At 68.2% G+C, this 57671-nt stretch carries 47 protein-coding genes (2 of these 47 running past the window's edge); 27 read left to right on the top strand and 20 right to left on the bottom strand.

Annotation, left to right across the window (positions count from 1 at the left end):
- Positions 1–268, top strand: the 3' portion of a protein-coding gene (locus tag F1654_RS07860; RefSeq protein ID WP_150022975.1) for a thermonuclease family protein. 167 nt of this gene lie to the left of the window's left edge; the window shows 268 of its 435 coding nt (coding positions 168–435); the start codon falls outside the window, past its left edge; it ends in the stop codon at positions 266–268.
- Here the strand turns inward: F1654_RS07860 and F1654_RS07855 are convergent.
- From F1654_RS07855 to F1654_RS07840, 4 genes are all read right to left on the bottom strand, one after another.
- Complete coding sequence (locus tag F1654_RS07855; protein ID WP_150022974.1) at positions 220–495, bottom strand: DUF2061 domain-containing protein; 276 nt, start codon at positions 493–495, stop codon at positions 220–222. The two genes, F1654_RS07860 and F1654_RS07855, sit on opposite strands and share 49 nt — an antisense overlap.
- 125 nt (positions 496–620) lie before the next feature.
- On the bottom strand, positions 621–1343 hold the full coding sequence (rph, locus tag F1654_RS07850; RefSeq protein WP_150022973.1) for a ribonuclease PH: 723 nt from the start codon (positions 1341–1343) through the stop codon (positions 621–623).
- Positions 1344–1448: 105 nt separating this feature from the next.
- Entirely contained in the window at positions 1449–3992 is a 2544-nt protein-coding gene (locus F1654_RS07845; protein WP_150022972.1) for a TonB-dependent receptor, read from the bottom strand.
- Positions 3993–4176: 184 nt separating this feature from the next.
- Positions 4177–4629 (bottom strand): hypothetical protein, encoded by a 453-nt coding sequence (locus tag F1654_RS07840; protein ID WP_150022971.1) that lies wholly within the window; start codon positions 4627–4629, stop codon positions 4177–4179.
- Positions 4630–4773: 144 nt separating this feature from the next.
- Here F1654_RS07840 and F1654_RS07835 point away from each other — a divergent pair, with 144 nt between their 5' ends.
- From F1654_RS07835 to F1654_RS07795, 9 genes are all read left to right on the top strand, one after another.
- A complete protein-coding gene (locus F1654_RS07835; RefSeq protein ID WP_150022970.1) occupies positions 4774–5889 on the top strand; it encodes a PQQ-dependent sugar dehydrogenase in 1116 nt (371 codons plus the stop codon).
- 97 nt (positions 5890–5986) lie between these two features.
- Positions 5987–7279, top strand: a complete 1293-nt coding sequence (locus F1654_RS07830) for a serine hydrolase domain-containing protein (protein ID WP_150022969.1) — start codon at positions 5987–5989, stop codon at positions 7277–7279.
- On the top strand, positions 7276–8877 hold the full coding sequence (locus F1654_RS07825; protein WP_150022968.1) for a GMC family oxidoreductase: 1602 nt from the start codon (positions 7276–7278) through the stop codon (positions 8875–8877). Before F1654_RS07830 ends, F1654_RS07825 begins: the two co-directional genes overlap by 4 nt.
- 18 nt (positions 8878–8895) lie before the next feature.
- Positions 8896–10311 (top strand): aldehyde dehydrogenase family protein, encoded by a 1416-nt coding sequence (locus tag F1654_RS07820; protein ID WP_150022967.1) that lies wholly within the window; start codon positions 8896–8898, stop codon positions 10309–10311.
- Between the two features lie 126 nt (positions 10312–10437).
- Positions 10438–11670 (top strand): parallel beta-helix domain-containing protein, encoded by a 1233-nt coding sequence (locus F1654_RS07815; protein WP_150022966.1) that lies wholly within the window; start codon positions 10438–10440, stop codon positions 11668–11670.
- A 3-nt stretch (positions 11671–11673) separates the two neighbouring features.
- Positions 11674–12840: an SO2930 family diheme c-type cytochrome gene (locus tag F1654_RS07810; RefSeq protein WP_150022965.1), complete on the top strand. Its 1167-nt coding sequence runs from the start codon at positions 11674–11676 to the stop codon at positions 12838–12840.
- A gap of 107 nt (positions 12841–12947) precedes the next feature.
- Positions 12948–13448 carry a hypothetical protein gene (locus F1654_RS07805; RefSeq protein ID WP_150022964.1) on the top strand — a complete coding sequence of 167 codons (501 nt, stop codon included), beginning with the start codon at positions 12948–12950 and terminating at the stop codon, positions 13446–13448.
- Positions 13449–13453: 5 nt separating this feature from the next.
- Positions 13454–13666: a hypothetical protein gene (locus F1654_RS07800; protein ID WP_150022963.1), complete on the top strand. Its 213-nt coding sequence runs from the start codon at positions 13454–13456 to the stop codon at positions 13664–13666.
- Positions 13667–13689: 23 nt separating this feature from the next.
- Complete coding sequence (locus F1654_RS07795; protein ID WP_150022962.1) at positions 13690–14457, top strand: DpnI domain-containing protein; 768 nt, start codon at positions 13690–13692, stop codon at positions 14455–14457.
- Between the two features lie 3 nt (positions 14458–14460).
- Here the strand turns inward: F1654_RS07795 and F1654_RS07790 are convergent, their stop codons facing one another.
- Positions 14461–15294: an enoyl-ACP reductase FabI gene (locus F1654_RS07790; RefSeq protein WP_150022961.1), complete on the bottom strand. Its 834-nt coding sequence runs from the start codon at positions 15292–15294 to the stop codon at positions 14461–14463.
- 293 nt (positions 15295–15587) lie between these two features.
- Between F1654_RS07790 and F1654_RS07785 the strand changes: the two genes are divergently transcribed.
- Together F1654_RS07785 and F1654_RS07780 are read left to right on the top strand one after the other, a co-directional pair.
- Positions 15588–16514, top strand: a complete 927-nt coding sequence (locus F1654_RS07785; protein ID WP_150022960.1) for an acyl-CoA desaturase — start codon at positions 15588–15590, stop codon at positions 16512–16514.
- A gap of 82 nt (positions 16515–16596) precedes the next feature.
- A complete protein-coding gene (locus F1654_RS07780) occupies positions 16597–17070 on the top strand; it encodes a low molecular weight protein-tyrosine-phosphatase (RefSeq protein WP_150022959.1) in 474 nt (157 codons plus the stop codon).
- 13 nt (positions 17071–17083) lie between these two features.
- Here the strand turns inward: F1654_RS07780 and F1654_RS07775 are convergent, their stop codons facing one another.
- A complete protein-coding gene (locus F1654_RS07775) occupies positions 17084–18628 on the bottom strand; it encodes a hypothetical protein (protein ID WP_150022958.1) in 1545 nt (514 codons plus the stop codon).
- Positions 18629–18935: 307 nt separating this feature from the next.
- Between F1654_RS07775 and ahcY the strand changes: the two genes are divergently transcribed.
- Positions 18936–20354 (top strand): adenosylhomocysteinase, encoded by a 1419-nt coding sequence (gene ahcY / locus F1654_RS07770; RefSeq protein WP_150022957.1) that lies wholly within the window; start codon positions 18936–18938, stop codon positions 20352–20354.
- Positions 20355–20437: 83 nt separating this feature from the next.
- Here the strand turns inward: ahcY and ubiG are convergent, their stop codons facing one another.
- Positions 20438–21202, bottom strand: coding sequence for a bifunctional 2-polyprenyl-6-hydroxyphenol methylase/3-demethylubiquinol 3-O-methyltransferase UbiG (ubiG, locus tag F1654_RS07765; protein WP_150022956.1), 765 nt, complete (start codon positions 21200–21202; stop codon positions 20438–20440).
- Between the two features lie 126 nt (positions 21203–21328).
- Between ubiG and F1654_RS07760 the strand changes: the two genes are divergently transcribed.
- Together F1654_RS07760 and cobT are read left to right on the top strand one after the other, a co-directional pair.
- Entirely contained in the window at positions 21329–22549 is a 1221-nt protein-coding gene (locus tag F1654_RS07760; RefSeq protein ID WP_150022955.1) for an aspartate kinase, read from the top strand.
- 58 nt (positions 22550–22607) lie between these two features.
- Complete coding sequence (cobT, locus tag F1654_RS07755; RefSeq protein ID WP_150022954.1) at positions 22608–24461, top strand: cobaltochelatase subunit CobT; 1854 nt, start codon at positions 22608–22610, stop codon at positions 24459–24461.
- 4 nt (positions 24462–24465) lie between these two features.
- On the opposite strand, the gene F1654_RS07750 is transcribed toward cobT, so the two are convergent.
- Positions 24466–25470 (bottom strand): RluA family pseudouridine synthase, encoded by a 1005-nt coding sequence (locus F1654_RS07750; RefSeq protein ID WP_150022953.1) that lies wholly within the window; start codon positions 25468–25470, stop codon positions 24466–24468.
- A gap of 173 nt (positions 25471–25643) precedes the next feature.
- On the opposite strand from F1654_RS07750, the gene F1654_RS07745 reads away from it, so the two are divergent.
- From F1654_RS07745 to F1654_RS07730, 4 genes are all read left to right on the top strand, one after another.
- Positions 25644–27992, top strand: coding sequence for a TonB-dependent receptor (locus tag F1654_RS07745; RefSeq protein ID WP_150022952.1), 2349 nt, complete (start codon positions 25644–25646; stop codon positions 27990–27992).
- 149 nt (positions 27993–28141) lie between these two features.
- Positions 28142–29869: an alkaline phosphatase D family protein gene (locus F1654_RS07740; RefSeq protein WP_150022951.1), complete on the top strand. Its 1728-nt coding sequence runs from the start codon at positions 28142–28144 to the stop codon at positions 29867–29869.
- 96 nt (positions 29870–29965) lie between these two features.
- Positions 29966–31855 carry a signal peptide peptidase SppA gene (gene sppA, locus F1654_RS07735; protein WP_150022950.1) on the top strand — a complete coding sequence of 630 codons (1890 nt, stop codon included), beginning with the start codon at positions 29966–29968 and terminating at the stop codon, positions 31853–31855.
- 66 nt (positions 31856–31921) lie between these two features.
- On the top strand, positions 31922–32965 hold the full coding sequence (locus F1654_RS07730) for a glycosyltransferase family 2 protein (RefSeq protein ID WP_150022949.1): 1044 nt from the start codon (positions 31922–31924) through the stop codon (positions 32963–32965).
- Between the two features lie 76 nt (positions 32966–33041).
- Here F1654_RS07730 and F1654_RS07725 read toward each other — a convergent pair whose 3' ends face one another.
- From F1654_RS07725 to F1654_RS07710, 4 genes are read right to left on the bottom strand one after another with little or no spacing between them, the layout of a single operon-like run.
- Positions 33042–33503, bottom strand: a complete 462-nt coding sequence (locus F1654_RS07725; RefSeq protein WP_150022948.1) for a DUF1178 family protein — start codon at positions 33501–33503, stop codon at positions 33042–33044.
- The gene (locus F1654_RS07720) at positions 33500–34324 is read right to left on the bottom strand and encodes a carbon-nitrogen hydrolase family protein (RefSeq protein ID WP_150022947.1); all 825 of its coding nucleotides are present in this window, start codon (positions 34322–34324) and stop codon (positions 33500–33502) included. The genes F1654_RS07725 and F1654_RS07720 overlap by 4 nt, the downstream gene beginning before the upstream one ends.
- Positions 34321–34587 (bottom strand): glutaredoxin 3, encoded by a 267-nt coding sequence (gene grxC, locus F1654_RS07715; RefSeq protein WP_150022946.1) that lies wholly within the window; start codon positions 34585–34587, stop codon positions 34321–34323. Before grxC ends, F1654_RS07720 begins: the two co-directional genes overlap by 4 nt.
- A 30-nt stretch (positions 34588–34617) precedes the next feature.
- Positions 34618–35403: a ComF family protein gene (locus tag F1654_RS07710; protein WP_150022945.1), complete on the bottom strand. Its 786-nt coding sequence runs from the start codon at positions 35401–35403 to the stop codon at positions 34618–34620.
- Between F1654_RS07710 and F1654_RS07705 the strand changes: the two genes are divergently transcribed.
- Positions 35391–36338, top strand: coding sequence for a methyltransferase domain-containing protein (locus F1654_RS07705; RefSeq protein ID WP_150022944.1), 948 nt, complete (start codon positions 35391–35393; stop codon positions 36336–36338). The two genes, F1654_RS07710 and F1654_RS07705, sit on opposite strands and share 13 nt — an antisense overlap.
- On the opposite strand, the gene mutS is transcribed toward F1654_RS07705, so the two are convergent.
- Positions 36335–39019 (bottom strand): DNA mismatch repair protein MutS, encoded by a 2685-nt coding sequence (mutS, locus tag F1654_RS07700; RefSeq protein ID WP_150022943.1) that lies wholly within the window; start codon positions 39017–39019, stop codon positions 36335–36337. The two genes, F1654_RS07705 and mutS, sit on opposite strands and share 4 nt — an antisense overlap.
- 184 nt (positions 39020–39203) lie before the next feature.
- On the opposite strand from mutS, the gene F1654_RS07695 reads away from it, so the two are divergent.
- The 4 genes from F1654_RS07695 (at position 39204) to F1654_RS07680 (ending at position 44346) form a co-directional block, all read left to right on the top strand.
- The gene (locus F1654_RS07695) at positions 39204–39572 is read left to right on the top strand and encodes a hypothetical protein (protein ID WP_150022942.1); all 369 of its coding nucleotides are present in this window, start codon (positions 39204–39206) and stop codon (positions 39570–39572) included.
- Positions 39573–39713: 141 nt separating this feature from the next.
- The gene (locus F1654_RS07690; protein ID WP_150022941.1) at positions 39714–39950 is read left to right on the top strand and encodes a hypothetical protein; all 237 of its coding nucleotides are present in this window, start codon (positions 39714–39716) and stop codon (positions 39948–39950) included.
- Between the two features lie 60 nt (positions 39951–40010).
- Positions 40011–41975 (top strand): serine hydrolase domain-containing protein, encoded by a 1965-nt coding sequence (locus F1654_RS07685; protein WP_199200505.1) that lies wholly within the window; start codon positions 40011–40013, stop codon positions 41973–41975.
- Between the two features lie 79 nt (positions 41976–42054).
- The gene (locus F1654_RS07680; RefSeq protein ID WP_150022939.1) at positions 42055–44346 is read left to right on the top strand and encodes an NADP-dependent malic enzyme; all 2292 of its coding nucleotides are present in this window, start codon (positions 42055–42057) and stop codon (positions 44344–44346) included.
- A 23-nt stretch (positions 44347–44369) separates the two neighbouring features.
- Here F1654_RS07680 and F1654_RS07675 read toward each other — a convergent pair whose 3' ends face one another.
- Entirely contained in the window at positions 44370–46082 is a 1713-nt protein-coding gene (locus F1654_RS07675) for a carboxylesterase/lipase family protein (RefSeq protein ID WP_199200504.1), read from the bottom strand.
- 143 nt (positions 46083–46225) lie between these two features.
- Here F1654_RS07675 and F1654_RS07670 point away from each other — a divergent pair, with 143 nt between their 5' ends.
- Positions 46226–46663, top strand: a complete 438-nt coding sequence (locus F1654_RS07670; protein ID WP_150022937.1) for an acyl-CoA thioesterase — start codon at positions 46226–46228, stop codon at positions 46661–46663.
- 144 nt (positions 46664–46807) lie between these two features.
- On the opposite strand, the gene trxA is transcribed toward F1654_RS07670, so the two are convergent.
- The 6 genes from trxA to tsaE form a co-directional block, all read right to left on the bottom strand.
- On the bottom strand, positions 46808–47128 hold the full coding sequence (gene trxA, locus F1654_RS07665; protein WP_150022936.1) for a thioredoxin TrxA: 321 nt from the start codon (positions 47126–47128) through the stop codon (positions 46808–46810).
- Between the two features lie 92 nt (positions 47129–47220).
- Positions 47221–50871, bottom strand: coding sequence for a UvrD-helicase domain-containing protein (locus F1654_RS07660; RefSeq protein ID WP_150022935.1), 3651 nt, complete (start codon positions 50869–50871; stop codon positions 47221–47223).
- Positions 50871–53930: a double-strand break repair protein AddB gene (gene addB / locus F1654_RS07655; RefSeq protein WP_150022934.1), complete on the bottom strand. Its 3060-nt coding sequence runs from the start codon at positions 53928–53930 to the stop codon at positions 50871–50873. The genes F1654_RS07660 and addB overlap by 1 nt, the downstream gene beginning before the upstream one ends.
- On the bottom strand, positions 53927–54655 hold the full coding sequence (locus tag F1654_RS07650; protein ID WP_233205187.1) for a nucleotidyltransferase family protein: 729 nt from the start codon (positions 54653–54655) through the stop codon (positions 53927–53929). Before F1654_RS07650 ends, addB begins: the two co-directional genes overlap by 4 nt.
- Complete coding sequence (locus tag F1654_RS07645) at positions 54652–55752, bottom strand: aminoglycoside phosphotransferase family protein (protein ID WP_233205186.1); 1101 nt, start codon at positions 55750–55752, stop codon at positions 54652–54654. Before F1654_RS07645 ends, F1654_RS07650 begins: the two co-directional genes overlap by 4 nt.
- Positions 55736–56194, bottom strand: a complete 459-nt coding sequence (gene tsaE / locus F1654_RS07640) for a tRNA (adenosine(37)-N6)-threonylcarbamoyltransferase complex ATPase subunit type 1 TsaE (RefSeq protein ID WP_150022932.1) — start codon at positions 56192–56194, stop codon at positions 55736–55738. The genes F1654_RS07645 and tsaE overlap by 17 nt, the downstream gene beginning before the upstream one ends.
- Positions 56195–56324: 130 nt before the next feature.
- Here tsaE and F1654_RS07635 point away from each other — a divergent pair, with 130 nt between their 5' ends.
- A complete protein-coding gene (locus tag F1654_RS07635) occupies positions 56325–57542 on the top strand; it encodes an NAD(P)/FAD-dependent oxidoreductase (protein WP_150022931.1) in 1218 nt (405 codons plus the stop codon).
- Positions 57543–57602: 60 nt separating this feature from the next.
- A protein-coding gene (locus F1654_RS07630; RefSeq protein WP_150022930.1) for a 2Fe-2S iron-sulfur cluster-binding protein crosses the window boundary here: on the top strand, positions 57603–57671 show its beginning. The gene runs 252 nt beyond the window's last position; only the first 69 of its 321 coding nucleotides appear in the window; it begins with the start codon at positions 57603–57605; the stop codon falls past the right edge of the window.

Here is a 57671-nt window from a genome sequence, read left to right as displayed (position 1 = left end):
GGTGGCGTGCGAGGCCGAGCGCGTGAAGGGCCATGAGGCCACCGGCTTCACCCGCGACTGGCTGAGCGCGCCCGATGGCGAGGGCTTCGCCCCGGTCATGCTGACCGAGATCGGGCCGGACAGTTTCTGGGGCCGGGTGGTGGCGCGCATTGTGCGCGAGGCCGATGGCGCGGACCTGTCAGAGGATCTGATGGCGGCCGGCCTGGCCGTGCCCTTCCGTCAGACCGGGCCCTGGTGCGAGGGCGAAGCGGGCGAGGCGGCGCGCTGACGCTCCGCCCGCGCCCAGGCGCGCTCGTGCAGCACATAGGCGAGGGTCTGCGCTGCCGGCTCGATCAGCCCCACCGCCAGCGCCGCGCGCCAGTCGCCGGTAAGCGCGAACACCACCGCCATGGCCACCACCATATGGGTCAGGCCATAGGTCAGCGTTTTCAGCACCGCGCGCGGCGGCGCCAGGCGGGCGGGCGGGTGGAACAGGATGCGGGCCAGGGCGGTCATGACGGGTCTCCGGCGAAAGGGCCGAAGATGAGACTGACTTGCAATTACGCATCCGGCAAGCGCTAAAGCCGATTGACCCCATGAATAATGAGGATCGCAGCGATAGGGCGCGTCTATGAGCGTGCCTATGAGCGGCCCGCTAGCGCCGCGCTCTGGGCGTCGCACAGGGCCGACACGCCCCGGCGGGCCAGGGCGAACAGGGCGTCGAACTCGCCCTGGCTGATCGGCTTGTCCTCGGCGGTGGCCTGCACCTCCACCACCCCGCCCCCGGCGGTGAGCACGAAATTGGCGTCGGTTTCGGCGACCCGGTCTTCCTCGTATTCTAGATCCAGGCGCGCCTCGCCGCCAATAATGCCCGCCGACACGGCGGCCAGCTGGGCGTGGACGGGATCGGTCTTGATCACGCCCTCCTCTTTCAGCCACAGGCAGGCCGATTTCAGCGCCAGCCAGGCGCCGGTGATGGCCGCGGTGCGCGTGCCGCCATCGGCCTGCAACACGTCGCAATCGATCAGGATCTGGCGCTCGCCCAGCGCCTTGAGATCGATGCACGCGCGCAAGGAGCGCCCGATCAGGCGCTGGATTTCCTGGGTGCGCCCGGACGGCTTGCCGGAGGTGACCTCGCGGCGGGTGCGCTGATGGGTGGCGCGCGGCAGCATGGCGTATTCGGCCGTCACCCAGCCGCGCCCCTGGCCGCGCAGCCAGGGCGGCGTCGCCTCGTCCACGCTGGCGGTGCACAGCACATGGGTGTCGCCCAGCTTCACCAGGCAGGAGCCTTCGGCATAGGGGCTGAAGCCCATCTCGAAGCGGACCGGACGCAGGGCGTCGCTCTGGCGGCCGTCAGGGCGCATGGGCAGTCTCCGTGGCTGGCGTCTGGCGCGCGTGGGCGCGGACAAAAAGAAAGCGGCGCCGGGATGATCCCGGCGCCGCGTTATAGTCAGGCCCGTGAGCGGCGCCTAGAAGCGCGCGCGCAGGGTTACGCCATACGTGCGCGGGTCGCCCGGATAGACATTGATGGAGCCGGGCTGGCCCACAGATTCGAAATTACCTTGCTGGTACTCTTCCTCGAACAGGTTGCGCACCCAGAGCTGCATCTGCCAGTCGCCGTCCCGGTTGCCGAAGCCCACAGAGGCGTTGACCAGCTCGGTTGAGCCCACCGCGCGGCGCGGATTGAAATTGCCCGCCAGGGTGCGTTCGCCCACATAGGAATAGTCCGCCCGCACAAATCCTTCCAGCGTGTCGCCGAAGGGATGGGTGTACATGGCGCTGAACGTGGCGGTCAGGTCCGGCGTCTGGCGGTCCTGGCCGGTGGAGTTCTGCGTGGTCACCGGCAGGCCGGTCACCACATTGATGGAACGGCCGCACTGGCCGGCGGGCACGTCGGCCGGCGAGGCGAAAATGCCCGCCACCACCGCCTGGTCAGGATAGCAGGCGTTGGAATCGAAGGATTTGAACTTCGATTCGAACATGTAGGTGAAGCCGCCCGACAGCAGGAGCCGCTCGAACGGACGCGAGAAGAACTCGAACTCGAAGCCGGTCAGCTGCACTTCACCGGCGTTCTGCAGGCCAAAGCCCGAGCCGGTGAAGATATTGGCCTGGAAGTCCTCCAGGTTCTGGCGGAACAGCGCCATATTGACCTGGGTGGTGCCGTCGAAGATCAGCGCCTTGGCGCCCAATTCGATGGCGGTGGAGATTTCCGGCTCGAACTCGAACACGCCGGTCAGGGCGGCGTTGGCCGAGACGTTGAAGCCGCCCGCTTTGAAGCCGCGCGAATAGCTGGCGTAGATATTGGTGTTGTCCGTCAGCTGATAGGACGCGATCAGATTGCCCGAGACATTGTCCTCGGAGCGGTCGGCGGTGAAGCCCGGCGCAGGCGGGTTGAACTGCAGCGGCGTCAGCGCCAGGAACGGGTTGACGGCCGGATCGGTGGAGCCGGCGGCGGCAAAGGCCTGAAGGGCCTGGAATTGAGCCGGGAAACCGGCGGCGAAGGCGCCGATATTGGCCGGGGTGGGCGCCAGGCCGGTCTGGGTCTGGAACGCCTGGGCGAAGATCACCTGTTCGCCCAGCCCGATGAGATCCACCGCAGACCAGGGATCGACGATGTCGATATCGGCCACGATGTCCTTGGTCTCGCGGGTGTAGCGCAAGCCCCCGGTCAGGGTCAGGCGGTCATTGACATGCCAGTCCACCTGACCAAACACCGACCAGGACTTGGTGTTGTAGACATAGTCTTCTTCACGCAGGCCCTGGCCCTCGCCCAGGAACAGGCCGGCAGGCGCGCCCACCAGGCTTTCCACCGTGGTGATGGCGCCGCCGGTCAGGGCGTCGGCGAAGGCGCGCAGCTGCGAGCCATAGGGCGTCTGGTTGTTATGGCGCAGCGTGTTGTCATAGTAGAAACCGCCCAGCAGCCAGTCGAAATCGCCGCCGCCGTCAGAGGTCAGGCGGACCTCCTGGGTGAAGGTGTCGTAGCGCTGGGTGATCAGGCGGTCGCCGGCCAGATCGAGATTGGTGAAGTCCGCGTCGATATTCTGGTTCTCGAAATAGTTCCGGAACGCGGTGATGGAGGTGAAGGTGAAGCCGTCGAACTGATGGTCGATCTGGGCCGACACGCCGCTATTGCGGTTCTCGGTGAAGACCGGATTGTCGATGGCGATCTGGTAGTTCCACGGATTGGGATCGAGCAGCGTGCCGCCCAGGGCCGGGATGGCGCCCAGCGAAGCCGGGGCGTAGAAGAAGAACGGCGCGGCGCAGCACTGCTCGTCAATCTCCGAATAGTCGGCGATGAAGCGCACCTGGGTGTTGTCAGAGACCTCCCACAGCAGCTGGGCGCGCGTGCTCCAGCGGTCGCGGTCATTGAGCTCGCGCCCGTCCGTGACATTGCGCACGAAGCCGCCGCGGACATTGCGGTTGGCGTCCAGGCGGAAGGCCAGGCGGTCTTCCACCAGCGGGCCGGTCACGGTGCCGCGCAGGATGCGGCCTTCATGGCTGGCAAGGGTCACCTCGGCCTGGCCGCCATATTCAAACTCCGGCGCCTTGGAGATGAAGCTGATCACGCCGGCGGGCGTGTTGCGGCCGAACAGGGTCGATTGCGGTCCGCGCAGGACCTCGATCCGCTCCAGAGAGAGGAAGTCATTGATGGCCGCGCCCTGGCGCGCCATGAACACGCCGTCCACGAACACGCCCACCGAGGCCTCGAGGCCCGGGTTGAAGGTGTCGGTGCCCAGCGAGCGGATCGAGAAGGTCTGGTTGGTCGATGAGGCGGCCTGTCCCACCTCCAGCGACGGCACCAGGAATTGCAGGTCGCGCGCATCGCGCACCTGGGCCATTTCCACCGTCTCGCCGGTGACGACGGCGACGGCGACCGGCACTTCCTGCAGGGTCTGTTCGCGTTTCTGTGCGGTAACGGTGATCACGTCGACCTGCGCCTGGGCGGCGGTGGTGACGAGTCCAGCGGCCAGCGCGGTCGCGCCCAGCACGCCCGCTTTGGTGAATCGTTTCATGTCGGGCTTCCTCCCCCTTAATGATGACGCCGGGGCAGCCTTGACCCGGCTGTTCTCCCGTACATCCCAAATCCTAAGCAGGCTTTACGTCATTGTCATGCGCTGATCGTCATGTCAGCCAGACAGGCCGCTCGCCCCCGCGCCAGCGTGGCGTAAAGGCCACATGGGCCGTTAACGATCCATATCAGATTGCAGATTTTTCGCGCCTTGGCGTCAGGCCTGCGAAAATCAGCCCGGAAATCAGGCCCAGCAGTGCCTGAACGCCTTGCCCGGCGAGGCTGCGCGCGCCGGCGATGGGCTGCACGCCGAAGAAGACCGGCTCCATCAGCGCCAGCATCACCGCCATCGCTGTCAGCCCCGCCGCACCCAGCACCAGCGCGCGCGGCAGGCGCGTCAGGCGCGCGGCCAGAACGCCGGCCGGGAACGCGATCAGGAAAGCGATGGCGATCAGCGCGCCGTAAAGCGGCGCCAGCCCGGCCAGATCGTGCGCGATATGACCGGTGATGTCGCCAGCGCCCAGCGGCGCGCCGATCGCGGCCAGGTCCGCCAGCACGAAAGCGCTCTGGGCCATTGTGCCGGCGACGGCCATGAAAGCCGCGGCGGCGATCCAGGCGAGCGCAATGCGGATCAGGCCCATGGGCGGTTATCCCCGGCTGAAAACGCGCGCCCACGGGTGTGCAGGCGCGCCGTGCGGGCTATGATGGACCAGATGTGGTCTGAACGTAAATGCGCCAGCATCCCGAAACATGCGGCGCTGGGCCTTTCAAGGAGCGCCTGAGCCATGATGATGGTCCGTCTCGCCGCCGCCGCCAGCCTTGTCGCGTTAGCCGGATGCAGCGATCCGCCGCGCTCATGGCAGGCGCAGGACATTGATCCGGCGAACTATCAGCTGACAGTGATCGCTTCCGGCCTCAACCATCCCTGGGGTCTGGCCTTCCTGCCCGATGGCGCCATGCTGGTGACCGAGCGCAATGGCGCGGTGCGCCTGATAGACGGCGATGGCAATCTCCAGGACGCCGCCGTGACCGGCGGGCCGGACGATGTGTTCGCGGGCGGGCAGGGCGGCTTGCTGGACATCGTGCTGGCGCCTGATTTCGAAACCAGCGGGCTGGTCTATATCAGCTACTCGGCCGGAACGGCCTCGGCCAATCACCCCGCCCTGTGGCGCGGACGCTTTGACGGCCAGGGCTTCAGCGGCGGCGAGACGGTTTTCCGCGCCGTCCCGGACCGCGCCACCGAGCATCATTATGGCGGGCGCATGGTCTTCCTGCCCGACGGATCGCTGGTGCTGACCCTGGGCGACGGCTTCGCCTATCGCGAGCGCGCCCAGCACCGCGATGATCATCTGGGCGCCATCGTGCGCCTGACGCACGGCGGTGCGGCGCCGGAGGACAATCCCTTCCATGCCGGGGGCGGGGCTGCGGCTTATGTCTACAGCTATGGCCACCGCAATGTGCAGGGCCTGGCGTTTGATCCGCAGACCGGCGTCTTGTGGTCCCACGAGCACGGCCCGCGCGGCGGCGACGAGCTCAACGTGATCGAGCCGGGGGTGAATTATGGCTGGCCCGTCGTCAGCCAGGGGATCGATTACACCGGCGCGCGCATCTCGCCCTTCGAGACCCTGCCGGACTTCCCCGAACCGGTCCATGTCTGGACGCCGTCCATCGCCCCGTCCGGCCTGGCCCTGCATGAGGGCGATCTCTATGTGACGGCGCTGGCCGGAAGAGCCCTGCACCGGCTGGAGCTGGATGATCAGGGCCGCGTGGCGCGCGAGACCCGGCTGCTCACAGAGCGCGGCCAACGCCTGCGCCATGTGCTGAGCGGGCCGGACGGCGCGCTCTGGCTGCTCACCGATGCGCCCGACGGCCAGGTGCTGCGGCTGACCCCGGCGCCCTGAGCGCTCGAGAGAGTGACTGGCGTTTCGGGCGTGAAAGGTGTTCACTCCCCCAAGTGACGACTCGCCATGACAAGGCGGGCGCATGGGGAGGACATACATGCTCAAGCGTATTGTGATCGGCGTTGTGGCGCTGGCAGTGGCGGCCGCGGTCGCTGCAGCCGGCTGGTATTACCGGCCCTGGTCGCCGTTTTCACCGGCCTCCGTGAGGGCGCTGGATGATCCGGCGGCCTATCCTGAAACCTTCCAGCGCATGGACGAGATCCTGCCCTCCAGCCCGATCGCAGCCCCGGCGCCGTCGCCGCTGGAGCGCGCGCCCGCGCCGCTGGAAATCGCCTATGAGTGGCTGGGTGAGGACAAGGCGCTGGACGCCTATCTGGAGGAAGGCCGGGTCACCGGCCTCACCGTGCTGCGCGATGGCGTGGTGGTGGCCCAGGACTTCCGCCACGGCGCCGGCCCGGACACGCGCTTCACCTCGTGGTCGGTGGCCAAGAGCGTGGTGGCGGTGCTGATCGCCCGGGCGGTGGAGCTGGGGCTGATCGAGAGCCTGGATGATCCGGCCGAGCGCTATGCGCCGCAATTTGCCGGGACCGATTATGGCGCGGTGAGCCTGCGCCATCTGCTGATGATGTCAGCGGGGGTGGACTTCAACGAGGAATACTCGCCAGAACGTCCCTCCGACGTGCGCCCGCTCTTCTTCAACGCCTTCATTCTGGGCCGCGATGTGGACGCCATGGTGGGCGAGATCCGCTCCAACCGGGCGCCGGGCGAGGACAATCATTATGTCAGCCCCAACTCCCATGTGCTCTCGGCGGTGGTGCGCGGCGCATGGGACGCGCCGCTGGCGCAGATCGTGGAGCGTGAGCTGTGGGCGGCGCTGGGCATGACCGGGGCGGCGAGCTGGCTGCAGAACCGCGCCGATGGCCGCGCCATTCCCATCGGCTATTGCTGCCTGCAGGCCACCAGCGAGGACTATGCCCGCTTCGGCCAGTTCCTGTTGCAAGATGGCGTGTGGAACGGTGAAGCGCGATTGCCCGAAGGCTTCGTGAATCAGGCCGGCGTGCCCAATGCGCCCTTCCAGGAGCCGGGCGCCACGCCCTATCCGGGCCGGGGCTATGGCCTGCATTTCTGGGTGCCCGAGAATTATGACGGCGAGTTCTACGCTGCGGGCGTGTTCGGCCAGTATATCTGGATCGACCGGCGGCGCGGCGTGGTGATCGCCCAGAATGCCGGAGATCCGGTCTGGGATGTGCGTTATCCTGAAGCCGTGACCGTCTTCCGCGCCATCGCCGAACATGTGGCGCCGCTGGATGCGGGCGGCGATGATGGCGGGCCCGGGACCGGTGAGGCGGGCGATGGCGGCGATGAGGGCGAGGGGGGCCTCGAGCCGTGAGCGCGGTCTATGACTATGTCATCGCCGGGGCGGGCTCGGCGGGCTGCGTGCTCGCCAACCGCCTGTCCGAAGACCCGTCGGTCACGGTCTGCCTGATCGAGGCGGGCGGCAGCGACAAGAAGGCGGTGATCCGCACGCCCATGCTGTTGCAGTTCGCCATCACCGACGAGGCCATCAACTGGAATTACTGGACCGAGCCCCAGCGCCACCTCCATGGCCGCAAGCTCTACTGGCCGCGCGGCAAGACGCTGGGCGGCTCCTCCTCCATCAACGCCATGCATTACATGCGCGGCGCCTGGGAGAATTATGACGAGTGGGAGCAGGTTTATGGCGCCCAAGGCTGGGGCCGCGAGGCGGCGCTGGAGGCCTTCACCCGTGTGGAAAACAACGAAAATCACGGCGCGCCCTGGCACGGCAAGGGCGGGCCGCTCAACGTCAAGACCATCGCCCCCCTCAACCCCCTGACCGAGCGCTATTACGAAGCCTGCCGGGCCCGCCAGATCCCGGAGAACCCGGATCATAACGGCGAACGCCAGGAAGGCTTCGGCCCCTATCAGGTGACCCAGAAGGGCGGCAAGCGTTGCTCGGCGGCGGACGCCTTCCTGCGCCCGGCCCTCAAACGCCCCAATCTCACCGTGATCACCGGCGCGCTTGCCCGGCGCATCGTGATCGAGGAGGGGCGCGCGACGGGGCTGGAGATCGAGGTTGAGGGCGAGGTGCGCGTCATCGAGGCCGCGCGCGAGGTGATCGCGTCAGGGGGCGCCATCAACTCGCCCCAGCTGCTGATGCTGTCCGGAATCGGGCCGGGCGATCATTTGCGCGAGCATGGCATTTCGGTGGAGGCGGACCTGCCCGGCGTGGGCGCCAATCTGCAGGACCATCTCGACATCATGGCGCGCGCCTCAACGCGCAAGCCCACCTCCATCGGCTATTCGCTGCAAAAATTGCCTGCCACCGCGCGCGACGTGCTGCAATGGGCGCTCACCGGCACGGGGCCGTTCACCGTCAATCCGGTGCAGGGCTGCGGCTTTGTGAAATCGAGCCGGGCGCGCGATCTGCCCGACATCCAGCTGGTCTTCATCCCTGCTCGTGGCAGTCCTCATGGGCGCGAAACCATGACCGGCCATGGCATTATGGTCCATGCCTGCCATCTCTATCCCCAAAGCCGCGGGAGTTTGCGGCTGGCCAGCGCGGACCCGTCCGATCCGGTGCTCATCGATCCCAACTATATGGATCATGAGGAGGATGCGGAGGTGATGACCGATTGCCTGGAGATCGCCCGCGACATCCTTCTGAGCGACGCCTTTGACGGCGAATTCAGGGAGCTGGAGCTGCCGGCGAAAACCGATGGCTCGCGCGCCGAGCTGCTCGACCATGTGCGCGCCAACGCCGAGACGCTCTACCATCCCACCTCGACCTGCGCGATGGGAAGCGGCGAGCTCGCCGTCACCGATCCGCAATGCCGGGTGCGCGGCGTCAAGGGCTTGCGCGTGGTGGACGCCTCGGTCATGCCGCGCCTGGTCGGCGGCAACACCAACGCCCCCACCATGATGATCGCCACGCGCGCTGCCGATATGATCATTGCGGACAGAAGCTGAAGAAGGATGACGCCCCTCATGAGCGATGCTGACCCCATGGCCCGCCTCAACACGGTGTTCGCCGGCCAGAAAGCCGCCTTCGAGGCCGAGCGCCACCGGCCCATCACTGAGCGCAAGTCCGACCTGAAAAAGCTCGAAGCCATGGTCAAGGCGCGCGCCGATGACTTCGCCAAGGCCATTGACGCCGATTTCGGGCGCCGCTCGAAGGCCGAGACCGCCGTGGCCGAGGCCGGCTTCGTCATCGCTACAGCCAAGCATGCGCGCAAGCATCTCGATCTGTGGGCGGCGGCCAAGCGCAAGCCGGTGCCGCCCACCATGGCGCCGGGCAAGGCCTATGTGCGCCGCGAGCCCAAGGGCGTGGCGGGCATCGTCTCGCCGTGGAATTACGCCATGCAGCTGGCGCTGGCGCCGCTGGCCGCCGCGCTGGCGGCCGGCTGCCGGGTGATGATCAAGCCCAGCGAGTTCACCCCGAACACCGCCGAACTGCTCCGCGAGAGCCTGTCAAAGCTCTATGCCGAGGATCATGTGGCGGTGATCGAAGGCGGACCGGATATGGCCAAGGCCTTCTGTTCGCTGCCCTTCGATCATCTTTTCTATACCGGCTCCACCCCGGTGGGGCGGATGGTGGCCCAGGCGGCGGCGGCCAATCTGACGCCGGTGACGCTGGAGCTGGGCGGCAAGTCGCCCGCCGTCATCGCATCCGATTTCAGCCTGGACGAGGCCGCCAAGACAATCGCCTGGGGCAAGTTCTTCAATGCCGGACAGACCTGCGTGGCGCCGGACTACGCCCTGGCGCCCAAGGGCGGGCAGCAGGCCTTCGCCCAGGCGGTGCTGCGCGAGGCGGACGCCATGTGGCCGGACGTGGCGGGCAATGGCGATTACACCGCCATCATCTCCGAAAAGCACCATGCGCGCCTGACCGCCCTGGTCGACCAGGCCCGCGCCGCCGGGGCGCAGGTGATGCAGGCCGAATTCGATGCGGCCAAAGCGGGCAATACCCGCGTCTTCCCGCCGACCGTGGTGGTCGATCCGCCGCTGGACAGCGCCCTGATGCGCGAGGAGATTTTCGGCCCCGTCCTGCCGGTGCTCGGCCATGACGGGCTGAAGGATGCGGCGCGCTTCGTCAATGAGCGCGACCGGCCGCTGGCGCTCTATGTGTATTCGAAATCGAAACAGACCGCGCGCAAATTCCTGGCCTCCACACTGTCCGGCGGCGCGGCGGTGAATGTGCCCATGCTGCATTTGTCGGTGGAGGATTTGCCCTTTGGCGGGGTCGGCGCGTCGGGCCAGGGCGCCTATCACGGCGAGACGGGCTTCCTGACCTTCACCCATGAGCGCGCCGTGTTCGAGGCGCCGGTCTGGCACCCCAGCCGCCTCATCTTCCCGCCCTATGGCAAGATGTTCGAATTCTTCAAGAAGCTGCAGGCGGGCTGACGGCGCAAATCGGGTGAACGGCGTTCATTTTGCGCTCGACAGGCCGGGAGCGCGCTGGTTACCCTTAGCCATCGCCGGGAGGTGCGCGCGCATGAGACGCGGCCCCCGGTACAGGGGAGGACTGTCATGACGCATTACCGCACGCTGCCGGCCCTGATCGGGGCGCTGGCGCTCGCCGCCTGCGGCGGCCAGCCTGAAGGGCGCGACACCAGCGATTTCGACCGCGATTACCAGGGCGTGCTCCACGAGGCGCTGCTGGACGCCGAGCCCGGCGCGGTGATCGAGATCCCGGCAGGGCGCTTCGTGTTCGAGCGCGGGCTGTCTTTGAGCGGCGTCAGCGGCGTGACCATACGCGGGGCGGGCATGGACGAGACCATTCTCTCCTTCGCCGGCCAGCGCCAGGGCGCCGAAGGCCTGCTGGTCTCCAATTCGGACAATTTCACCATCGAAAATCTCGCCGTCGAGGACACGGCGGGCGACGCGGTCAAGATCACCGGCTCTGACGGGGTGACGATCAGGGGCGTGCGGGTGGAATGGACGCGCGGCCCGTCCAGCGAGAATGGCGCCTACGGGCTGTATCCGGTGCTCTCGCGCAATGTGCTGATCGAGGATTCGGTGGCCATCGGCGCCTCGGATGCGGGCATTTATGTGGGCCAGTCGGAAACCATCATCGTGCGCAATAACCGCGCCGAAGATAATGTGGCCGGGATCGAGATCGAAAACTCCAACAACGCCGATGTCTACGGCAATGTGGCGGTGAACAATACCGGCGGCATCCTGGTGTTCAACATGCCCAACCTGCCCCGGCCCGGCGCCGGCACGCGGGTGTTCGACAATGACGTGCACGACAATAATCTGGCCAATTTCGGCCATGCCGGCACGCCGGTGGCCAATGTGCCGGCCGGCACGGGCATCCTCATCAACGCCAATGACGATGTGGAGATTTTCAACAACCGTCTGCGCAATAACCGCACCGCCCACGTGATCATCTCCTCGGGCCATTCCTCGGGCTTTTCCGATCTGGGCGTGAGCGAGGATTTCGATCCCTACCCCGAGCGCATCCATGTGCATTCCAACAGCTATGAGGGGGGCGGCAATAATCCCGACTCCATCGAGCTGCAGGCCCTGCGGGTGATGAAATTCGGCCCCACCGGGCGCATGCCTCCGGTGATGTGGGACGGGTTCGTGAACCCGGCGCGGCTGGTGGACGGGGCGCTGCCGGACGATTTGCGCATCTGCGTCACCGACGCCGACGTGATCAATGTGGACGGCCCCAATGGCTACGCCAATCCCCAGGTGGGGCGCGAGGCGTTCGATTGCGCCCATGAGCCCCGCCCGGCTGTGGTGCTGGACCGCTAGGCGATGGCAAGGGCCGCCAGCGCGATACTGGGCCTGGTTCTGGGTGCGCTGATGGCGCTGGCGGCGTGTGCGCCGGCGCCGGAAGGCGGCGCGCCCGAACCGGCCTATATCGCTGAGGGCCGGCCCCAGTCCCTGGACGCCTGGGGCCAGATCGCCCGGCGCGGCGGCCAACTGGTGCTGGGCGAGGGGGTGACGGCCTATGAGCTCAACACCGCGCTGTTTTCCGATCACGCGGTCAAGCTGCGCACGGTCTGGATGCCGGACGGCGCCGGACCGGCGCAATATCACGAGCGCGCCGTGTTCGAGTTTCCCGCCGGGACCGTGATCACCAAGACCTTCTTCTATCCGCTGGCCGGCGGCGGGTTTGATCAGGTTTCGGATGCGGGCGTGCTGTCCGATCATTTCGACGGCGCGGCGCTGGACCTCACCGGCCTGCGCCTGATCGAGACGCGGGTGCTGGTGCGCCGCGAGGCGGGATGGGAGGCCCTGCCCTATCTGTGGGATGACGCCCAGACCGGCGCGTCGCTGGCGCGCACGGGCGCGATGCTGGACCTCACCTTGATCAGCGCGGCCGGATCGGCGCGCGACTTCCCCTACGCCGTGCCGGACGTGAACCAGTGCGCGGCCTGCCATGTCACCGATGCGCGCGACGGCGCGGTGCGGCCCATCGGCCCGGCGGCGCGCCATCTCAACCGCGATTTCCTCTATGCGCACGGGAGCGCCAACCAGATTGCGCATTGGAGCGAAACCGGGCTGCTGACCGGCGCGCCGGAACCGGACGCCGCGCCCCGGGCGGCGCGCTGGCACGGTCAGGCCAATCTGTCGGGCTTGCAGCTGGAGCGCGCGGCGCGGGCCTATATCGATATCAATTGCGCCCATTGCCACTCGCGCACAGGCCCGGCGCGCACCTCGGGACTCTATCTGGAGCCCTGGGAGCCGGACGGGCCGAATCTGGGCCGCTGCAAGCCGCCCATCGCCGCCGGGCGCGGCACGGGCGGGCGGCTGCACTCCATCGTGCCGGGCGATTCGGACCGGTCCATCTTCGTCTACCGCATGGAGACCGAGCGCGTGGGCGCCATGATGCCCGAGCTGGGCCGGGCGGTGGCCGACGGCCCGGGCGTGGCGCTGATCGCGGCCTGGATCGACGCCATGGCGGGTGGATGCGGCTGACAGGGCTTGCATCAAGACCGCTTGGCGAAGCGGCGCGGGGCGTGCATGCTCGCGCGCAATCAGACTGACCGGCGCCGCGAGCGGACGCCTGACCGGGAGACGCTTTCATGACCGCCTGCCTGCCGCGCCTTGGCGCCATCGCCGTGCTTGCCGCGCTCGCCAGCGCCTGCACCACCCAGTCTTTGGCCTGCCGGGATGCCGACGCCGCCGAGCGCAGCCTGTTCGCCGCCATCGTGGCCCATGACCAGAACCGGGTGGCCTCGCTGATGGCCGCCGAGGGGCGCGAGACCGCCAACCGGCTGCGCGCGCTGGACCCGGAGATCCAGGCCCAGCTGTTCGGCACGCGCATGGGCGACCGCTCGGTGCGCACGGTGATGATGCGTCCGCCCCTGTGCCTGATTGACGAGCCCCAGGGGTCCAATGCGCGCGTGACCTATGTGTTCCCCGCCGGACGCTTCGACGCCCTGCAGAACCCCGGCATGACCGGGCTGCAGACCGGCGAGCCGGGCTATGATCACGCCGCCTGCCGCTTTGTCATGGAAAACGGCCAGTGGCGCCTCGCCGACGCCTGCCTGACCACCTTCCGTCCACGCCCCGCGGTGGGGTAGGGGCCATGAAGAGATTCACCGTAAGAAAACGAGTTGATGCTTACGCTAACTATGTTGCGACTGTGGTCGCGCCTGATGAGGATACAGCAGCAGATATAGCTAGTGATCATGAATATCTTTTTGAGTGGGATTTCGAAGGATTAAGCGAGTTTGATGACAGACATTTTGTTACAATTGAAAATGACGGGACTGAAATCGACTCGTCATCCACCCGATAATGTAGCTTATCCGGGTTAGTAAATTGGAATTTGAGTTCAGAGAAACCCAAACTCCATTTATCAGCGCATCTCAGTCTGCTAGGAAATGGACGGAAGACTGGGCTAAAGAGCAACTGTACTGCCCAGCGTGCGGCGCCATCAAACTTGAGCCATTTAGGGCTAATGCGGCTGTAGCGGATTTATTTTGCGGCACTTGTGAGGAGCAGTATGAGTTAAAAAGCTCTAAGCGTAATTTTACGAATAAGATTGTAGACGGGGCCTATGATACGATGATGGGTCGACTTGGAGAGGCGAATAATCCCAATCTGCTTCTCTTAACTTATGACATCGATAGTCTTCGTGTGAATTCCCTAACGCTTGTGCCAAAATTCTTTTTTACGCCAAATATTATAGAAAAAAGAAAGGCGTTGGGGCCCAAAGCCAGGAGGGCCGGTTGGGTTGGTTGCAACATAATTTACGGCAAAATCCCAGAATCTGGCAAAATTAAAATAGTAGACTCTGGTATAACTATAAACAAGAATTTAGTCTTGGAGCAGTGGAAAAGGACCGCATTCTTACAGTCTGTGGGCTCAGAGGCGCGCGGGTGGTTGACTGAGGTAATGAATTGCGTCGAGCTTATTGGAAAGGATCGGTTTTCACTTTCTGATGTGTACGCATACGAACAGCATCTGAGCACAATATACCCAGGCAATAATAATATACGCCCAAAAATCAGGCAGCAGTTACAGGTGCTGCGTGATGCTGGGTGGCTAATTTTTCTTGGAAACGGCCAGTATGAATTGGCCCGTTAACCCCTACCCCTCCCCTTCGCCCGGGTCGGGGACGCCCACCACGTGGAAGCCGGCGTCCACGTGCAGGACTTCGCCCGTGCACGAGGCGCCCAGATCGGACAACAGATAGAGCGCAGCGCCGGCCACGCCCTCCATGGTGGTGTCCTCTTTCAGGAGCGACCAGTCCTTGCCGGTCTTCATCAGCTGGCGCCCGCCGCTGATGCCGGCCATGGCCAGGGTCCGCATCGGGCCCGCCGAGATGGCGTTGACGCGGATGCCGGCCGGACCCAGATCGCGCGCGATATAGCGCGTGGAGGCCTCCAGCGCGGCCTTGGCCACGCCCATCACATTGTAATTGGGCACCACGCGTTCGGCGCCCAGATAGGTCAGCGTCACCATGGCGCCGCCGCCTTCTTCGCGCGGGGGCATCAGGGCGCTGGCGCGCTTGGCCGCATCCACGAAGGAGAAGGCGGAGATGTCCATGGCCCGCTTGAAGCCCTCGCGGGTGGTGTTGTGGGTGAACGAGCCCTGCAGCTCGTCCTTGCCGGCGAACGCGATGGCGTGGACCAGGAAGTCCAGCTTGCCCCATTTGGCTTTCAGCGTTTCAAAGCAGGCGTCCATGGAGGCGTCGTCGGACACGTCGGCGGTGACCATGAAAGGCTCGCCGCCCAGTGATTCGATCAGCGGGCGCACGCGCTTTTCCAGCGCCTCGTCCTGGTAGGAGAAGGCCAGCTCGGCGCCTTGCGCATGCAGCTGGCGGGCGATGCCCCAGGCGATGGAGTTCCTGTTGGCCACGCCCATGACAAGTCCGCGCTTGCCCTTCATCAGCCCGCCTGCTGGAAAATCACCGTCCGCCATGCTGGTCTCCCTTGACTCTTTTCAGGGCGCTGGCGGGAGGGCCCGCCGGATGCGCCGTATGTGCGCCCAGCCAATAGCCCACCCGCGCCGCCCGTGTCGAGCGCCGCCCGTGACGTGCAGGGCCGGGCCCGGGCGGATCCGGGCCGCGCATAATGGTCACGCGCGCGTGACTGAGGGGCGCACATTCAGGCCTGTTTTTCGCCGCGAACCCGTGTCAGTCTCAGATTCAGCCGGGCCTGGTTCGCACATTGCGGCCCGCCCGGCCCGGTAAAACGAGACGTCAGAGGTTACGCATGAAAGCCTTGCCGGCGCCGCGCTCGGCCGCCATCCCCAAAAGCTGGTCTAACCTGGACTGGGCCAGCGTTTTCGCCGCCATCATCTATCCCGCCCTGGGCGTGCTCGGCCTGATCGCCGCCGCCATCATCGGCTGGTCCTTTTCGGGCGTCACCCTGGTCTGGTGGTATATCCCGCTGGCCCTGTTCACCGGCGCGGTGACGCTGGTGATCTGCAATGTGGGCATCGGGGTGATGCACCGCGTCTGGCAGCACAAGGCGGGCGAGCTGCGCTGGCCGGCGCAAGTGATCACCGCCTTCAACTGCGTGGTGGCCATGCAGGGCAAGCTGAAGGACTGGGTGAACTACCACTCCCAGCATCACCGCCTGTCAGACCGGCCCGGCGACCCGCACAACCCCGCCGAGGGCAAGTTGTGGGCCTGGATGGGCTGGCTGTTCTGGCGTGATCCCAATGATCTCAAGCGCCCCATGGCGATGTGGCTGCGCGAGAACCGCTCGGTGGTGATCTTCGACCGGCACTACTCGCTGATCACCATTCTGGTGCATCTGGTGGCGCCGGCCCTGATCTATCTGGCGGTCTGGCTGCTGGGCGGATCGCTGATCCTGACCCTGATCCTGCACGCCAGCGCCATTGTGGCGCGCGGGGTGCAGTTCCACGCCACCATTCTGGGCATCAATGTGTTCGGCCATCTCAAGACCCCGGCCTGGGCCGATTACCTGCTGGCCCTGCTCACCGGCGGCGAGGCGTTTCATGATCATCACCATGATGAGCCGCGCAGCGCGCTGCATCTGCCCCGCCGCGGGCTGATCAACCGTCTGGTGGATTATAACGGCACGGCGCTGTTGATCTTCGAGAAGCTGCGCTGGGCGCGCAATCTGGAGATCGCGCCGCAATTCGCCTCCCAGCCGCGCCTGACGGCCCGCTGACCCCCCACCGGTTAAACCGGCTTTAAGCGGAACGGCGGCTCAATGGGGCCGCCGTTTCTTGTATCAGCAGGAGGCTTGCGCCATGGCGCGGCGGTCCGTTTCGATCCTGTTCGTGTGCACCGGGAATATCTGCCGTTCGCCCACGGCGGAGGCCGTGATGCGCGTGCTGGCGGAAAAGGCGGGGCGCGATGTGCGCTGCGAGTCGGCGGGCACGGGAAGCTGGCATGAGGGCGAGCGCCCCGATCCGCGCGCCGTCTCCGCGGCGCAAAGGCGCGGCTATGACATGACCGGCATGATCGCGCGCGCCGTCATGGACGCTGATTTCACCGCCTATGACCATCTCATCGCGCTCGATCACAGCCACAAGCGCTGGCTGCTCAGCGCGCGCGATTACCGGCGCCTGCCCGAACGCGCGCGCATTTCACTGCTGATGGACTGGTCGGTGGGCCAGGCCGGCAGGGACGTGCCCGACCCCTATTATGGCGGGTCAGCGGAGTTCGAGCGCGCCCTGGACCTGATCGAGAAGGGCTGTCAGGGCCTCATCTCGCGTCTCTAGACGCGCCGCGCCGTCAGGATTTGGCGTCACCGGGTTCGGGCGCGTCCTTGGCCTCGTCCTTTGACGGAGCGTCCGGCGCAGACTCTTCCCCTTCGCCATTCTCGGACTCCGGTGCGGCGAACATGGGGGCGCCCGCCTCCTCCCGCCGCGGCATGGGCGGGGGCGAGGGCAGCACAATGGCCCGCGCGGCATAGCGCGGATCGGTGCGCAGGCGCGCCTCCTCCTCGCTTTCATCGGCCGGAACGGCGCTCACAGCCTCCTGGCCGGGGGCGTCCGGCTCATCGGCGCCAGAGGTGACGGCCAGATCAGGATCGACAAAGCCGTCAGCCTCGACCTTATCGCAATCATTCGCCGGGGAAGGGGCGGCGGAGTGCGCCGGCGCTTGCGGGGCCGGCTCTGAAGCCTGATCGTTGACCTGATCCGGGGCCGGCTCAGGCTTTCTGTCCGTCTCAGGGTCCGGCTCCGGCGCGGCGGCGTCCTCGGTCCTGGCTTCAGCGTGTGCGTCCCCGTCATCGGCGCCCACGCTCTCTTCGGCGTCCTTGTCTGCAGACGGTTCGTCATCGCTGCTGGCGGCGTCCGCTTCGGCGCCGGGCGCCGGATCGGCCTTGTCCGCGTCATCAGACGGCTCGCGCAGGGCGGCGCCGGCGGCGGCTGGCGCAGCGGCGTCGGAGATCACCGCCGAGCGCGGCGCGCGCACATGCTCGGTCGGGGTCTGGGTCATCATATGCTCGGCGAGCATGGAGATGCGGCGCTCCAGCCGCACCGCATCGCGGGCGCGGTTGATGAAGCCGCCAATGATGAACAGCAGCGCGCCCGCGCCCAGCACGGCCAGCGCCGGACCGGTCGCCGCACCCGGACCGTCCAGCCCGATGGCGCCCATAATCGCCAGCCCCGCAAACAGCGGCGCCCAGACCAGGCGCCAGGAGCGCGAGGCGTAGGTGGTCACCGCCAGCGCCGCAGCCACGCCCGCAAACACGATCGCGCCTGACTGGGCCGCGATATCGGATCCCGCCGGCTCCAGCAGCGGCGTCAGCCAGCCCGCCGCATCGCTCCAGCGCCAGGCCTCCAGGCCCGGCAGGGCGGATGCCGCCAGCGCGAACACGTCCGGCGCCGGCAGGGGCGCGGCTGTCGCCGGGGCCAGCTCGGCCAGAAAGGCGTGCAGATAGGGCCAGACAATCGCCAGCGCGGCGATGGCGAACAGGGCCACGGTCATCGCCCAGTTGAGATTGCGCGCCACGCCTGCGCGCGACAGCAGGGCGTGAATGCCCGGATGGGTGCGCGCCCAGCCGCCGCCGGCGGGGTTGGCCACCGCCACCGGGCGCGAACGCCGGGCGGGGCCGGGCTGCAGGCGCAGCACGCTGGCGTAATCGCCCGGCTGGAGCTGATAGTTCTTGTCCATCAGGCGCAGCGTATGGCGCGCGCCGTCGAGGTCCTGGATGCGGCGTTCATCGGTGCGGGCGCGCGGGTCGGCGCCCACCACCTCGCCGGTGACGGCGTAGAAATCGATGGTTTTGCGCCCGAAACGCTGGCTGGCGTGCGCCGTTGGCAAATTCGCCATGAATGACCTTCCCCTCGCTTCTCGTTCCGGGCCGGCGTATCGCCTTGGCCTTGCGGACGTGAACCCCTCTGGCCTGCCCTGGCGCCATCCCCCTCAGGAGGGCCCGTCCGGCGGGCCAAGTCAGGACATTACCAAACAGTATATACAAAATTAGGACCGTTTTAAGAAAATACGGCATTTAGGGCCTGAAAGCGGGCTTGAGCCCGGGGCGTTTGCGCCGATATGCACTTTCCTTTATATCACCCGCGTCCCGGATCGGGACGCAACAGACACTCCCTCCCCGCCAGGCGAAAGGCTCAAGGACACTATGACTCTGATCAATGCTGCCAACACCGGTGAGGACCGGTATGTGAAGGATATGAGCCTGGCGCGCTGGGGCCGGATCGAGATCGAGATGGCCGAGATCGAGATGCCCGGCCTGATGGCCCTGCGCGAGGAATACGCCGGTCAGCAGCCGCTCAAGGGCGCGCGCATCGCCGGCTCGCTGCACATGACCATCCAGACCGCGGTGCTGATCGAGACGCTGGTGGCGCTGGGCGCGGACGTGCGCTGGGCCTCGTGCAATATCTTCTCCACCCAGGACCACGCCGCCGCCGCCATCGCCGAGGCCGGCATCCCGGTCTTCGCCTACAAGGGCGAAACCCTGAAAGAATACTGGGAGTTTGCCGACGCCATCTTCCACTGGCCCGACGGCCAGGTGGCCAACATGATCCTGGACGATGGCGGGGACGCCACCATGTATCTCCAGCTGGGCGAGAAGGCCGAGGCCGACCCGTCGGTGCTGGGCGAGCCCAAATCGGAGGAGGAGAAATTCCTCTTCGCCACCATCCGCGAGCGCATCAAGATGTCGCCGGGCTGGTTCAAGACCGCCAAGGCGGCTATCAAGGGCGTGTCCGAAGAGACCACCACCGGCGTGATGCGCCTGTATCAGATGGCCAAGCGCGGCGAGCTCGCCTTCCCGGCCATCAATGTCAATGACAGCGTGACCAAGTCGAAATTCGACAACCGCTATGGCTGCCGTGAAAGCCTGGTGGACGCCATCCGCCGCGGCACGGACGTGATGATGGCGGGCAAGACCGCCGTGGTGTGCGGCTATGGCGATGTGGGCAAGGGCTCGGCGGAATCGCTGGCCCAGGCCGGCTGCCGGGTCTCAGTCACCGAAGTCGACCCGATCTGCGCCCTGCAGGCCTGCATGGACGGTTTCGCCGTGGTGCGTCTTGAGGACGTGATCAAGGATGTGGACATCGTGGTCACCGCCACCGGCAATAAGGACGTGGTCACGGTCGATCACATGCGCGCCATGAAGCACATGGCCATCGTGTGCAATATCGGCCATTTCGACAACGAGATTCAGGTCGAGGCCCTGCGCAATTTCCGCTGGACCAATGTGAAGCCCCAGGTGGACCTGGTGGAATTTCCTGAAGGCCACAAGATCATCATGCTGTCCGAAGGCCGCCTGGTGAATCTGGGCAACGCCAACGGCCACCCCAGCTTTGTGATGAGCGCCAGCTTCACCAATCAGGTGCTGGCCCAGATCGAGCTCTGGCAGCGCGGCGACCAGTACAAGAACGATGTCTATATCCTGCCCAAGCATCTCGACGAGAAGGTCGCGGCCCTGCACCTGCCCAAGCTGGGCGCCAACCTCACCGAGCTGAGCGCCGAACAGGCCGATTATATCGGCGTGGAGCAGACCGGCCCGTTCAAGGCCGAGCACTACCGCTACTAGGCGGCGCGAGACGCCAAAACACAGCCCCGCCGGAGCGATCCGGCGGGGCTTTTTGTTTGGCGGACAGGCAGCCTGACCGGGCGCTAGCCCGGCTTCACCGAGGCCATGAGATAATTCACCCCGGCATCGCCGGAGATGAAGAAGCGGTCCTTGAGGGGATTATAGGTGACGCCCACCGGCGCGCGCACGTCAAGCCCCTCGGCCTCCAGCGCCGCGCGCACTTCGTCGGGGCGCACCAGCTTGTCAAAGCGGTGGGTGCCGCGCGGCAGCCAGCCCAGCACGTATTCAGCCCCGAAAATCGCCGTGGCGAAGGCGCGCGCCGTGCGGTTGATCGTGCCCACGATCATCATCCCGCCCGGTTTGACCAGTTTCGCGCAATCGCGCAGGAAGACATCCGGGTCGGCCACATGCTCGACCACTTCCAGATTGAGCACCACATCGAACTGTTCCGCGCCGCCTTCGGCCAGCAACAGCTCGGCCGCGCCGTGGCGGTAGTCGATGGTGAGGCCGCCTTCAGCAGCGTGGACCATGGCGGTCTTGATATTGGCTTCAGCTGCATCCACCCCGGTGACCGAGGCGCCCAGGCGCGCCATGGGCTCGCTGACCAGCCCGCCGCCGCAGCCGATATCGAGCAGTTTCAGCCCCTCCAGCGGCGCCGCGCCGGAGCGCGCGTAATGGGCGCAGACCTGTTCGCGAATCCAGCTCAGGCGCGCGGGATTGAATTTGTGCAGCGGGGCGAATTTGGAATTGGGGTCCCACCATTCCCCGGCCATGCGGGAGAATTTCTCCACTTCACCGGGGTCTATGGAGGGGGCGGACAGACGGTCGGGGGCGGCGGCCTGGGCCATGGGGAACTCCGGTGCGGCGTTGGCGCGCGCGAAGCGCTTATCTATAGGTGACGCAATATGGGCGCGCGCGCGCCCGGAATCGAGCCGGGTGCGCGGTTACGTCCCGGATGCAGTGTGAGTAGTGGCATGACGCGGCTGGTCCTGAAGTTTGGCGGCACCTCCATGGGCGGGCCTGAACGCATCGCCCATTCCGCCGCCATCGCCGCCCATGAGGCGTCTCAGGGCCGCGAAGTGGCGGTGGTGGTCTCGGCCATGGCCGGCGAGACCGACCGGCTTCTGGGTTTTGCTGAAAGCCTGGGCGGCGGGCTCGGCGAGGTGGAGACCGACACAGCGCTTGCCGCCGGGGAGCAGGCGAGCGCGGCCCTGATGGCGCTGGCGCTGAAAGCGCGCGGACTGAAGGCGCAGACGGTCACCGGCTGGAGCCTGCCCATACTTGTGGAGGGGCCGCCGGGCTCGGCGCGCATCACCGCCATCGCCGGCGAGCCGCTCGATGAGATGATGCGCGCCGGGATCATACCGGTGATCGCCGGCTATCAGGGCCTGAATGCGAAAGGGCGCCTGGCCACGCTGGGCCGGGGCGGCACCGATCTCACCGCCGTGGCGGTGGCTGCGGCGGTGGGCGCCGAATGCGACATCTACACCGATGTGGACGGGGTGTTCACCACCGATCCACGCATCGCGCCGGAAGCGGCGCGGGTGGAGCGCATCAGCCATGACGCCATGCTGGAGCTGGCCGCCATGGGCGCCAAGGTGCTCCAGACCCGCTCGGTGGAATACGCCAAGGCCAAGGCTGTCACCTTGCGCGTCAAATCCAGCTTCCTGGCGCCGGGGCAAAGCGCGGGCACCGAAGTGGTGGAGGAGGCGCATCTTGCCGAGCGGCGGGTGGTGTCGGGCGTCGCCTATATGCGCGATCAGGCGCGCCTGTCCCTGCATGGCGCGCCGGGACCGGAGGCGGCCGAGGCCCTGTTCGCCGCCTTCGCCGAGGCCGATGTGGCGGTGGACATGATCGTGCAGGCGCGCGCCCGGGCGGGCGGCGCCGTGATCGAATGCTCGGTCAGCGGCCGTGATTTGCCGCGCGCCCTGGCGCTGGCCCAGGGGCTCGCATCCCGCTTCGAGGGGCTGGAGACGCGCTCGGAAACCGGCCTGGCCAAGGTGTCGGTGGTGGGTACCGGGCTGCGGGGCCGGGCCGATGTGGCGCGCACGCTCTATGGCGTGCTGGCGCGCGAGGGGGTGAGCGTGCGCATGGCCGCCACCAGCGAGATCAAGATCTCCGCCCTGGTGGATGGTGATTTGCTGGAGCGGGCGGTGCGCGCCCTGCACGGCGCCTACGGGCTGGCGGACGGGTGATGCATCACGGCGCCTCTCCGGGTTCGCAAGGGCGCGCGCGGGCGCTAGATGTGTGGCCATGAGTGAGGAACGCCCCGCCGAAACCTTCCGCCGCGCTGTCGGCGCCGCCGTGCGCGCCCTGGCGGGCGAGCCGGGGCTTGAGGTGAAATTCGGCGGCGACCGAAGCCAGCTGGCGCGCGGGCGCGTGCAATTGCCCGATCCGCCCGCCGCGCTGGGCCCGGAGGATGCGGCGCGCCTGCGCGGCAAGGCCGATGCGCTGGCCCTGCGCCTGGCGCTGCACGACGCCGGACGTCACCAGCAATCGGCGCCGCCCGGCGCGCGCGCGCGCCAGATCCATGATGCGGCTGAACAGGCGCGAATCGAGGCGTTGGGCGCGCGCGACATGCGCGGCGTGGCCGGCAATCTGGACGCGGCCCTGATCGAGCGCTGCCGGCGTGAGGGCTGGCAGGCGGTGGAGGACCGCCAGAGCGCGCCGCTGGCCGATGCGGTCTCCATGCTGGTGCGCGAGCGCATTACCGGGCGCCCCGTTCCCGAGGATGCGCGCGGGCTGATGCAGGTCTGGCGCGAGGAGGTGGAGGCCGCCGCCGGCCCGGCCCTGGACGCGCTGGCCGGGGCGGCGGGCGATCAGGCGCGCTTCGCCGAGGCCCTGCGCCAGGTGCTGCGCGATCTCGATCTCACCGACGAGCTGGGCGAGGAGCCCGAAGAGTCGCAGGACGACCAGACCGAGGACGATAGCGGCGTCGAGCAGGAGCCCCAGTCCGGCGAGGACGAGGGCGATCAGGAGCCCGATGGCGGCGAGGACGACCAGCCCGAGGACGCGCGCGGCACGGCGTCCGATACTGATGAGGTGGACTTCGCCCAGGACAGCCAGGCCCGGGTGGAGGCCCAGGACGAGCCGGGCGAATCGCATCAGGCGTCCCGGCCCAACTGGGTCCCGGCGCCGGGCGAATCGCCTGACGCCTACAAGGTGTTCACCCGCGCCTTTGACGAGGTGATCCACGCCCAGGATTTGTGCGATGGCGAAGAGCTGTCCCGGCTGCGGCGCAATCTCGACCAGCACCTCAAGGGGTTGGAGGCCGCCGTGGGCCGGCTCGCCAACCGGCTGCAACGCAAGCTCATGGCCAAGCAGCAGCGCTCCTGGGCGTTTGACCAGGAGGAGGGCGTGCTCGATCCGGCCCGCCTGACCCGGGTGATCCTGGACCCCATGCAGCCCCTGTCCTTCAAGCAGGAACAGGAGATGGCCTTCCGCGACACGGTGGTCACCTTGCTGCTCGACAATTCCGGCTCCATGCGCGGACGGCCCATCCTGGTGGCGGCGGCGTGCGCGGACATGCTGGCGCGCACGCTGGAGCGCTGCGGGGTGAAGACCGAGATACTGGGCTTCACCACCAAGGCCTGGAAGGGCGGGCGGTCCAAGGAGGAATGGCTGGCGCGCGGCAAGCCGCCCCATCCCGGCCGGCTCAATGATCTGCGCCACATCATCTACAAGGGCGCCGACGCGCCCTGGCGCCGGGCGCGGCCCAATCTGGGCCTGATGCTGCGCGACGGGCTGCTCAAGGAAAATATCGATGGCGAGGCGCTGTTATGGGCCCATCAGCGCCTGCTGGCGCGCCCTGAACAGCGGCGCATACTGATGGTGATCTCCGACGGCGCGCCGGTGGATGACGGCACCCAGTCGGCCAATTCGCCGGCCTATCTGGAAAAGCATCTGCGCGAGGTGATCGCCCATATCGAGACCCGCTCGGATGTGGAGCTGCTGGCCATCGGCATCGGCCATGACGTGACGCGCTATTACCGCAAGGCGGTGACGATTGTGGATGTGGAGCAGCTGGCCGGCGCCATCACCGCCCAGCTGGCCGATCTGTTTGAACGCGACCCGCGCCCGGCCCGCCAGACCCGGCGGCGGGCCTAAGTCGCTAAAGCGTCTCCAGAAAGCCCTGCAGGCGGGCCATGTCGGCGGGCAGGTCCGTTTCAAAGCGCAAGGTCTCGCCGCTCACCGGATGGACGAAGCCCAGCACGGCGGCGTGCAGGGCCTGGCGGGAGAAGTCGCGGAACACCTTGCCATCATCGAGCTTGGCCAGCACCCCGCCGCGCCCCTTGCCATAGAGCGGATCGCCCAGGAGCGGGCAGGCGATATGGGCCATATGCACCCGGATCTGGTGGGTGCGCCCGGTCTCCAGCCGGCAGGCCACGCGCGCCGCAACCGGGGTGCCCACCGAGGCGCCGGGAACCTGGCCATAGACCGACAGGGTCTCGTAATTGGTCACGGCGTGCTTGCCGGCCTTGCTGTGTTCGGGCAGCACCGCGATCTTCTTGCGGTCATGATCGGACCGGCCCAGCCGGGTCTCGATGCGCCCCTGACGCGGCTTGGGCGCGCCGCGGGTGAAGGCGATATAGGCGCGCTCGGCCTCGTGGGCGGCGAATTGTTCCGACAGGCCCTGATGGGCCGCATCGGACTTGGCCGCCACCATCACCCCGGACGTGTCCTTGTCCAGCCGGTGCACGATGCCCGGACGCATCACCCCGCCCACGCCCGACAGCGACCCCGCGCAGTGATGAAGCAGGGCGTGGACCAGCGTGCCCGTCCACGCGCCCGCCGCCGGGTGCACGGTCATGCCCGCCGCCTTGTTCACCACGATCAGGTGATCGTCCTCAAAGAGAATATCCAGCGGCAGGGCTTCAGGCCGGGGGCTGGCCGGTTCGGGCGCGGGGACATGGAGCTGGTACACGCCCTCGCGCAGCTTCGCCGACGGATCGGTCAGCGCCGCGCCGTCCACGCTCAGCGCGCCCGCCTCGATCAGCGCCTTGCAGCGCGAGCGCGACAGGTCCGGGCACTGGGCCGCCAGCCAGCGGTCCAGGCGTTCGCCCAGCGCGTCAGGCTCGGGCGTCAGGGTGCGGATATCGTCTTCGGCTGCGCTCATGGTGCGCTTGTAGCCGGGCGCGGGTGTGTCGAACAGGCCACGCCTGCCGTTTTGCTGCGCCGCGTCAAAGACCTGTCATCGCTCTGTGGGCGTTCTGTCATGATGCGCGCCTAAGGCCGGGGGCTGACGCGATCCCGGAACGGGACCGCCTTTGTCCAGCCCAGGGGAATCCCATGTCCATCAAGGCCCGTCTGTCCGCTTGCGCTGCTCTGGCCGCGCTTCTGCCCGCCGCGCCGGCGTTCGCCGAAACCGAAACCCAGGCCGCGCCGCGCGCCGAGACCCGCGACGTGATCACCGTGACCACCCAGTTCCGCGCCCAGTCGCTGGCGGACGTGCCGATCAATGTCACCGCGTTTGACGCCGAGCTGATCGACCGGCTCGACATCCGCAATCTGGAAGACCTGGCCCTGTTCACTCCTGGCCTGGTGATCCTGGAGCAGAGCCCGAACAATACCGGCTACTCCCTGCGCGGCATCACCACCGACAGCGGCGCGGCCAATGCCGAGGCGCGCGTCGCCCTGTTCCAGGACGGCGTGTCCATCACCCGTTCGCGCGCGTCCTATGTGGAGCTGTTCGATATCGAGCGCCTGGAAGTGGCCAAGGGCCCGCAGCCGACCCTGTTCGGCCGCGGCGCGCTGATCGGCGGCATCAATATCATCCAGAACAAGGCCGTGCAGGAGAACTCCGCCAGCCTGTTCGGCGGGTTCGGCAATTACAATCAGCGTGAGCTGGGCGGCCATGTGAACCACGCCCTGGGCGAGAATTACGCCTTCCGCCTGGCCGGCGTGCTGCGCGCGCGTGATGGCCATATCGAAAATCTCGGCGACGGCAAGGACCTGCAAGGCCGTCATGTGGCCGGCGTGCGGGCCGTGTTCAGCGGCGCGCCCACCGATACGTTCAGCTTCCACGTGATCGCCAACTGGCAGGAAGATTCCGGCCCCGGCACCTCGTTCAAATCGGGCATTCTGGCCGCACCGGGCACGGACACCTCGCCCTACACGGCCGCTGACCTGCGTCTGATCCCGGGCTTTCTGGACGGCCAGCAACTGGGCCTGAACCGTACGGTGCAGGGCGTCACCGTTCTGACCGACTGGGACCTGAGCGATGCGCTGCACCTGTCCACCATCACCGGCTATCGCGATTATGACTCGCTGGAAGTGTTCGATCCTATCGGGGCGGGCCTGAATTTTGTGAACTTCGCCGAGGACGCTTCGGGCCGCCAGACCAGCCATGAAATGCGCCTGACCTTTGACGATGGCGGCCCCCTGACCGCGTTTGGCGGTTTCACCTATTTCTACGAAGCCAACACCCAGCGCGTGCCGGGCATCTTTAATGAAGGCGTGGCGCAGGCCTTCTTCGTGTCCACCGGCGCCTTTGGCGATCCGGCTGCGGTTGCGGCGGCGCTGGGCGTTCCGGTTTCGGCGATCACCGATCTGCGCAATCCCTTCCCCTTCTCCATCGCCGCCCTTTCGAGCGGCCAGGGCATGGTGCCGCTGCGTGCGAACTATACCGAAGAATCGGCCAATGCCGGCCGCACCGAGGCCTGGGACGTGTTCGCGGACGTGTCCTACGCCGTCACCGACCGCCTGACCCTGACGGCGGGGGTGCGCTACACCAATGAGGACAAGGTGGCCTCGGGCTATGGCGGCACGTCCATGGGTCCCAACCGGGTGACTTTCGGCCCGATGCTGGTCCTGCCCGCCACCCCCAATGGCGCGGAAGTCAGCCAGACCGCCAGCTTCGACGCCTGGACCTGGCGCTTCGTGGCCGCCTATGAGCTCAATGACCGGATCAATACCTGGGCGAGCTTCGCGCGCGGCCGGCGTCCCGACGTGATCGCGCTGGACACCACTTCGCCGGACTTCTTCTCCATCGCGCCGGCCGAAATCGTGGAATCGCTGGAAGCGGGCGCCTTCATCAGCTTTGACCGGGGCAATGTGTCGGGCTCGGTCTTCCGGTCCGAATACGAGAACTTCCAGTCGGCGGTGTTCGATCCCACCTCGGGCACGTTCGCGCCGGACAATGCGGGCAATGCGACCCAGTACGGCATGGAGCTCCAGACCGACTGGCGCGTGCATGACCGCGTCGATGTGTTCGCCACCTACACCTATAACCTGGCCACCTTCGATTCCACCTCGGGCGGCCAGCCCCAGCAATTCGCCGGCAACCGCTTCCGCTATTCGCCCGAGCACTCGGTGGCGCTGGGCGCGCGCATCCAGGTGGCGGACGGCCCGTGGGGCGAGGTGAGCCTGCTGCCGAGCTATTCCTGGCAGTCGCACTTCTATTTCGACAATGACAACCAGGAATTTGACGGCGTGCGGCAGGACTCCTACGGCGTTCTGCGCGCCCGCCTGCGCTACGAGACCGCCGACCGCAACCGCTTCGCCGAACTGTTCGGCAATAACCTGACCGACGAGCAATACCTCATCGATGCGGGCAATACCGGCGCGGCCTTCGGCCTGCCGACCTTCATCGCCGCCGCGCCGCGCACATTCGGCATCCGCGTCGGGGCGTATTTCTAGGTCCCTGTTGCGGACATGACTGGCGGCCGGTGCGGGCGGGACATGTCTCCCCTTCGCGCCGGCCGCGCCTGTTTTGAAGAACAGTCCGGCTTTGCAAGGCTGCGCGCGTCTGCAAATGTGGCGCGCAACAGTCCGGGGAGGGATGAGCCATGAGTGACGACACGCTGAAACTCACGCGCCGGGGCGCGCTGCTGGCGGCGGCGGGCGCCGGGCTGGCGGTCAGCGCCTGCGGGGAGACTCTCGAGCAGCTCGACCCGCTGCCGCGCCGCGAGGGGCCGTTCAAGCATGGCGTCGCCTCGGGCGATCCCAAGGCCGACAGCGTGGTGCTGTGGACCGCCATCACCCCGGAAAACGGCGCAGGCGCCGGTCCGGTGGAGGTTGAGATGGCGCTGGACGAGGCCTTCTCCGACATTGTCTGGCGCGCAGAGGCGGCCCCGCGCGAGGGGGTGCTCAGCGTCCATGGCGCCACGCCGGTGAAGATCATCGCCGACGGGCTGGAGCCCGGGCGCTGGCATTATTATCGCTTCCGCTTTGGCGGGGAGACCTCGCCTGTGGGCCGCACGCGCACGCTTCCGGTGGGACGGGTGAGCGAGTACCGCATCGCGGCGTTCTCCTGCTCCAACTATCCCCACGGCTTCTTCAACGCTTACCGCCACGCCGCCGAGCACGCGCAGGCTGATCTGATGATCCATCTGGGCGATTATATCTATGAATACGGCATGGGCGGGTATGGCACCGGCGACGCCGAGCGCCTCGCGCGCGTGGTCGATCCCCAGACCGAACTTTACACCGAGGAAGACTACGCCCGGCGCCATTCGCTCTACAGCCTGGACCCGGACCTGCAGGCGGCCAAGGCGGCGGCGGCCTGGCTGCCCATCTGGGACGATCACGAGACCGCCAATGACAGCTGGGTGGACGGGGCGGAGAACCACGACCCGAAGACCGAGGGCGACTGGCATGAGCGCCGCGACGCGGCCATCCGCGCCTATCATGACTGGCTGCCGGTGCGTGAGGGCGAGACCCTGATCAAGCGCTATGGCAAGGCCGAGATCGGCGATCTGGCCACGCTGGTCTTCCTGGAAACCCGCCTGACCGCGCGTTCCGAAGAGCTGGACTTCTCCAGCTTCCCGATTGATGTCGGCGCCGATCCCGATGACCCGGCCAATCAGGCTGCTGTGCGCCACTGGCGCGAAAACATCATCGGAAACCCCGAGCGCCGCCTGATCTCCGAGACCCAGGGCGAGTTTGTGCAAGACGCGCTGGCGGCCTCGGTGGCCGAAGGCAAGCCCTGGCGGGTGATCGCCAACCAGGTGCTCATGGGCCGTCTCGAAGCGCCGAACTTCATGACCGAGACGCCGTTCTGGCTGCGTCTGGGGATGCGGCTGCGCTCGCGCTTCCAGTGGGAGTTCGCCCAGCGCACCGCCCATGGCGTGCCGCTCAATCTGGACAGCTGGGACGGGTTTCCCGTGGACCGCGAGCGCTTTTATGACCGCGCCCGGGCCGCAGGGGCCGATTTCATCGTGCTCACCGGCGACACCCACAATATCTGGACCAATGATCTCTATGACGCGTCCGGAGAGCGGCGCGGGACCGAGTTCGGCGTCACCTCGGTGACCAGCCCCTCGCCCTATGAGGCGGTCAATGCGCCGGACGTGGATTTCGGGCGCATGATGGAAGAACGCAACCCCGAAATCCTGCACAATAATGTGCGCGACAAGGGCTATCTGCGCCTGACCCTGCGCCGGGGCGAGGCGCTGGCCGAGCATGTGCGCGTCACCACCATCAAGAGCCGGGACGCGTCTGGCGAGGTGGAAAGCCTGTGGCGCGTCAGCCCGTCGCTCGGCGGCGCCGTGCCGCCGGTGGAGCGCATCGGATAGGGCTTGCGCCTGACCGATATTTAACGCTGATGCGGCTGGACAGGGGTGCGAACAGCGTTCACGGTCCTGCGCAGATATCTGCTGGGAGCGGGAACCATGTCTGATAAAGCCAAGGAAAACATCTTCGCGCGGATCTGGCGCTGGATCGGTCACATCCAGCACGGCATCCTGCGCGTGTTCGGCCTCATCCTCATGCTCATCGTCCTGATCGCCCTGATCGGGTCGATTTTTTCGGGCGATGACGAGTTCGAGATGGCCGAGAGCGGTCTCTTGAGCTTCTCACCCAATGGCGTGATCGTGGAGGAGAAAAGCCAGGTCTCGCCCGGCGACGCCTTCACGGCGGCCCTGCTGGGCGGAGGCGCGCGCAATGAGATTCTCCTGCGCGACGTGATCGAGGGCCTGCGCCTGGCCGCCGCCGATGACGAGGTCACGGCGCTGATGGTCAATTTCGACAATCTTCTGGGCGCCACGCCTGCGGCCCTGCACGCCATCGCCGCCGAGATGGCCGCCTTCCGCGAAACCGGCAAGGACATCATCGCCTATGGCGACAGCTTTACCATGGGCGGATATCTGCTGGCCTCCCAGGCCAGCGAGATCCACATGCATGACATGGGCTGGGTGATGGTGAACGGCTATGCGGTTTACCGCACCTTCTTCCGCTCCCTGCTGGACCGTCTGAACGTCACGGTGAACATCTACCGCGTGGGCGAGTTCAAGTCGGCGCTCGAGCCCTTCATGGGCGATGAGATGTCCGAAGAGGCCGCCGAGGCCAACCGCTTCGTCTTCGGTGAGCTGTGGGACGCCTATCAGCGCCGGGTGGAGGGCGCCCGCGGGCTCGATCAGGGCGCGTTGCAGGTTTATGCCGACACCTTTCCGGACCAGATCACCGCCCTGGCGCATGAATCGGCGCGCGCCACAGGCGAGATCGCCCTGCGTGCGGGCCTGATTGACCACCTGACCGGGCGCGGCGCTTTCCGCAACGCCATGGAGGAACGCTTCGGCCGTGACGCGGATCAGAACCGCGTGCGTTCCAGCAATTTTCTGGAGTATGTCGAGGCGCGACGGCCCAAGCCGCGCGAGCGCGGTGATGTGATCGCCCTGATCACCATGACCGGCACGATCGTGGACGGTAATCAGGACGGCGGCGTGATCGGCGGCGACATGCACGCCAATCTGGTGCGCAAGGCGCGTCTGGATGACGATGTGAAGGCCATTGTGGTGCGCATCGATTCCGGCGGCGGCTCGGCCTTCGCCTCGGAACTGATCCGCGAGGAGCTGCGCCAGGCCCGTCTGGACGGCAAGATCGTGGTGGTGTCCATGGGCGGCGTGGCGGCCTCGGGCGGCTACTGGATCGCCGCCCCTGCGCACGAGATCTGGGCTGAACCGACCACCATCACCGGCTCCATCGGCATTTTCGGCTTCCTGCCCACGCTGGAGAATGCGCTGGGTGAAATCGGCGTCAGCGAGGATGGTGTTGCGCTGACGCAAACCGCCCGCTTCCCGTCACCGACCGGCGGGGTAAGCGAGGCCTGGAACACGATTTTGCAGGCCAATATCGAGACCGGATACGACAATTTCCTCGATGTAGTCGGTGAGGGCCGCAACATGACCCGCGCCGAAGTGGACGCCATCGGCCAGGGCCGCATCTGGACCGGCGCCCAGGCTCATGAGCGCGGGCTGGTCGATCATCTGGGCGGGTTCGACGAGGCGGTCACCGCCGCCGCCGAGCGCGCCGGGCTGGAAGAGGGCCAGTTCCGCCTCAGGCGGTTTGTGGAGGAACGCGATCCGTTCAAGGAATTCCTGAAAATGATCGGATTGTCGTTTGTGGCCGAGGTGATGGCCGGGTCCGGCCTGATGCCCGGCGGGCTCCTGGGCCAGGCCGCGTCCGAAACCGGCGCCGAGCTGCAGCGCATCAACATGATGAACGATCCGCGCGGGGTCTACGCCACCTGCCTGGAATGCGAGAGCTTCCGCCGGGTGCGGTAGGCTGCACGCCCGTGCGGGCGTTCAACGGGCATTGACCCGAAAGGGCGGGGCGCGCATCAAGCCAGCATGCGCGCCCCTGCTTCCCTCTCCCCCGCCGATGTCACCATACTGATCGTGGCTCACCGCAGCGCCGCGACCATTCCCCATGTCATCGCCGCGCTGGAGGCCCAGACCCTGGCCCCTTCGCGGGTGCGGCTCCTGGAGAACGGCTCGGCGCAAGGCGAGCGGGTGGAGCCGGAGGGCCTGCCGGACTGGGTGGAATTCATCGACGGGGCGGACAATCTCGGCTTCGCCGGCGGCAATAACCTGCTGGCGCGCGGCGTTGAGACGCGCTGGCTGCTCCTGCTCAATCCCGACGCCTATCCCGAACCGGACTGGCTTGAACAGATGATGGCGGCGGTGCAGCGCTGGCCGGAGGCAGCCCTGTTCGGGTGCACCCAGCACGCCCATGGCGCGCCGGGCGTGCTGGACGGGTGCGGGGATGTGTATCACTTCACCGGCCTGCCCTACCGGTCCGGCTACGGCAAGGCGATGGATCCGCCAGGCGAGGGCGAGGTGTTCGGCCCGTGCGGCGCGGCGGCCCTGATCCGGCGCGACGTGTTCGAGGCGCTCGGCGGCTTCGACGAGGATTATTTCTGCTATGTGGAGGACGTGGATCTGGCCGCCCGCGCCCGGCTTCTGGGCCACCGCGCCATCCAGGTGCGCGAGGCGGCGGTGAGCCATGTGGGCTATTCATCCACCGGGCGGCGCTCGGCCTTCGCCACCTATCACGGCGCGCGCAACCGGCTGTGGACCTTTTTCAAGGTGACGCCGGGCTGGCTGTTATGGGTGCTGGCGCCGGTGCATCTGGGCGTGACGGCCCTGCTCTGGCTGTCGGCGGCGCGCTTTGGCCAGTTCGCCCTGTTCGGCAAGGCTTTGCGCGACGCGCTTGCCGGCTGGCCCGGCCTGATGGCCAAACGCCGCGCCCTGCAGCGCGCGCGCGTCATCACCCCGCTGAGCTATGCGCAAATGCTCAGCTGGAACCCGCTCAACCTGCTCACCCGCGCGCCGGTTATCCGTGAGCGCCCTGTTGCGGGCCAGGCCGCCCATGGCAAGCCGCCCGCGTCGTGATCAGATGCGAAACAGGCCTTTTGGGTCAGGCGCACTGATCCTTTTTAAGCGGCGCAGCCCAGACCCAGCCCGGCGGTCAGTTCGCCTTCTTGGCCGGGACCGGCGCGAACGCGGCGGGCAGGGGCGCGCAGGGCACGCCCTCCTCGGCCAGCTGTTCGCGCTCGGCCGGACTGGTCTCGCCATAGATCAGGCGCTCAGGGGTTTCGCCGGCGTGGATGGCGCGGGCCTGGCGCGCGAAATCATCGCCCACATAGTCGTAATGGCTGCGGATATGGGCCTGCACCTTGCGCGCCAGCGTTTCGAAATCGGGGCCCTGATTGACGCTGGGCGTGGCGGCCTCGCTCGATACTGCCGGGCGCGCCTCCCGGCTGCGCGACGTGCGCACGGCGGGCGCCATGACCTGCTTGCGCACGGCGGTGGAGCCGCAGACCGGGCATTCCACCAGCCCGCGCGCGGCCTGGTCGTCATAGGCGCCGGAACTGGAAAACCAGGCCTCGAAGCCGTGATCGGCGTCACAGACCAGCGCGTAGCGGATCATGGGCCGGTGATCTCCCGGCCGCCCTTGAGCGCCGGGATGCGCAGGCGCGCGCGCAGCGCGTCCTCCGGGTCGATTTCGGCATAAAGCAGCCCCGGCTCGTCATGGGCCAGCTGGGCGATGATCTCGCCCCAGGGTCCGATCACCATGGAATGGCCCCAGGTCTTGCGCCCGTCCTCATGCTTGCCGCCCTGGGCGGGGGCGAGGATGAAGCTGCCGGTCTCGATGGCGCGCGCGCGCAACAGCACCTCCCAGTGCGCCCGTCCTGTGGGGCGGGTGAAGGCGCTGGGCACGGTCATCACCGTGGCGCCCGCCTTGGCCAGGCGCCGGTAGAGATAGGCGAAGCGCACATCGTAACAGATGCTCAGCCCCAGCTTCAGCCCCGCCGCCTCCGCCATCACCGCCCGGTCGCCGGGGGCGAAATTCTCTGATTCCGAATAGCTCTCGCCGGCGCCCAGATTCACATCGAACATGTGGATCTTGTCATAGCTGGCCTTCAGCGCGCCGTCCGGGCCGAACAGGCAGGAGCGGTTCACCGCCCGTCCGTCCGGCCCCAGCAGGGCCAGCGAGCCGGCCAGCACGTCAATGCCCAGCGCCTGGGCGGTGTCGGAAAAGCGCACCAGGGACGGGTCTTCGCGCGGGGTGCGCAGCGCATCAAACAGGGCGGACGGATCGCGCTGGACCAGATTGGTGATCTCCGGCGTGATCACCAGGCGCGCGCCTTCGGCGGCGGCCTCGCGGATCATCGCTTCGGCGTCATCGATATTGCGCGCCGGATCGGTCCCGGAGCGCATCTGCACCAGGGCGATCTTCACCGCGCTCATGACGCGCGCGCCCCGTCCAGCAGGGCGTCCAGCTCGCCCGCCTGCTCCAGGGCCATCATGTCGTCACACCCGCCCACATGGCGCTCCGCGATGAAAATCTGCGGGAAGGTGCGCGCCCCGCCCGCACGCGCGATCATCTCCGCCTTGGCCGCAGGATCAAACCCGGCCTCGATCTCTTCGAACGCCACGCCCTTCTTCTTGAGCAAATCCACCGCCCGGGCGCAATAGGAACAAAAAGGGCGGGTATAGATGGTCACGGCCATGGCGGCGCTCTCCGGTAACAACAACGCCTCTTATTTAATGAGGTTCACCGGTTTCACAACGCGCGCCAGCGTGATCGCGCGCACCTGCGCCGCCCCGGCGCGTTTCAGCGTCCGGGCGCAGGCATTGAGCGTGGCGCCGGTGGTGTGGACATCATCAATGATCACCAGCCGCGCACCCGCAATCTCGCCCTCGCGGCCCTTACGCACCGCAAACGCCCCGGCCATATTGCGCACGCGCCCCTTGGCGCTCATCCCGCCCTGGCTGGGCGTGGCGCGCACGCGCTGCAGCACATGGGGCGCCACCGGCAGCCCGCTGACCTGAGAGACGGCATTGGCCAGCAGAAGCGACTGATTGAAGCGCCGCTGGCGCAGGCGGCGCGGATGCAGCGGCACGGGGATCAGCGCATCGGCGCCTGAAAGGCATTCGGCGCCCGCCCGCGCCATCCAGCGCCCGAACGCGTCCAGCCCGTCGGTGCGCCCGGCATGTTTGAGCCCCAGCGCCAGCGCCCGGCTGGCGGGTTCATAGACGAAGGCGGCGCGCGCCCTGTCAAAGACCGGCGCGCGCGCCGTGCAGGCCGGGCAGATCATCCCTGCGCCGGACGGATAGGGAAACGGCACGCCGCACACATCACACCAGGGCGGGGCCAGAAACCGGATCGCCGCCCAGTCTTCGGGGTCCAGCAGGCCCGGCTCGCTCACCGCCCGCCCCGACAGGGGCGAAAGCGGCGGCCAGACAAGGTCGGCCAGACGCATCAGCACCGCTGCGGCTTTGCCTGCCGCGTCAAAGCGTGCATATCCCGCCCATGGCCGCTTCATCTTCAGCCTCCGCAAACGCCTCCGACACCCCGCCGCGCCTGTTCGACCGGGCGCTGGTGCGCCGCCGCCGTGATCGCGCCGCGCGCGAATTTGCATCCTACGACTTTCTTCATGCGCGAGTCGCCGATGATCTTCTCGACCGGGTGGAAAGCGTGGCGCGCGATTTTCCCGTGGCGCTGGTGCTGGGCGGCGGCGGGGCGGTGGGCCGCGCCCTGAAGACCCGCCCGCAGGCCGCCGCCAAGATCGGCACGCTCATAGAGACCGATCTCTCCCCGGCCATGGCTGCGCTGGGCTCAGGCCCCGCCGTATGCCTCGACGAGGAAGCCTTGCCCGTCGCGTCCGAAAGCGTCGACCTGGTCCTCTCCTGCCTGTCCCTGCACTGGACCAATGATCTGGTGGGCGCGCTGATCCAGATCAATCACGCCCTCAAGCCCGACGGGTTTTTCGCCGGCGCCATGCTGGGCGGCGCCACCCTGACCCAGCTGCGCCAGGCCCTGCTGGCCGCCGAAAGCGAGCTGAAAGGCGGCGCCCATGCGCGCGTCTCGCCGTTCGCCGACGCCTTCGACATGGCCGGCCTGATGGGCCGGGCCGGATTCGCCCTGCCGGTCTCGGACGTGGACCGGGTCACCGCGCGCTATGGCAACGCCTTCGTCCTGATGCGCGATCTGCGCGCCATAGGCGAGACCAGCGCCCTGACCCAGCGCCCGCGCACGCCCGCCGCGAAAGCCCTGTTCGTGCGCGCCGCCCAGATCTACGCCGAACGCTTCGCCGACCCGGACGGCCGCATCCCGGCCAGCTTCGACATCCTCCACATGGCCGGCTGGGCCCCCCACGAAAGCCAACCCAAACCCCTGCGCCCGGGGTCCGCCAAGGCGCGGCTCGCCGACGCGCTGGGCGTGAAGGAGACAAGCGCAGGAGAGAAGGCGGGGGGTTAAACCATCCCCTTCAACACATAGATCAGTTCCAGCGCGTCTTTGGGGCTTAGGCCGTCGGGGTCGATGGATTTCAGGCGGTCTTCGGCGGCGCTGGGTTTGGGCGCCGGCGCGGGCGGCGCAGCGGAGAAGAGGGGGAGGTCGGCCAGCGCCGCAGCCGGGGCGCCGTCGGATTCCAGCCGGTCGAGAATCTCGCGCGCGCGGGCGACGGCGGCGGGCGGCAGGCCGGCGCGGCGGGCCACCTCGACGCCGTAGGAGCGGTCGGCGGGGCCGGGCTGGACCTCGTGCAGGAAGACCAGCTCGCCCTTCCATTCCTTGGCGCGCAGCGAGGCGTTGGCGGCGGCGTCCAGCGCGTCCACCAGGCGGGTGAGCTCGTGATAATGGGTGGCGAACAGGGCGCGGCAGCGATTGACCTCGTGCAGATGCTCCACCGCCGCCCAGGCGATGGACAGGCCGTCAAACGTCGCCGTGCCGCGCCCGATCTCGTCCAGGATGACCAGGGCGCGCGGGCCGGCCTGGTTGAGAATGGCGGCGGTCTCGATCATCTCGGCCATGAAGGTGGAGCGCCCGCGCGACAGGTCATCGGCGGCGCCCACGCGCGAGAACAGCCGGTCCACCAGCCCGATGCGGGCCCTGGCGGCGGGCACGTAGAGCCCGGCCTGGGCCATCACGGCGATCAGGGCGTTCTGGCGCAGATAGGTGGATTTGCCCGCCATGTTGGGGCCGGTGACCAGCATCAGCCGGGCCTGAGCCTGCCCCGCCCCGTCCAGCGACAGGGCGTTGGGGGTGAAGCGCGCCTCGCCGCCGCGTTTGAGCGCCGCCTCCACCACCGGATGGCGCCCGCCCTCGATCTCGAAGACCAGGCTGTCATCCACCACCGGGCGCACGGCGCCAGCATCTGCGGCCCACTCGGCATTGGCCGCGGCGGCGTCAAGCTCGGCGAGCGCGGCGGCGGCGGCGCGGATGGCCGGCGCCTGGTCTTCCACCCGCGTGCGCAAGTCTTCAAAGGCTTCCAGCTCCAGCGCCAGAGCGCGCTCGCCGGCCTGGGCGATTTTCGCTTCCAGCTCGCCCAGCTCAGGCGTGGAAAAGCGCACGGCGTTGGCCATGGTCTGGCGATGGATGAAGGCGTTGTCGCCCATCAGCGCATCGCCATGGCGCGCCGTCACCTCGATGAAATAGCCCAGCACATTGTTATGCTTGACCTTCAGGCCCGCCACGCCGGTCTGGTCGGCATAGGTCTTCTGCAACCCCGCCACCACGCGCCGGGACTGGTCGCGCAGGCTGCGCGCCTCGTCCAGCGCCGGGTCCCAGCCGGGCGCAATAAAGCCGCCATCGCGCGCCAGCAGGGGCGGCTCGTCGCTCAGCGCGCGGGCGATATCGGCGATCAGGGCGGCCAGTTCCGGACGCGCGGCCAGCGACAGCGCGTCCAGGGCGCTTGTGAGCGCAGGCGGGGCGGAGGCAAGGCCGGTCTGGCCCAGCCCGGCGATCAGGCGCTCGCCCTCTTTCAGGGCGCGGGCCAGCTGGGCGAGATCGCGCGGGCCGCCGCGCCCCAGCAGCAGCCGGGTGAGGCAGCGCGCCGGATCGCCTGCCGCTTTCAACCGCTCGCGCACGCTCAAACGCGCGGCGCGGTTGTCGAGGAAGAAGGCCGCGGCATCCAGCCGGGCGTTGATCTGACCGATATCCATGGACGGGCGCGCCAGCCGCTCGGCCAGCAGGCGCGCGCCCGGCGCGGTGACCGTACGGTCCACCGCCTCGATCAGCGATCCGGCGCGCGCGCCCTGAAGCGTGCGCTCGATCTCCAGGCTGGCGCGCGCAGCCGGGTCGATCACCATGACCGCGCCGGCCTGCTCCGAGCGCGGCGGGGTCAGGCGCGCGGGCGCGCCCGCTTGTGAGAGTTCGAGATAATCCAGAAGCGCGCCCAGCGCCGCGATCTCGGCCCGGCTGAACGCGCCGAAGGCGTCCAGGCTATGCACCTCGAAGCGCTGCTTCAGGCGGCGCTCGCCTGCGCTGGCGTCAAACTTGGCGCGCGCGCGGGGGGTGATGGCTGCGCCGGGGGCCAGCTCGGCGGCCAGGCGCGCATCCTCGTCAGCGCACAGAAGCTCGGACGGGTTCAGCGCCGCCAGCTCAGCCTCCAGCGCCGCCTCGCTATCCAGCGCGGCGGCGGCGAAACTGCCATCGGTGACATCGGCCCAGGCGAGCGCGCGCGTGCCGTCGGCCAGACGCGCCAGCGCGGCGATGCGGTTGGCACGGCGCGCTTCGAGCAGGTCATCCTCGGTCAGCGTGCCCGGCGTGACGATGCGGGTGACGGCGCGGCGCACGACAGATTTGGCGCCGCGCTTCTTGGCTTCGGTCGGGTCTTCCATCTGTTCGCCGACGGCGACCTTGAAGCCGGCCTTGATCAGGCGTGACAGATAGCTCTGGGCGTGATGAACCGGCACGCCGCACATGGGCACCGGCTCGCCCTGATGCTCGCCGCGCTTGGTCAGCGCGATGTCCAGCGCCTGGGCCGCGCGCACCGCGTCGTCAAAGAACAGCTCGTAGAAATCACCCATGCGGTAGAACAGGAGCGCATCGCTGGGCGCCTCGGCCCGCAAGTCCAGAAACTGCGCCATCATGGGCGTCGCCCCTTCCGGTGTGGGGAAGGCGCGCTGGCTGAGGCTGTCAGGATCGGCGGGGCGGGTCATCGTGCGCAAATTACCTGCGCGCGGGCGCGGAGCAAGACCTGCTTGCGGGCGCGGCGTTTGAACGCGCTGGCGCGGCGGGAAACAGGGAAACTTTTTATAAAGCGGTTGAAATCATAAGTAGCCTGAGCTACCCTTTTTTGGCTTGCAAGCAACTTCGATAACCCAATAAAGGAAGGATAATCTGATGCGTGATCTGAACGCTTTGGAAATGACCCTCGTTTCTGGGGGAAGCAGTGCTGGTGAGGACGAGCCGAAAGAAAAGCCGGAAAAAGAGGAAAGTACGGTCGTTGACGACGTAATTGTCGTCATGGCAACCGCTGCTGGTGGTGGTGCGGGCTGGCATTACGGCGCGCGCGCTGGGGCTACCATAGGTGCTCCGTTTGGTCCCGTCGGCGGCGCGATCGGCGCTGCAGGCGGTGCCGCCGCTGGGTATTGCGCTACGAACGAGGCATGCCGCGAGGCAGTCGCAAATGCGGCTTCGCAGGCTGGTGATGGGACCGCCGGACAGCATTTGGGTTCGCCGCACTATGTGCCGGCGACGCCGTTCCCCTAACACAGAGCCATGCGCCGGCCGGTCAACGGTCGGCGCATCCTCTGACTAGATCGGAGAGCGTCGGCGTGGATCGCGCGTTGAAACGCTGATTATTGAGGCTTAAGTTTCGAGACCTAGTCTCGCAGCAACAGCGAGTTGACGATGACCAAAAACACGTCGCAATCCATGAGTTTCGGGCGCATAGCGATCAGCGCCCTGACGCTGAATATCGGCGTCACGCTCGGGCTCTGGTTCGCTGCACGCGGCGATGCTTGGGACATGCTCTTGCCCGTGCTGGTCGCTACAAATCTTCTGGTGGGCGGGGTCTGGGCGGGCAGGTTGTTCTGGCGGCGTGCGCGTGCGCGGTCCAAGGCCCGTGCGCCCGCCGATTTAAGCTGACAGCCCGCCTGTCTCTCCGGCATGCTCTGGCGTGAGAGCCGGATATTCGGGGGCAGAGCCATGGCGTCATCGTTTCTTACAGCAATAGCTGGCGCACTGGCGCTGACGCTCGCCCAGGCGCCCGAGCCCGAAGCGCCTGAGGCCACCCGCGATAGCGAAGCAGTCACTCAGGAGATGGCGGCTTTCCTGGCCGGACAGGACGCCGACAGCCCCCTCATTGACATCGCCAATTTCACCGACGGCGTTGCAGCGGCCTTTCTGGCCGAGCATCCGGTTCCCGGCCTCATTGTGTCGGTGGTCAGCGGCGATGAGGTGTGGGCCGCCGGCTATGGCTATAGCGATCTTGAGGCGCGCCGCCCGGCAGGCGGGGATGATGTGCGATTCGAGATCGGATCGGTGTCCAAGACTTTCGTGTGGACCGCCGTGATGATGCTGGAGGCCGAAGGCCTCGTGGACCTGCACGCGGACGTCAACAGCTATCTCGATGACCTCCAGGTGGGGCGCGGGGGCGAGCCGGTCACGCTGGCCCAGCTGATGAGCCACCGGCCCGGGCTGGAGGACACCATGGCCCTGTTCCTGCCGGACATGGCTGTGCTGGACCGGTCCGAAGCGCTGGCGCGCATCGAACCGCGCCAGGTGGCGCCGCGCGGTGCGGCCACGGCCTATTCCAACTGGGGCTCGGCGCTGGCGGGCCAGGTGGTGGAGGACGTATCGGGCCTCAGCTATCGCGATTTCCTCTATCAGCGCCTGTTCCAGCCGCTGGGCATGCACGCCACCACCTATCTCGAGGGCGATGCGCGTGAGGACCAGCCGCCCCTGTCGGTGAGCTATCATATCCGCGCCGGCGCTCCGGTGGCTGCGGAGCGGATCGATATCGGCGCCTTCGGGCCGGCGGGCTCCATCGCCTCCACCGCCGCCGACATGGCGCGCTGGATGCAGTTCCACCTTCAGGGCGGCGAACTGGACGGCGTGCGCCTGATGCCGGCCGAAACCCATGCGCGCATGCTCACCCGGCTCTATGACGAGCGTCCCGGTTCGGACATGGCTCATGGCTTCATGCACTGGCGTGTGTCAGGCGTGGATGTGTACGGCCATGGCGGCTCGATCAACGAGTTCCTGTCCATGATGGCGTTCGCGCCGGAGCTGGGGGCGGGCGTGTTCGTATCCCAGAATGCGGCGCCGTCATTGAGCCCGGCCTTCCGCCTGCCTGATCTGGTGCTGGCGCGGTTGATCAGCCAGGCCGGGCTCGCGCGCGAACCGGGCGAAGCGCCCGAAGACGCCGCCGAACGCGCCCGCGATGCGGCGGGACGCTATATCGGCAACCGGCGGGTCCATTCGGGCGTGGAGCGCCTGTTCGCCGCTTCCGGGCTGATGACCCTTACCGCTCATGAGGATGGCGCGCTGACCTTTGTCAGCCCCATGAGCGTTGAGCGGCTGGCGCCGGCCGGGGAGGATGTCTGGCTGGACCGGCATGGCCGGGCCTATGCTGCGCTGCGCGGGCCGGACGGGCGCGTGACCGGATTCACCGACCCGATGGGCGTGCACACCTATGAGCGCGTGGGCGTCTCCACCGATCCCAATCTGCTCTTCGCCGCCATGGGGCTGGCGCTGGCCTTGTCCGTGACCACCTGGCTAGGCCTGTGGCGGCGGATGGCGGTTCCGCGCGGGCCGGGCCGGAGCGTGAGCGTGCGAGGCCGCGCCGTGTCGGTGTTCAATCTCGCCGCCGCCTCGCTGGTGATCGTGTTCCTGGTCATGGCGGGCGCCGCGGCCGGAGAGCTGTCGAGCTTCTCGCTCGAACTGATGGCCGATTATCCCCCGCCCATGCTGCGCGCGGCGATGGCGCTGGCCGGCGCGGTGACAGTGGCTGCGGTGATGGCGGTATTGGCCTGCGTCCCGGCCTTCGCCCTGTCAGGCTGGTCGGTCTGGCGCAAGATCCATCACGGCCTGTTTGCGCTGGCGCTGGGCTTCCTGGCCTGGGCGCTGGTCACCTGGGGGCTCGCCTTTGGCGGCCATGCAGGCGGCTGAGCGCAGTCAGTTTGCCGCGCCGCGCGAAGCGGTTAGGCTGCAGGCCCCGCCTTTTGCTTGAGCTTCAGGACGCCCTGCCATGACTGACCGCCGCCCCCGCGTGGACGATGAGGAAGCGCTGAACTTTCACCGCTATCCCACGCCCGGCAAGATCGCCCTGCGCGCCACCAAACCCATGGCCACCCAGCGCGATCTGTCGCTGGCCTACTCGCCGGGCGTGGCCGCGCCGGTCAAGGCGATCGCCGAAGACCCGGACGCGGTCTACGATTTCACCTCCAAGGGCAATATGGTCGCGGTGATCTCCAACGGCACGGCGATCCTGGGCCTGGGCGATCTGGGCGCCGCCGCCTCCAAGCCGGTGATGGAAGGCAAGGCGGTATTGTTCAAGCGCTTTGCCGATATCGACGCCTTCGACATCGAGGTGGACGAGAGCGATCCCGACGCCTTTGTCGAGTGCGTGCGCCGCTTCGCCGGGGTGACGTTTGGCGGCATCAATCTGGAAGACATCAAGGGGCCGGACTGTTTCGTCATCGAGCAGCGCCTGCGCGAGGCGCTCGACATCCCGGTCTTCCACGACGACCAGCACGGCACCGCCATCATCACCGCGGCGGGCATCATCAATGCCTGCCGGCTGACAGGGCGCGACATGGCCAGGCTGAAAGTGGTGGTCAATGGCGCGGGCGCGGCGGGCATCGCCGTGCTGGAGCTGATCAAGGCCATGGGCGTGGCCCATGACAACGCGATCCTGTGCGACTCCAAGGGCGTCATCTACAAGGGCCGCACCGAGGGCATGAGCCAGTGGAAATCGGCCCACGCCGCCGACACGCCCGCGCGCACGCTCGCCGAGGCGCTGGACGGGGCGGACTGCTTTATCGGGCTGTCGGTGAAGGGCGCGGTGACCAAGGCCATGGTCAAATCCATGGCCGCCGATCCGATCATCTTCGCCATGGCCAATCCCGATCCCGAGATCACGCCCGAAGAGGTGCGCGAGGCGCGTTCGGACGCCATCATGGCCACCGGCCGGTCGGACTATCCCAACCAGGTCAACAATGTGCTGGGCTTCCCCTACATCTTCCGCGGGGCGCTGGACGTGCGCGCGCGCACCATCAATGAGGAGATGAAGATCGCCGCGGTGATGGCGCTCGCCGAGCTGGCGCGCGAGGACGTGCCCGACGAGGTGGCCGCCGCCTATCACGGCGCGCGGCCCACATTCGGCAAGGATTACATCATCCCCGCCCCGTTCGACCCGCGCCTGATCAGCCATGTGCCGCCCTATGTGGCCAAGGCCGCCATGGATAGCGGCGTGGCGCGCCGGCCCATTTCCGACATGCTCAGCTACAAGGCCGCGCTGGCGCGCCGGCTCGATCCCACCGCCGCCATCCTGCAGGGCATCCAGGACGAGGTGCGCGCCCGCCCGCGCAAGACCATCGTCTTCGCCGAAGGCGAGGAGCCCGCCGTCATCCGCGCCGCCCACGCCTTCCAGAACCAGGATCTGGGCCGGGCCGTGCTGATCGGGCGCGAGGAGCTGGTGCAGGCCAATATGCGCCTTCTTGGCGTGGCCGAGGACGCCATCGAGATCGTCAATGCGCGCCTGTCAGACCATAACGGCGCTTTCGCCGACTGGCTGTTCCGGCGTTTGCAGCGGCAGGGCTATCTGCGCCGGGACGTGCAGCGCCTCGTGAACAATGACCGCAATGTCTTCGCCGCCTGCATGCTGGCCAATGGCCAGGCCGACGGCATGGTCACCGGGGTGACCCGCAATTACGCCCAGGCGCTGGACGATGTGCGCCTGGTGCTGGACGCCGCGCCGGGCGAGCGGGTGATGGGCATGTCCATGTTGCTGTCGCGCGGGCGCACCCTGTTCATCGCCGATACCAGCGTCACCGAATTTCCCTCGCCCGAGGCGCTGGCCGACATGGCGGTGGAGGCCGCCGGCGCGGCCCGGCGCTTTGGCGTCACGCCGCGCGTGGCCTTCCTGTCCTATTCCACCTTCGGCAACCCGCCCGGCGACCGGGCAGAGAAGGTGATCGAGGCGGTGCGCCTGATGGACCAGCGCGCGGTGGATTTTGAATATGAGGGTGAGCTTAACGCCGATGTGGCGCTCGATCCCGATCACCAGCGCCTCTACCCCTTCTCGCGCCTGTCGGGGCCGGCCAATGTGCTGATCATGCCGGCCATTCACTCGGCCTCCATCGCCACCAAGCTGATGGGGGCTGCGGGCGGCGCCACCGTGCTGGGGCCGATGCTGCTGGGCCTGGAAAAACCCGTGCAGATCGCCCGCCTGGGCGCAGGCGTCTCCGACATTCTCACCCTGGCCGCCCTGGCCGCCCACGATCTGTCGCGCGAGGCGGCGGAGGAGGACGCGTCCTGACCCGGCGCGTCCAGCCCTGAATCCTAACCCTGAACCGGCGCGGGGCAGTCCAGCGCCGCGCCCACATCGGCGCCCGCCTCCTCCACCCAGGACCCGATGGCGCGGGCGATCTGGCAGCGCTGGGCGGCGTCGAGGCGCGGATCGGCGGCGATATCGGCGGTGATGCGCGCGATGGAGTCCGCCCCGCGCATCAGTTCCGGCCCGCCGCTGGCGGGGCTGTCAAAGCGCATGAGCGGGCCGTCCTCGCCCGACAGGGCCGGCCAGGTGATCCCGCCCGCATCGCCCGGATCGCCGTCACGCGCGAACGCGGCCCAGTATGCGCCCATGGACGTGGCCAGCGCCTGGCGCCCGGCCCGGTTGCTGCGGTTGAAGATCACCCGGTCCAACCGGCCGAAAAGATCGAAATGGTTGAACACGAAGGGAATCTCCATGGCGTGGGCGGCGCCCAGCACGCGCGACAGATCCATGGTCAGGAACGAGCCCGCCTCGTCCCAGTCAAACCGGTAGCCCCACACGGCGTCATGGCCGGCCGCGCGCAATTTCGCCGCCGCGTCATCCACCGCGCGCACGCGCCAGACCCGCGACTGGTATTCATTGATGGCCTCATAGAAATCGGGGTCGCGCGGACTCACCAGAAAGCCCAGCCGGCGCCGGGTGAGGGTGTCGTTGAAGGCGTTGAACAGCTTCATCTCGTCACGCGTGACGCCGGTGATCAGGGGCACGGCGTTGAAGCCGTCAAGCCGGGTGAAGGCGCTGGCCAGCCCGTCGCGCGGCAGGGTGACGCCGTCGGCGATCATGCGCGGCAGGTCGCGCAGGTCCGCATCCCCGGCGAATGTGGCGTAGACATCGCCCAGCGGCGCCAGGCGCAGCGCATCGGCGCCCGCCTCGCCGCCGGTGATGCGCGTGCCCACTTCCAGCGCGGTGTTGCGCCCGCCGGCCTGGGCCTCTTCAAGCGGAACCGAATCAAAACTGCCTGACTGGATGATGGCGCGGTGGAACAGGCCGGCGGCCTGGGGCGCGGCCATCAGGCCGGCCACGTTATGGCCGCCCGCGCTTTCACCGAAAATCGTCACCCGGCCCGCATCGCCGCCAAACGCATTGATATTGGCCTGCACCCAGTCCAGCGCCGCGATCAGGTCCAGCAGGGCGAAATTGCCCGCCGCGTCGTCGGGCGTTTGCGCATCGGCCATCAGGGCGGGGTGGGCGAAAAAGCCCATCAGCCCCAGCCGGTACTGGACGACGACCACCACCACGTCCTGATCGGCGGCCAGCTGGCCGCCATCATACTGGCTGGCATGGCCCCATACATTCGCCCCGCCATGAATCCACACCATAACCGGCCGCCCGCCATTGTCCGGCCCGGCCCCGGCGGGGGCGTAGATATTGAGATAGAGGCAGTCTTCAGAGCCCACCAGATCGCCCGCCCGCGTCCCGCTGGCCTCCGCCGACAGGGCGTTGGCGATCTGGATGCAGGGTTCGGGGTGGTGCAGCGTCTCGCGCACGCCGTCCCAGTCTGGCGCCGGGCGCGGCGCACGCCAGCGCAGATCGCCTACCGGGGCGGCGGCGAATGGCACGCCGCGCCAGACATGCACGCCCTGGTCTGACCGGGTGAAGCCGGTGACGGCGCCGTGGGCGGTGTCCCGCGCCGTGTCCGGATCGGCGGCGGGGATTTCGGCGCGCTCGCCGCAAGCGGCCAGGCTGACGGCGCAGGCGAGCGCGATGGCGATGCGGATCATGACAGATACCCCCGAAAAGGCCCTTGATGGCGTTGAGGGGAGTATGGCGCCGTGAGCGGGCGCGGCAAGCAAAGCTTGGAGGCCAGACGCAAGAGCGGCATAAGGCGTGTCCCGCCCTGTCATTTCCAGCCGGACCGCATCTTATGAAGCCTGATCCCCACCGCCTGATTCGCGCCAGCTATCCGCTCAGCGTCATTGTGCCCACCCGTTTTCGCGATCTCGATACGCTGGGCCATCTCAACAATGTGGCGCTGGGCTCGTTCTACGAGGAGGGCCGCGCCCATCTCAACCGCGCCGCCTTCCCCCAGGAGATGCGCCATGAGAGCGGGCTGCGCATGCTGATCGCGGACGTGCATATCGCCTATCTGGCCGAGGCCTTCTATCCTGGCGATATCGAGGTGGCCGCCGGCATCAGCCATATCGGGCGGTCCAGCTACACCATAGCCCTCGCCCTGTTCCAGAAGGCGCAGTGCGTGGGCACGTGCGAGACCGTGCTGGTGGTCACTGATGGCACAGGCGCCATGCCCATCCCCCCCGCCCAGCGCGCGGCGCTGGAGGGGTTGATGGTGCAGGCGGGGTAGGAGCGCAATCGGCAAAAGTGGGAACCGGTTTTCGGATAAATTGCGCTCCAGATCAGAGACCTGGAGCGTGCGGCCTGACGTAGTCAGGTCAAACGCTCCAGGGCGCCCGGACAGCAGGCGGCGTTCTGTCGGAAAGCCGCGCCCTTACAGCGTGCTTTCGACCCATTCCACGAGCTTGGTCTTGGGCAGGGCGCCGACCTTGGTGGCCGCCGGGGCGCCGTCCTTGAACAGGATCATGGTGGGGATGCCGCGCACCCCATATTTGGAGGGCGCCATCGGGTTCTCGTCGATATTGATCTTGGCCACGGTCAGCTTGCCGGCCATGTCGTTGGAGATTTCCTCCAGCGCCGGGGCGATCTGGCGGCAGGGGCCGCACCATTCGGCCCAGAAATCCACCAGCACCGGGCCGTCAGCCTTGAGCACGTCGGCGTCAAAGGAATCGTCGGTCACCGTCTTGGTCGCCATCGCGGGTCGCTCCTTCATGGGTTATCGGGGCCGCCCGGATGAGGCCGGGACGGTCGGCATGGCGGCAGAGGTAGGAAAGCGCGCCCCCGCGGTCAAGCGCGCGCCCTGCCCGCCAGCCGCGCCAGCATGGCGTCCAGCTGCCCTGGCTCCAGCTCCATCAGGCGCGGCCCGTCGGTCCATAACAGGGCGCAGCGCACGGTCTTGCCAGGGTAAAGCCCCTGCAGCACCGCGCGATAGGCGGCCATCTGGGCCACATAGGCGCCGGCCACCTGATCGGCGGTTTCCGGCGGCGGTCGGTTGGTCTTGTAATCGACGATCATCACATCGTGATCTGTGACCACCAGCCGGTCGATCTGGCCGTGAATGATTACATCACCGGGAAGGCCCGGCGCGCGGCCCGACACCGATACTTCGGCGCGCGAGCCCGGCGCGAACAGGGCTGCAAATTGCGGATCGTCCAGCACGCGCAGGGTTTCGGTGATGATCTCTGTGCGCTGGGCGCCGGTCAGATCGCGCTGGGCGGCGAGATAGCGTTCGCCCGAAGCGGCGCGGCGCTCAGGCGGCAGATCGGGCAGGGTCTGCAACAGCTTGTGGATCAGCGAGCCGCGCCGGAAGCGGGTTTCCGCGCCCTCGGCCAGGGGCGAGAGCGAGACCGGCTCGAACCCGCCCGCCTCGTCGTCCAGCAGGCGCGAGGGCGCTGCGGCGCGCGGCGCGGCGGGTTCCGCCGGGGCGGGTGCGCGCATCCACCCCGGTTCGGCAAGGGCGGTCTGCAACGCCTCGGCCCGGCCCAGAGCAGCGGGCGCCTCGCCCAGGCGCAGCCCGGCTTCAGGCTCCCAGCCATAGCGTGCGGCCAGCGCGTCCAGCGGTGTGGCGCATTCGCGCCAGCCTTCGCCGCGCCAGCTGCGCGAGCACCGGTCATGCCAGCTGCCCTCGGCCACGCGCCCCTCGCCATGGCCCTGGCGGTAGCCGCACACCACCAGCCGGTCGCGCGCACGCGTCAGCGCCACATAGAGCAGGCGGTTATACTCCCCGTCCTGATCCAGCTCGGCGCGTTCCTTCATGGACTGCACCAGCGGCGGCACGGCTGAACTGTCCGGCGCCCAGATCAGCCCGGCGTGGGCGTGGGCATGGAGCCCGCCCTTGGGCGGTTTGGGCAGGGAGGTGGTGTCGGGCAGGAAGACGATTGGGGCTTCCAGCCCCTTCGCGCCGTGCACGGTCATCACCCGCACCTCGCCGCGCCCGGCCTCCATCTCGCGCTTGATCTCGCCGCTGTCAGCGGCCATGGCCGCTGCGAAGCGCGCCAGCGAGGGCGCGCCCTCGCGCTCATGGGCCAGCGCACGCGAGAGAAACTCCTCCACCGGATCGCGCGCCTCCTCGCCCAGCCGGGCGTAAATCCGCGCCAGCCGGCTTTCGCCGGTGGCCGAGGCGCCGGTCAGGAAGCCGGCGAACAGGGCGTAGGGCGCGCGCGTCTCCACCTGGGCGCGTAAAGAGTCCAGCGCCGCGCGCGCTTCGGCGAAACGCGGATCATCGCTATGGCGCAGCTTCTCCCAAAGGCCGCGGCCCGGGCGCCGGGACAGGGCGTAGAGCGCGTCGTCATCAATCAGGGGCTCGGGGCTGGAGACCGGGTGGAAGAGCGGGCTTTTGAGGATTTCGGCCAGCGCCAGATCGTCCTCGGGCAGAAGCAGAAAGCGCGCCAGCGACAGCAAATCCTCCACCACCAGCTGGTCGGGCAGGGTCATGCGGTCGGCGCCGGCCACCGGCACGTTCTTCATCTTCAGCCTACGGATAATCTCCTCGAACAAGCCATCGCGCCGGCGCACCAGCACCAGAACATCACCCGCCCCGGCCGGGCGCTGGCGCCAGGGCCGGCCCTCTTCCCACACCGCATCGCCACGCGCGATGAGGGCCGCGATTTCGCCAGCGACGGCTTCGGCCAGCTGGTTGCGCGCCGAGGCGTCGGTTTCGGCATCCAGCGGACCGTACTCCTCGATCACGTCTTCAGCCGGGCTTTCCGGACGGGGAATGGCGGGCCAGATCTCCACGCATCCCGGCATGCCCTGACGCGCGGCGCGGTGGGGCGCATAGCGGTGGAAGGCCAGCGCGTCGCGCTCGGTCTCCGTCTCCGGATCGGTCATCAGGAGCTTGCGCTCCAGAAGGCTCGCCGCGTCCTTCAGCTCCGGCGCGCCCAGCGCTGCGGCTTCGGCGGCGAAGGCGGCGTCCACGGCGGCAAGCACTTCCGGCGCGGAGCGGAAGGAGGCGTCCAGGGCCGGGCTCGCAAAGTCCAGCCCGGCGCCTTCGGACAAGGCCTGCAATTGAGCGCGCTGGGCCAGGAACAGGCGTGGATCGGCCTTCTGGAAGGAATAGATGGACTGCTTCTCGTCGCCCACGCAGAACACCGTACGCAGCCCGCCGTCAGTGCGCGCGCCGGCGCCGGAGAAAAACTCCTCGGTGAGCGCATTGACCACCGCCCACTGGTCCGGCGCGGTGTCCTGGGCCTCGTCCACCAGCACGTGATCAAGCCCCGCATCGAGCTTGTAGCGCACCCAGGCGCCCAGCTCGGATTGTGTCAGAAGCGCCCGCGCGCGCACCACCAGATCAGCAAAATCCACCTTGCGCAGGCGTTTCAGCCGCGCCTCGTACTGCGCGATCACCGCCAGCGCGATGCGCAGGGCGGCGCGGGTGGCGGCGTTGGCGCGGGCCGCGGCGATGGCGGGCAGCACCTCGTCATTGATGCGGTGGCGCTCATTGCCGTCCTCGCCATAAAGCGTGGTCAGGATGCGGTAGCGCTCGCCCAGCGCCTTGCCATAAAGGCTTTTGGGCGCCTTGAAGCTTCCCGCCTTGGTCAGCACCCAGTCCAGATAGGCGTTGATCGCCTCCTCGCCCGAGCGGGTGGCCGCATCGAGCACTTCGGCCAGCGCCGCCGTGCTCTTGGCCTCGGTGACGCTGCTGCCCGACTGCAGGGCGGACAGGGCGGCTTCGAGATCCTCCACCGGCGTTTCGTCCCAGGCGGCCTCCAGCGCGCTTGCTTCATCCGTATCAGGATGAACTTTCAGCGCAGCGCTCGCCCGGTCCATCAGCGCCTCAGGCGATCCGGCGGCTTCAAGCGCGGCGCCCAGCTCATGGCGGCGCGCCAGGGCGAAGGCGGCTATGTTTGCAGGGCCTTCTGCGCCGCCCGCATCCAGCGCCTGGGCGATGGCCTGCGCCATGGGGCCGGAAGGATCGCGCGCCGCTTCGCCATACACCGCCTCGACGGCCTCGGCGGCCAGCGCGCTGGCGTTCTCCTGCACCTCAAAGCCCGGCGCCAGCCCCGCCTCCAGGGGAAAGCGGCGCAACAGACTCTCGCAGAACGCATGCAGGGTCTGGATTTTCAGCCCGCCGGGGGTCTCCAGCGCGCGCGCGAACAGGCGCCGGGCCGCGGCGATGTCCTGCGGGGCGCCGTCCCCTCCGGTGAGTGCGGCCATTTCCTCGCGCAGCTGCTCATCGGGCAGCACCGACCAGGCGCCCAGCTTGCGGAACAGGCGCGACTGCATCTCCCCGGCGGCGGCCTTGGTGAAGGTGACGCACAAAATGCGCTCGGGCGCGGCGCCGGCCAGCAAGAGGCGCGCTACCCGGTCCACCAGCACCCGCGTCTTGCCCGATCCGGCATTGGCCTCCACGAACACGCTCGCACGCGGATCGGCGGCGGCGCGCTGGGCGGCGCTGGCGGCCTCGACGACGGCGGGATCAAAACCGGGCGCGCTCATCAATCCTCGCCTCCGCCCTCGCCGGGCGCGCTCGCCCACTCCTTGCGGCGGGCGAGATGGTCATAATCGCCGTAGGTATTGGTCCATTTACGCCGCGGCTGGCTGAGATACTCCGTATCCGGATCATCAAAGCGCGTGATCCAGTCAATCAGGTCCTCACGCGCTTCGTGCATCTTGTCGGCGGCCTCGTCCGAGCCGGGGCTGGTGATGATGGAGGCGGCCTCGCCAGGCGTCTTGCCGCCCCCGGCCTTGAGATAGATCAGATCGCCCGGCTCGTGGCGCGGACAATCCTCGAACCCGCCCTCGGCGGCGATCAGGGCGGTCAGCGCCAGCTGGGGCGCGAAGAAGGCGTAGGCTTCATTGGCGCTGGGCGCGCGGCCGGTCTTGTAGTCGATAATATCCAGCGCCCCGTCCGGGCGCATGTCGATCCGGTCGGCGCGCGCGGTAATCTCGAACGGCCCGCCGGGCGCATCGTGCAGGGTCAGCTTGCCTTTTTTCTCAATGATTTCGGGCAGGAATCCCGCCCGGCGGCGCTCTTCCTCCCAGCTCACCACAAAGCGCGCGGCGCGCTCAAACCGGGCAAGCTCCAGACCCAGAAGGTCTTCAGGCATGCCCGCTTCCAGCAGCGCGGCGCGCCCCTCGCTCACCAGCCGGTCATGGGCGTCGCGGGGCAATTCGCTGGCGGTCCCCAACCCCTTTACCCAGCGCTCGAAGGCGCGGTGATAGGCCGATCCGCGCTCGGCCGGACCGGCGGGCTGGTCGGGCGCGTCCAGCGTGCGCAGCTTCAGGATATGGCGTGCGAAAATGGCGTAAGGGTCGCGCACCCAGGTCTCGATGGCGGTCACCGGCAGGGCTCTGGGGCGGTGCTCCACGGCGGGCCGGGGCGCGGGCGCGCGCACCGATGTGCGCTGCGCCGGGTGGTCCAGGGCGCGCGCCAGCGCCAGATAGTCTGTATCCGGATGAAGCGCCGCATCAGCGTCCGCCCCCAGCGCCCCGCGCGCCAGGGTTTGCAGCCGCCACAGCCAGCGTGAAGCCACGGTGGGGGCGCCGTCCACCTTGGTGGAGCGCGTCAGGATCACCTCAGGCAGGCAGGCCAGCTGGGCGAAGTCGTGGGCGGCCAGGCCAAAGCGCTGCTCGGGCGCGCCCAGCCCGGCGCGCGCGCGCATGCCGGGGCTCAGGAACGGATCGATCTTCGCCCCCGCCGGCCAGACGCCTTCATTCAGCCCGGCCAGGATCACCCGGTCGGCGCTGATCAGGCGCGCTTCCAGCGGACCCAGCACCTGCAGGCGCGGATGCCCGCCCGCCCGGGGCCGCACCATGCGCGCGCGCGCGGTCTCCAGCAGCGCCCCGGCGAAATCATCCAGCGTCAGCGCGTCCAGCGCTTCGGATTCATGCAGGAAGCCGCGCACCAGCCCGGCGGCGGCCTCGCCCGCATCGCCCGCCCAGACCCGCTCGGCGCCCGCCCGCTCGGCATCGCGGGCCAGCGTTTCCGCCGCCCGCGCCAGCGCTTGCGCCCACGCCGCACAGGGCTGTTCGCCCGAAAGCTCCGTCAACGGAGCAAGCGCGGTCAGCGTGACGTCGATCAGGTCAAGAAAGCGCGCGCGGCGCGGCTCCATCCAGTCAGGCAGATCGCCGGTCTCCACATGCGCGCGCAGCTGCGCCGTGCTGCGCCCGGGGCGGCGTCCTCTCAAACACCAGCGCTCCAGCGCCATCAGGTCCAGCGACAGCGCGGCGCGCGCCTCGCCCAGCGCCAGCAGCGGCGAGGCGTAGAGCGCGATGAGGGCCAGCGCCGAGCCGGGATCGCGCGCGGCGTCGAGGATGCGCATGAGAAAGGCGCCCGGCGGCGTGTCGGACAAAGGCGCGCCGGCGGAATCGTCCAGCTCCACGCCAAAGCGCGCCATCTCCACGATCACCCGGCGGGCCAGCGCCCGGTCGGGCGTGACCAGCACGGCGCGCCGGCCGGGCGTTTCCAGCGTTTCACGCAAGGCCAGCGCCACCGCGCGCGCTTCTTCGGCCGGGGCCGGCGCCTCGATCAGGCTGAGCCCGGCCAGCGCCTGGGCGAATGCGTCCTCGCCGCGTCCGGCGCGGATGGCGTCCACCTGGTTGAGCCAGTCGCCGGTGGCTTCGGCCGGGCGCAGCGCCTCGGCGATCACCCGCGCGCGCGCCGCCGCCGCGGCGCCGGGGCGCGCCCAGGGCCAGGCGGGGATGGCGCGGTGATCAAGCTCCATGCGCGCCAGCAGCGCCTTCATGGCGCGCTGGGGATGAGTGTCGTCCACGGCGGCCCAGGCCGCCTCGTCCATGCCGGTATCCAGACCGGGCAGCACCACCGCGCCCTTTGGCAGGCCCGCCACCACGCTCAGAAGATCGGCCGCCGCGGGGATCGAGCCGGTGGAGCCCGCCGCGATCACCGGGCCTTCAGGCGGATGCTCGCGCCAGCGTCTGGCCAGCGCGCGCAGGAGCAGCGAGCGCCGCCGAGCGGGATCGGTGAGGCCCAGCTCCGCCAGCCGGGCGGGCCAGGCTGTCAGGATGATGTCGAGAAACAGCGCGGCTTCCTGGCGGTGGGCGGGCAGGGCGGCGCGGATATCGTCTGTCAGGGCGGAGAGGTCTTCGACCTCCTGGGTGGCGAGATCATCGATCAGGCGCGCCAGATCGCCGGCCAGCGACAGCGCGCCGCCCGCGCTCATGGACCGCCCGGCGGCGGTTTCGCGCGCGCCGATCAGACGGGCCAGCTCGAACTGGCGCTGCAGAGGCGAGATGGCGTCTGGCGCGGCTTCGGCGAGCTCTCCCGGCTCGAACGGGGGATCGTCCGCGTCCACATCCCCGATGGGCCGGATCATGGGCAGAAGCGCCGCGCCTGGTCCGTCTTTCAGCGCAGCGAAGGCTTCGGCCAGCGCCCGGCCCGCGCGCCGCGTGGGCGCCAGCACGGTGACGCCGGCCAGGATTTCGGGATCGGGGAAGGCAGCGTGCAGTCCCTCGGCCAGCGCTGTCAGGAAAGGCGCGCCTGCCGGAAGCGTAAAGACCCGCGGTGCGGGGGAATCGAACAGGGCGCTCTGGCTCATGGATCGGAGCGTAGCCGATTCTCCGCCGCGTCTCGCGCATTCGGATCGCCCACATGCATCCAGAACGCGTTCATCACCTGCCCGAAGACGCGGCCCTGAGCCAGCCCCCGGTCCCACAGCCGGTTGGTGGAGAAGGGCTCTTGCGGCCAACCCTCAAGCACGCGCGGATGCATCACCATCACCCCGGCATAGGCGAAGGGCGCGCGCGCCGCCGCGCCCCGGCGGGTCAGGCGGCCATCTTCGCCGAGGAAGAAATCGCCCGGCCCGTCAAAGCCCAGCGTGCGCTCCAGCGGCGCCAGCATGAGCAGGAAATCCATGATCTGCGGGTCAAACCCCGCCGCCAGACGGACCAGTTCGGGCACAGGCCCGTCGGCCCACACCGCATCGATATTGGCCACAAATACCGGCTCACCGCCCAGCGCGGGCGCAGCCTTGACCAGCCCGCCGCCGGTTTCCAGCAAGCCATTGCGCTCGTCAGAGATTTCGATGGCGGGCGCGGGGCGGGTCTGGAGATGGGCTTCCAGCCCATCGGCGAAATGATGGACATTGACAATCGCGCGCGCCACACCCGCTGCGGCCAGCGCGTCCAGCGTCCAGTCGATCAGCGGCTTGCCCGCCAGCGTGACCAGCGCCTTGCAGCGGTCATCGGTGAGCGGACGCATGCGCGTGCCGCGCCCGGCGGCCATCACCATGGCCGTGGTGACGGGGGGCGGGGCGAGGCTCACTGATCGGCCTCGGCATAGACGCCGGGGGCGGCCTCGCGCACCAGGGCGCGGATGTCATCGAGCGCCGGATGGGCGATGTCGCGCACGAAATGGCGCGCCACGCGCGGCAGGAGCTGGAGATAGCGCGGCTTGGAATCGCGCCGGGCCAACCGCACGAAAATGCCCAGGATCTTGGCGTTGCGCTGGGCGGCGAGCACGGCGCAGGCCGCATCAAACGCATCCCTGTCGGCCAGGCCTGCGGCGGCGAAAAACCGGTCGGCCAGCGGCCGGGCCAGATCCGGCGACACGTCCCGTCGCGCATCCTCGGTCAGGGAGACAAGATCATAGGCCGGATGGCCGAACAGTGCGTCCTGAAAGTCCAGAAGCCCCACCTGCGCCTCGGCCTGGCGTTCGGGCAGCCAGATCAGGTTCTCGGCATGGAAATCGCGCAAATTGAGCCCCGGCGCATGGGCGTCCAGCACCGCGAAGGCCTTGGTCCAGGCCGCTTCGAAGGCGGCGCGCACGCTTTCGTCGGGCTTTGTGCCGCGCTCGGGCGCATACCAGTCCAGAAACAGTTCGGTTTCGGCCAGCAGCGCCTCGCGGTCATAGGCCTGTATGGCCCAGCGCTGGCCGAAGGCTTCGGGCCCGGCCTCGAAGCTGGAGCGGTAAAGGGCGGCCAGCGCATCCACCGCGCAGGCATAGAGCTTGCCCTCATGGGCGCGCTCAGGGATCAGGCGGGCATACAGATCATCGCCCAGATCCTCGATCACCAGAAAACCCGCCTCATGATCGGCGGCGTACACCACCGGGGCCGACAAGCCGCGCGCGGTCAGCGCGCCGGCCAGCGCCGCAAACGCCGCAGTGTTATTGCCCGCCAGGCGCGCGCGGGCGTTATAGCCCAGCGCGCGGCGCTCAAAGGCGCTGGCGCCGGGCGGGCAGGCGGGGGCTTCCGAAGCGCCGGGGGCATCCATCAAAAGCGCCGTGCGGCCATGGCGCGACAGGCGGGTATAGCGCCGGGTGGAGGCGTCGCCGGGAAACGCGGTCTCATCGGCGCCCGCCCATCCGGCGGCGCTCAGAAGCTCGGCGCGGGCATGCGCGCGGTCAGGCGAGGCGGTCAAGGCGCGTCTCCCAGCTGCCATGGGCGGCAAGATGCACATCTCGCCCGCCTGATGGCGTCTCTTCAAGGCGTATCTCCAGCCGGTCCGCCGGGCGCCAGGCGCCGAGCCGGTCAGGCCACTCGATCAGCGCCGCGCCATGGTCCAGCGCCTCGTCCAGGCCCAGCTCGTCCAGCGCGGACGGGTCCTCCAGCCGGTAGAGATCGGCGTGGAGCAGGAGAAAGCCGTCCCCGGCCTCATAGCTCTGCACCAGGGTATAGGTGGGGCTCGGCGCGTCTGTCTCGCCGGTCAGCGCCGCGATCACCGCGCGCGCCAGCGTGGTCTTGCCCGCGCCCAGATCACCTTCCAGCAGCACCGCATCGCCGGTTTCCAAGAGGGCGGCCAGCCGCGCGCCTAGCTCGGCGGCGGCGGCGGGGTCAGCCAGATGAAGCGTCAGCGTGCGCATGGACGCGCTGATAGCCCGGCCTGCGCAAGTCCGGCAAGGCGCGAGCAGACCGCTGGACTTCACCGCTTGACTTCAAAGCCCCCGCGCGGCGTGCTGGCCATCCTGTCTCAAGGAGCGGAAGCAGCCAGACGTGTCAGCAGGGATTGTCATTATCGGGGCCGGCCAGGCCGGGCTGTCGGCGGCGGAAGCCCTGCGCAGGCGCGGCCATGCCGGTCCGGTCACGCTGGTCGGCGAGGAGGACGCCCCGCCCTATCAGCGCCCGCCGCTCTCCAAGGCCTATCTCTCCGGCGAGCTGCCCGCCGACCGGCTGTGGCTCAAGCCGCCCGCGTTTTACGAGACCGCGAAGATTGATCTGAAAACCGGCGTGCGCGTCACGGCCATCGACCGGGCGAAAAAGCGGGTGATCACGGCCGAGGGCGAGGCCATCGCCTATGACCAGCTGATCGTGTCCACCGGCGGCGCGGCCCGGCGCCCGCCCATCCCCGGCGCGGACCTGCCCGGCGTGCATGTGCTGCGCACGCTGGCGGAAGCCGACGCGCTCTCGGGCGCGCTTGGCCAGGCGCGCCGGCTGGTGATCATCGGGGCGGGCTATATCGGGCTGGAAGTGGCGGCCAGCGCGCGCAAGCGCGGGCTGGATGTCGCCGTGTTCGAGGCCGCCGATCAGGCCATGGCCCGTACCGCAAGCCCGCTTCTGGGCGGCTGGTTCGGCGCCCTGCACCGCGGCTATGGCGTGGATCTGCAGGTGCGCGCGGGCGTGGCCGCGATCACCGGCGCCGAGCGCGCCGACGGGGTCAGGCTCGCCGATGGCGAGCGGGTGGAGGCCGATGTGGTGCTGCTGGCCACCGGCCTGACGCCGGGGGTGAGCCTGGCCGAAGCCGCAGGTCTCAATTGCGCTGACGGCGTGCTGGTGGATGGCGATGCGCGCACCAGCGATCCGGACATATTCGCCATCGGGGATGTGGCGCGCTTTGACTCCGCCCTCTATGGCCGCTCACTGCGCCTTGAGTCCGTCCAGAACGCCATCGAGCAGGCCAAGGCCGCGGCTGCCGCCATCACCGGCGCGCCGGCAAGCTATGATCCGGTCCCGTGGTTCTGGTCGGACCAGTATGACCTCAAACTGCAGATCGCCGGCCTCATCGAGGGCGCCGACCAGATGGTGCGCCGGGGCGATCCCGAAGAGGGCCATTTCGCCCTGTTTCACTTTAAAGACGGCGTGCTGATCGCCTGCGAGGCGGTCAACCGGGCGCCTGAATTCATGGCCGCCCAGCGCCTGATCGCCGCGCGCGCCCGGCCCGATCCGGACCGGCTGCGGGACGTGACGGTGGCGATGCGCGAATTCCTGTCCTAAATACCCCGCCATGACAGCGGTGCCGCGCGCCGGCCAGCATGGGGACTAAACAGGATATTCATGGCGAAAATCACCTATATCGAGGCGTCCGGAACCGAGCATGTGGTGGACGTGGAGACGGGCCTGACC

The organism is Alkalicaulis satelles (assembly GCF_008630495.1).
GTDB lineage: Bacteria > Pseudomonadota > Alphaproteobacteria > Caulobacterales > Maricaulaceae > Oceanicaulis > Oceanicaulis satelles.
This window is presented reverse-complemented; position numbering and strand designations above follow the sequence as displayed.

Excerpts from the sequence above, each read along its gene's own strand:
- F1654_RS07800 (WP_150022963.1), top strand. The coding sequence starts at position 13,454 with ATGAAGAGATTCACCGTAAGAAAACGAGTTGATGCTTACGCTAACTAT.
- F1654_RS07815 (WP_150022966.1), top strand. The coding sequence starts at position 10,438 with ATGACGCATTACCGCACGCTGCCGGCCCTGATCGGGGCGCTGGCGCTC.
- addB (WP_150022934.1), bottom strand. The coding sequence starts at position 53,930 with ATGAGCCAGAGCGCCCTGTTCGATTCCCCCGCACCGCGGGTCTTTACG.
- F1654_RS07805 (WP_150022964.1), top strand. The coding sequence starts at position 12,948 with ATGACCGCCTGCCTGCCGCGCCTTGGCGCCATCGCCGTGCTTGCCGCG.
- F1654_RS07830 (WP_150022969.1), top strand. The coding sequence starts at position 5,987 with ATGCTCAAGCGTATTGTGATCGGCGTTGTGGCGCTGGCAGTGGCGGCC.
- F1654_RS07835 (WP_150022970.1), top strand. The coding sequence starts at position 4,774 with ATGATGATGGTCCGTCTCGCCGCCGCCGCCAGCCTTGTCGCGTTAGCC.
- F1654_RS07685 (WP_199200505.1), top strand. The coding sequence starts at position 40,011 with ATGGCGTCATCGTTTCTTACAGCAATAGCTGGCGCACTGGCGCTGACG.
- cobT (WP_150022954.1), top strand. The coding sequence starts at position 22,608 with ATGAGTGAGGAACGCCCCGCCGAAACCTTCCGCCGCGCTGTCGGCGCC.
- F1654_RS07780 (WP_150022959.1), top strand. The coding sequence starts at position 16,597 with ATGGCGCGGCGGTCCGTTTCGATCCTGTTCGTGTGCACCGGGAATATC.
- F1654_RS07745 (WP_150022952.1), top strand. The coding sequence starts at position 25,644 with ATGTCCATCAAGGCCCGTCTGTCCGCTTGCGCTGCTCTGGCCGCGCTT.
- tsaE (WP_150022932.1), bottom strand. The coding sequence starts at position 56,194 with ATGCGCACGCTGACGCTTCATCTGGCTGACCCCGCCGCCGCCGCCGAG.
- F1654_RS07730 (WP_150022949.1), top strand. The coding sequence starts at position 31,922 with ATGCGCGCCCCTGCTTCCCTCTCCCCCGCCGATGTCACCATACTGATC.
- ubiG (WP_150022956.1), bottom strand. The coding sequence starts at position 21,202 with ATGGCCCAGGCCGCCGCCCCCGACCGTCTGTCCGCCCCCTCCATAGAC.
- mutS (WP_150022943.1), bottom strand. The coding sequence starts at position 39,019 with ATGACCCGCCCCGCCGATCCTGACAGCCTCAGCCAGCGCGCCTTCCCC.
- F1654_RS07710 (WP_150022945.1), bottom strand. The coding sequence starts at position 35,403 with ATGAAGCGGCCATGGGCGGGATATGCACGCTTTGACGCGGCAGGCAAA.
- grxC (WP_150022946.1), bottom strand. The coding sequence starts at position 34,587 with ATGGCCGTGACCATCTATACCCGCCCTTTTTGTTCCTATTGCGCCCGG.
- F1654_RS07790 (WP_150022961.1), bottom strand. The coding sequence starts at position 15,294 with ATGGCGGACGGTGATTTTCCAGCAGGCGGGCTGATGAAGGGCAAGCGC.
- F1654_RS07675 (WP_199200504.1), bottom strand. The coding sequence starts at position 46,082 with ATGATCCGCATCGCCATCGCGCTCGCCTGCGCCGTCAGCCTGGCCGCT.
- F1654_RS07845 (WP_150022972.1), bottom strand. The coding sequence starts at position 3,992 with ATGAAACGATTCACCAAAGCGGGCGTGCTGGGCGCGACCGCGCTGGCC.
- F1654_RS07740 (WP_150022951.1), top strand. The coding sequence starts at position 28,142 with ATGAGTGACGACACGCTGAAACTCACGCGCCGGGGCGCGCTGCTGGCG.
- F1654_RS07820 (WP_150022967.1), top strand. The coding sequence starts at position 8,896 with ATGAGCGATGCTGACCCCATGGCCCGCCTCAACACGGTGTTCGCCGGC.
- F1654_RS07775 (WP_150022958.1), bottom strand. The coding sequence starts at position 18,628 with ATGGCGAATTTGCCAACGGCGCACGCCAGCCAGCGTTTCGGGCGCAAA.
- sppA (WP_150022950.1), top strand. The coding sequence starts at position 29,966 with ATGTCTGATAAAGCCAAGGAAAACATCTTCGCGCGGATCTGGCGCTGG.
- F1654_RS07680 (WP_150022939.1), top strand. The coding sequence starts at position 42,055 with ATGACTGACCGCCGCCCCCGCGTGGACGATGAGGAAGCGCTGAACTTT.
- F1654_RS07855 (WP_150022974.1), bottom strand. The coding sequence starts at position 495 with ATGACCGCCCTGGCCCGCATCCTGTTCCACCCGCCCGCCCGCCTGGCG.
- F1654_RS07810 (WP_150022965.1), top strand. The coding sequence starts at position 11,674 with ATGGCAAGGGCCGCCAGCGCGATACTGGGCCTGGTTCTGGGTGCGCTG.
- F1654_RS07720 (WP_150022947.1), bottom strand. The coding sequence starts at position 34,324 with ATGAGCGCGGTGAAGATCGCCCTGGTGCAGATGCGCTCCGGGACCGAT.
- F1654_RS07670 (WP_150022937.1), top strand. The coding sequence starts at position 46,226 with ATGAAGCCTGATCCCCACCGCCTGATTCGCGCCAGCTATCCGCTCAGC.
- ahcY (WP_150022957.1), top strand. The coding sequence starts at position 18,936 with ATGACTCTGATCAATGCTGCCAACACCGGTGAGGACCGGTATGTGAAG.
- rph (WP_150022973.1), bottom strand. The coding sequence starts at position 1,343 with ATGCGCCCTGACGGCCGCCAGAGCGACGCCCTGCGTCCGGTCCGCTTC.
- F1654_RS07660 (WP_150022935.1), bottom strand. The coding sequence starts at position 50,871 with ATGAGCGCGCCCGGTTTTGATCCCGCCGTCGTCGAGGCCGCCAGCGCC.
- F1654_RS07690 (WP_150022941.1), top strand. The coding sequence starts at position 39,714 with ATGACCAAAAACACGTCGCAATCCATGAGTTTCGGGCGCATAGCGATC.
- F1654_RS07750 (WP_150022953.1), bottom strand. The coding sequence starts at position 25,470 with ATGAGCGCAGCCGAAGACGATATCCGCACCCTGACGCCCGAGCCTGAC.
- F1654_RS07695 (WP_150022942.1), top strand. The coding sequence starts at position 39,204 with ATGCGTGATCTGAACGCTTTGGAAATGACCCTCGTTTCTGGGGGAAGC.
- trxA (WP_150022936.1), bottom strand. The coding sequence starts at position 47,128 with ATGGCGACCAAGACGGTGACCGACGATTCCTTTGACGCCGACGTGCTC.
- F1654_RS07785 (WP_150022960.1), top strand. The coding sequence starts at position 15,588 with ATGAAAGCCTTGCCGGCGCCGCGCTCGGCCGCCATCCCCAAAAGCTGG.
- F1654_RS07725 (WP_150022948.1), bottom strand. The coding sequence starts at position 33,503 with ATGATCCGCTACGCGCTGGTCTGTGACGCCGATCACGGCTTCGAGGCC.
- F1654_RS07840 (WP_150022971.1), bottom strand. The coding sequence starts at position 4,629 with ATGGGCCTGATCCGCATTGCGCTCGCCTGGATCGCCGCCGCGGCTTTC.
- F1654_RS07705 (WP_150022944.1), top strand. The coding sequence starts at position 35,391 with ATGGCCGCTTCATCTTCAGCCTCCGCAAACGCCTCCGACACCCCGCCG.
- F1654_RS07760 (WP_150022955.1), top strand. The coding sequence starts at position 21,329 with ATGACGCGGCTGGTCCTGAAGTTTGGCGGCACCTCCATGGGCGGGCCT.